Source organism: Cytobacillus oceanisediminis (genome assembly GCF_003182355.1).
Lineage (GTDB): Bacteria > Bacillota > Bacilli > Bacillales > Cytobacillaceae > Cytobacillus > Cytobacillus oceanisediminis_A.
This window is the reverse complement of sequence record NZ_QGTW01000010.1, coordinates 172,832-218,479: the sequence shown is the minus strand read 5'-3', so window position 1 is coordinate 218,479 and position 45,648 is coordinate 172,832. Positions and strand designations below refer to the sequence as shown.

The 45,648-nt window shown below is 33.6% G+C and carries 48 protein-coding genes and 2 pseudogenes (1 of these 50 running past the window's edge); 5 read left to right on the top strand and 45 right to left on the bottom strand.

Annotated elements, in window-relative coordinates; genetic code table 11:
- Positions 1-215: 215 nt before the first annotated feature.
- From DFO73_RS29425 to DFO73_RS18605, 22 genes and pseudogenes are all read right to left on the bottom strand, one after another.
- Positions 216-448: pseudogene (locus DFO73_RS29425) on the bottom strand (GNAT family N-acetyltransferase); the annotation flags it as partial.
- Between the two features lie 11 nt (positions 449-459).
- On the bottom strand, positions 460-654 hold the full coding sequence (locus DFO73_RS18705; RefSeq protein ID WP_110066226.1) for a hypothetical protein: 195 nt from the start codon (positions 652-654) through the stop codon (positions 460-462).
- Between the two features lie 344 nt (positions 655-998).
- Positions 999-1,571 carry a hypothetical protein gene (locus DFO73_RS18700; protein WP_110066225.1) on the bottom strand — a complete coding sequence of 191 codons (573 nt, stop codon included), beginning with the start codon at positions 1,569-1,571 and terminating at the stop codon, positions 999-1,001.
- Positions 1,572-1,704: 133 nt separating this feature from the next.
- Positions 1,705-1,992 carry a DUF5316 domain-containing protein gene (locus DFO73_RS18695; protein WP_110066224.1) on the bottom strand — a complete coding sequence of 96 codons (288 nt, stop codon included), beginning with the start codon at positions 1,990-1,992 and terminating at the stop codon, positions 1,705-1,707.
- Positions 1,993-2,573: 581 nt separating this feature from the next.
- Positions 2,574-3,047 (bottom strand): hypothetical protein, encoded by a 474-nt coding sequence (locus DFO73_RS18685; protein WP_110066222.1) that lies wholly within the window; start codon positions 3,045-3,047, stop codon positions 2,574-2,576.
- A 267-nt stretch (positions 3,048-3,314) separates the two neighbouring features.
- A complete protein-coding gene (locus tag DFO73_RS18680) occupies positions 3,315-4,676 on the bottom strand; it encodes an erythromycin esterase family protein (protein WP_110066221.1) in 1,362 nt (453 codons plus the stop codon).
- A gap of 93 nt (positions 4,677-4,769) precedes the next feature.
- Positions 4,770-5,225: an SRPBCC family protein gene (locus tag DFO73_RS18675; protein ID WP_110066220.1), complete on the bottom strand. Its 456-nt coding sequence runs from the start codon at positions 5,223-5,225 to the stop codon at positions 4,770-4,772.
- A 175-nt stretch (positions 5,226-5,400) separates the two neighbouring features.
- On the bottom strand, positions 5,401-5,811 hold the full coding sequence (locus DFO73_RS18670; RefSeq protein WP_110066219.1) for a hypothetical protein: 411 nt from the start codon (positions 5,809-5,811) through the stop codon (positions 5,401-5,403).
- 175 nt (positions 5,812-5,986) lie between these two features.
- Entirely contained in the window at positions 5,987-6,493 is a 507-nt protein-coding gene (locus DFO73_RS18665) for a hypothetical protein (protein ID WP_110066218.1), read from the bottom strand.
- A 134-nt stretch (positions 6,494-6,627) separates the two neighbouring features.
- A complete protein-coding gene (locus tag DFO73_RS18660; protein WP_110066217.1) occupies positions 6,628-7,245 on the bottom strand; it encodes an NUDIX hydrolase in 618 nt (205 codons plus the stop codon).
- Between the two features lie 108 nt (positions 7,246-7,353).
- Entirely contained in the window at positions 7,354-7,701 is a 348-nt protein-coding gene (locus tag DFO73_RS18655; RefSeq protein WP_110066216.1) for a hypothetical protein, read from the bottom strand.
- 151 nt (positions 7,702-7,852) lie between these two features.
- On the bottom strand, positions 7,853-8,512 hold the full coding sequence (locus DFO73_RS18650; RefSeq protein WP_110066215.1) for an HAD family hydrolase: 660 nt from the start codon (positions 8,510-8,512) through the stop codon (positions 7,853-7,855).
- A gap of 335 nt (positions 8,513-8,847) precedes the next feature.
- A complete protein-coding gene (locus DFO73_RS18645; RefSeq protein ID WP_110066214.1) occupies positions 8,848-9,408 on the bottom strand; it encodes a group-specific protein in 561 nt (186 codons plus the stop codon).
- 51 nt (positions 9,409-9,459) lie between these two features.
- Positions 9,460-10,041 carry a histidine phosphatase family protein gene (locus DFO73_RS18640; RefSeq protein WP_110066213.1) on the bottom strand — a complete coding sequence of 194 codons (582 nt, stop codon included), beginning with the start codon at positions 10,039-10,041 and terminating at the stop codon, positions 9,460-9,462.
- A 249-nt stretch (positions 10,042-10,290) separates the two neighbouring features.
- The gene (locus DFO73_RS29660) at positions 10,291-10,725 is read right to left on the bottom strand and encodes a hypothetical protein (protein WP_309043754.1); all 435 of its coding nucleotides are present in this window, start codon (positions 10,723-10,725) and stop codon (positions 10,291-10,293) included.
- A gap of 182 nt (positions 10,726-10,907) precedes the next feature.
- Positions 10,908-11,120 (bottom strand): hypothetical protein, encoded by a 213-nt coding sequence (locus DFO73_RS29655; RefSeq protein ID WP_309043753.1) that lies wholly within the window; start codon positions 11,118-11,120, stop codon positions 10,908-10,910.
- A gap of 281 nt (positions 11,121-11,401) precedes the next feature.
- A complete protein-coding gene (locus tag DFO73_RS18630) occupies positions 11,402-11,971 on the bottom strand; it encodes a nucleotidyltransferase domain-containing protein (RefSeq protein ID WP_110066212.1) in 570 nt (189 codons plus the stop codon).
- Between the two features lie 53 nt (positions 11,972-12,024).
- On the bottom strand, positions 12,025-12,492 hold the full coding sequence (locus tag DFO73_RS18625; RefSeq protein ID WP_110066211.1) for a GNAT family N-acetyltransferase: 468 nt from the start codon (positions 12,490-12,492) through the stop codon (positions 12,025-12,027).
- Between the two features lie 81 nt (positions 12,493-12,573).
- Complete coding sequence (locus tag DFO73_RS18620) at positions 12,574-13,281, bottom strand: MBL fold metallo-hydrolase (RefSeq protein WP_110066210.1); 708 nt, start codon at positions 13,279-13,281, stop codon at positions 12,574-12,576.
- Between the two features lie 147 nt (positions 13,282-13,428).
- Positions 13,429-14,442, bottom strand: coding sequence for a ParB N-terminal domain-containing protein (locus DFO73_RS18615; RefSeq protein WP_181396061.1), 1,014 nt, complete (start codon positions 14,440-14,442; stop codon positions 13,429-13,431).
- 67 nt (positions 14,443-14,509) lie between these two features.
- Positions 14,510-15,172, bottom strand: a complete 663-nt coding sequence (locus DFO73_RS18610) for a restriction endonuclease (protein WP_181396060.1) — start codon at positions 15,170-15,172, stop codon at positions 14,510-14,512.
- 356 nt (positions 15,173-15,528) lie between these two features.
- Positions 15,529-15,735: a helix-turn-helix domain-containing protein gene (locus DFO73_RS18605; RefSeq protein WP_110066207.1), complete on the bottom strand. Its 207-nt coding sequence runs from the start codon at positions 15,733-15,735 to the stop codon at positions 15,529-15,531.
- A gap of 1,004 nt (positions 15,736-16,739) precedes the next feature.
- Here DFO73_RS18605 and DFO73_RS18595 point away from each other — a divergent pair.
- Positions 16,740-17,033: a hypothetical protein gene (locus DFO73_RS18595; protein ID WP_110066206.1), complete on the top strand. Its 294-nt coding sequence runs from the start codon at positions 16,740-16,742 to the stop codon at positions 17,031-17,033.
- On the opposite strand, the gene DFO73_RS18590 is transcribed toward DFO73_RS18595, so the two are convergent.
- The 4 genes from DFO73_RS18590 to DFO73_RS18575 all read right to left on the bottom strand — a co-directional run bounded on the left by DFO73_RS18590 (position 17,010) and on the right by DFO73_RS18575 (position 21,193).
- Positions 17,010-17,348, bottom strand: coding sequence for a hypothetical protein (locus DFO73_RS18590; protein WP_110066205.1), 339 nt, complete (start codon positions 17,346-17,348; stop codon positions 17,010-17,012). The genes DFO73_RS18595 and DFO73_RS18590 overlap by 24 nt on opposite strands.
- Before the next feature lie 60 nt (positions 17,349-17,408).
- Complete coding sequence (locus DFO73_RS18585) at positions 17,409-18,182, bottom strand: hypothetical protein (protein ID WP_110066204.1); 774 nt, start codon at positions 18,180-18,182, stop codon at positions 17,409-17,411.
- 1,257 nt (positions 18,183-19,439) lie between these two features.
- Entirely contained in the window at positions 19,440-20,378 is a 939-nt protein-coding gene (locus tag DFO73_RS18580; protein ID WP_110066203.1) for an MBL fold metallo-hydrolase, read from the bottom strand.
- A 509-nt stretch (positions 20,379-20,887) separates the two neighbouring features.
- Positions 20,888-21,193, bottom strand: a complete 306-nt coding sequence (locus DFO73_RS18575; RefSeq protein ID WP_110066202.1) for a DUF5516 domain-containing protein — start codon at positions 21,191-21,193, stop codon at positions 20,888-20,890.
- Positions 21,194-21,269: 76 nt separating this feature from the next.
- On the opposite strand from DFO73_RS18575, the pseudogene DFO73_RS29935 reads away from it, so the two are divergent.
- Positions 21,270-21,386: pseudogene (locus DFO73_RS29935) on the top strand (DUF4279 domain-containing protein); the annotation flags it as partial.
- Positions 21,387-21,654: 268 nt separating this feature from the next.
- On the opposite strand, the gene DFO73_RS18570 reads toward DFO73_RS29935, so the two are convergent.
- The 9 genes from DFO73_RS18570 to DFO73_RS18530 all read right to left on the bottom strand — a co-directional run bounded on the left by DFO73_RS18570 (position 21,655) and on the right by DFO73_RS18530 (position 33,506).
- On the bottom strand, positions 21,655-22,011 hold the full coding sequence (locus tag DFO73_RS18570) for a type II toxin-antitoxin system RnlB family antitoxin (RefSeq protein WP_110066201.1): 357 nt from the start codon (positions 22,009-22,011) through the stop codon (positions 21,655-21,657).
- A 31-nt stretch (positions 22,012-22,042) separates the two neighbouring features.
- Positions 22,043-23,146, bottom strand: coding sequence for a type II toxin-antitoxin system RnlA family toxin (locus DFO73_RS18565; protein WP_110066200.1), 1,104 nt, complete (start codon positions 23,144-23,146; stop codon positions 22,043-22,045).
- Between the two features lie 46 nt (positions 23,147-23,192).
- Positions 23,193-24,476, bottom strand: a complete 1,284-nt coding sequence (locus tag DFO73_RS18560; RefSeq protein ID WP_110066199.1) for a DUF7017 domain-containing protein — start codon at positions 24,474-24,476, stop codon at positions 23,193-23,195.
- 11 nt (positions 24,477-24,487) lie between these two features.
- On the bottom strand, positions 24,488-25,417 hold the full coding sequence (gene rnhC, locus DFO73_RS18555) for a ribonuclease HIII (protein WP_219993438.1): 930 nt from the start codon (positions 25,415-25,417) through the stop codon (positions 24,488-24,490).
- Positions 25,418-25,807: 390 nt separating this feature from the next.
- The gene (locus tag DFO73_RS18550) at positions 25,808-26,332 is read right to left on the bottom strand and encodes a hypothetical protein (RefSeq protein WP_110066198.1); all 525 of its coding nucleotides are present in this window, start codon (positions 26,330-26,332) and stop codon (positions 25,808-25,810) included.
- 242 nt (positions 26,333-26,574) lie between these two features.
- A complete protein-coding gene (locus tag DFO73_RS18545; RefSeq protein ID WP_181396059.1) occupies positions 26,575-28,395 on the bottom strand; it encodes a TniQ family protein in 1,821 nt (606 codons plus the stop codon).
- 62 nt (positions 28,396-28,457) lie between these two features.
- Positions 28,458-29,384 carry a TniB family NTP-binding protein gene (locus DFO73_RS18540; protein WP_110066196.1) on the bottom strand — a complete coding sequence of 309 codons (927 nt, stop codon included), beginning with the start codon at positions 29,382-29,384 and terminating at the stop codon, positions 28,458-28,460.
- A complete protein-coding gene (locus DFO73_RS18535) occupies positions 29,374-31,350 on the bottom strand; it encodes a Mu transposase C-terminal domain-containing protein (protein WP_110066195.1) in 1,977 nt (658 codons plus the stop codon). The genes DFO73_RS18540 and DFO73_RS18535 overlap by 11 nt, the downstream gene beginning before the upstream one ends.
- A 257-nt stretch (positions 31,351-31,607) precedes the next feature.
- Positions 31,608-33,506 carry a TniQ family protein gene (locus tag DFO73_RS18530; protein WP_110066194.1) on the bottom strand — a complete coding sequence of 633 codons (1,899 nt, stop codon included), beginning with the start codon at positions 33,504-33,506 and terminating at the stop codon, positions 31,608-31,610.
- Between the two features lie 192 nt (positions 33,507-33,698).
- Between DFO73_RS18530 and DFO73_RS29420 the strand changes: the two genes are divergently transcribed.
- Both DFO73_RS29420 and recJ read left to right on the top strand, forming a co-directional pair.
- Positions 33,699-34,064, top strand: a complete 366-nt coding sequence (locus DFO73_RS29420) for a hypothetical protein (protein WP_258309588.1) — start codon at positions 33,699-33,701, stop codon at positions 34,062-34,064.
- Complete coding sequence (gene recJ / locus DFO73_RS18525; RefSeq protein ID WP_375137334.1) at positions 34,065-35,726, top strand: single-stranded-DNA-specific exonuclease RecJ; 1,662 nt, start codon at positions 34,065-34,067, stop codon at positions 35,724-35,726.
- 55 nt (positions 35,727-35,781) lie between these two features.
- Here the strand turns inward: recJ and DFO73_RS18520 are convergent, their stop codons facing one another.
- From DFO73_RS18520 to DFO73_RS28795, 7 genes are all read right to left on the bottom strand, one after another.
- On the bottom strand, positions 35,782-36,267 hold the full coding sequence (locus DFO73_RS18520) for a hypothetical protein (protein WP_181396058.1): 486 nt from the start codon (positions 36,265-36,267) through the stop codon (positions 35,782-35,784).
- A gap of 70 nt (positions 36,268-36,337) precedes the next feature.
- Complete coding sequence (locus DFO73_RS18515; RefSeq protein WP_110066193.1) at positions 36,338-37,054, bottom strand: hypothetical protein; 717 nt, start codon at positions 37,052-37,054, stop codon at positions 36,338-36,340.
- A 44-nt stretch (positions 37,055-37,098) separates the two neighbouring features.
- Complete coding sequence (locus tag DFO73_RS18510) at positions 37,099-38,058, bottom strand: Kiwa anti-phage protein KwaB-like domain-containing protein (protein WP_110066192.1); 960 nt, start codon at positions 38,056-38,058, stop codon at positions 37,099-37,101.
- A gap of 2 nt (positions 38,059-38,060) precedes the next feature.
- A complete protein-coding gene (locus DFO73_RS18505) occupies positions 38,061-38,684 on the bottom strand; it encodes a hypothetical protein (protein ID WP_110066191.1) in 624 nt (207 codons plus the stop codon).
- A 165-nt stretch (positions 38,685-38,849) separates the two neighbouring features.
- The gene (locus DFO73_RS18500) at positions 38,850-39,326 is read right to left on the bottom strand and encodes a Mov34/MPN/PAD-1 family protein (RefSeq protein WP_110066190.1); all 477 of its coding nucleotides are present in this window, start codon (positions 39,324-39,326) and stop codon (positions 38,850-38,852) included.
- Positions 39,323-41,047, bottom strand: coding sequence for a HesA/MoeB/ThiF family protein (locus DFO73_RS18495; RefSeq protein WP_110066189.1), 1,725 nt, complete (start codon positions 41,045-41,047; stop codon positions 39,323-39,325). Before DFO73_RS18495 ends, DFO73_RS18500 begins: the two co-directional genes overlap by 4 nt.
- Before the next feature lie 58 nt (positions 41,048-41,105).
- Positions 41,106-41,252 (bottom strand): hypothetical protein, encoded by a 147-nt coding sequence (locus DFO73_RS28795; RefSeq protein ID WP_181396057.1) that lies wholly within the window; start codon positions 41,250-41,252, stop codon positions 41,106-41,108.
- Positions 41,253-41,589: 337 nt separating this feature from the next.
- On the opposite strand from DFO73_RS28795, the gene DFO73_RS18490 reads away from it, so the two are divergent.
- Positions 41,590-41,847 carry a hypothetical protein gene (locus DFO73_RS18490; protein ID WP_110066188.1) on the top strand — a complete coding sequence of 86 codons (258 nt, stop codon included), beginning with the start codon at positions 41,590-41,592 and terminating at the stop codon, positions 41,845-41,847.
- Positions 41,848-41,989: 142 nt separating this feature from the next.
- Here DFO73_RS18490 and DFO73_RS18485 read toward each other — a convergent pair whose 3' ends face one another.
- The 3 genes from DFO73_RS18485 to DFO73_RS18475 form a co-directional block, all read right to left on the bottom strand.
- Positions 41,990-44,014 (bottom strand): P-loop NTPase fold protein, encoded by a 2,025-nt coding sequence (locus DFO73_RS18485; RefSeq protein ID WP_110066187.1) that lies wholly within the window; start codon positions 44,012-44,014, stop codon positions 41,990-41,992.
- A gap of 99 nt (positions 44,015-44,113) precedes the next feature.
- Complete coding sequence (locus tag DFO73_RS18480) at positions 44,114-44,929, bottom strand: Shedu anti-phage system protein SduA domain-containing protein (protein WP_110066186.1); 816 nt, start codon at positions 44,927-44,929, stop codon at positions 44,114-44,116.
- A 52-nt stretch (positions 44,930-44,981) separates the two neighbouring features.
- Positions 44,982-45,648, bottom strand: partial view of an RNA-binding domain-containing protein gene (locus DFO73_RS18475; protein WP_110066185.1) — the 3' portion only. The gene runs 278 nt beyond the window's last position; the window shows 667 of its 945 coding nt (coding positions 279-945); its start codon lies off the right edge, out of view; the stop codon is at positions 44,982-44,984.

Sequence of the window (45,648 nt, the reverse complement as noted above, 5' to 3'; positions counted from 1 at the left end):
GAAATTTAATTGTCTTTTTTAAACTACCTGCCCCTTTGTTCAAAAGAAAAAAGCCGCCTATATTGGCAGCTGGATCTTCAAGTAACGCACCCGTTTGTTTAAGTACTCTTCTTCACAAACTTAATTCTGAGATGCGGCCCATTAGTTGAACAAAAAAAGCCGCCTGGCTCGGCAACTGATCATGAACATAAGCATTCTTTAGTTTAGGAAATTTTAATATTATCTTTTCTCAATTCAGGATGAACCCCAACAAAGTGAATATACGACTTATTAGGTTGAGATTGGGATAGAAATCCAATTAGAAAGTCTCAATTTCCCTATTCTTTTCAGCAATAAAACTTGTATTTGAAAAATGTTCGAAAAATAATTTTGGTAACATATCAGACATATTCCTTACTCCCCACTATTCATTAATTAGTGGAGATAGTAGCGACGAACCTAATCCAATAGACTGTCATTTTAACTATTTGAATTAGTAGCAAAGAAAAACACAATTATTATGGTAATAATTAGAGCTTGAGCAAAACAAATAACAAAATCATTTTTCCAATTAGTTTTACTAAAGAGGCTCCCTTTACCACCAACTGTGCTTAATAATCGAGCTATTAAAAAGCTACATACCCAAATACTAAAGAAAGTTAATATAAATCCCATTGTTCTCCACCTTTTTAACTAAATAAAGAAGTAACTTAAGCCTTTAGCTCAATCAAAAAACAGCCTGTGATGTATACTGGACCTTTGTACAAGCCTTTCCCGTCAACTTAATAAGTTATTTCATTTTTCATTATCTAAAATGTTTTAAAAATTTCTTTTCCTTTTTATTCCTAAACTCATAAACAAATCACTCTACAAAATACTACCATAAAACCATCTTTTTTGTTCAACTAACCTGCCCCTTTTGTTCTACAAGAAAAAAGCCGCTTGGTTTGGCAGCTGATCTTGAACATAAGCTCCATTATGTTGAAGAAGAATGACCTTAATTTCATCCCAACTAGTGTTTACTGTTTAATTTGTCTGACTACACTTTTAACAAGTTCCAAAGGGTCATTATCGTCAGAAGGAGTTACCGTTAAGACATAAGAAACTCCCTCTAGATTAATTGCAAAGAATTCAAACCTGCCGCCATCTTCACTTTCCTTGAAAGAATAATCCACTGGGATTCCTTCAATTTTTTTGGTTTCAGAATCTGCCTGCAACACTTCGTAATTACTGACCTCTAAAGTAACGAGTCGCTCGCCTTTAAATTCTCCGAACAATATTTTTCTTTCATTAGCATTTTCAATAGCTTCTTTTTGCTTATCCGTTAATTTAACAAGTTTCCCCCTATTTTTTGTATAAGTGATTGTAGCAACTTGTCTGTCTCCAAGTGGCTTACCTTCAAAGACTGGTGGATTCTGAATTTCGGCATAATTAATTTGATAACCGTCCAAGTTTGGAATAACAATGTCCGTTCCCAGTGCTTCTTCCATTTCTTTTGTAATCGATGCCGTTGGGAATTTCTCTTGACCGTCTGCACAACCGACAAGAACTAAAAATGTTAGGACTATGAAAGCCAATATTTTCTTATACATCTTTTCACCCCTTTGCAACTGGTAGCTTAGAAAGTAAAGTATTTAAAAATTCTTTCTGTACTCTTGAACTCTCACACAACGCCGACGGGTTATAAGTTAATAGAGTCTAGAAATGCTCTGATTAACAACACTATTAAGAAATTATTGTCAATAAGATAGCAACTAAAAAATTGGGTGCTCCAACAGCAACCAGAGTAAGCATTCTATTGTACCTTTTTTGCCTTTCAGAACTTGTTTCAGTAGCAAAATTAGCTCTGATTTTATCACCACTTATAAAAACTCCCGAAAGTAATCCTGCTACTAAAAGGCAACCTAATCCAATACCGCCTGAAATCAAAATAAACACATCCAAATTTGTAAAAAAACCAAAGAGAAAAAGGAAAAAAGCTAGTAAAATGCCAATCAAAAAACTTTTTTTCACTTTTTAACATCTCCTTTTTCACTATATATACGGAACAACACCCTGAAGGTTTCGTAATATTAAAAATAATCTATACGAAATTAAATATTCCGCTTATTAAACAAACCTGCCCCGTTTGTTCAATTAAAAAAAGCCGCCTGAAAGCAGCCCAATGGTAGAACATTTATTACTACAAAATTAACTTAGCTATAATTATGAAAAGTATTGATATAGAAAAAAAGCAAATAAAGAAATATCCAAAATACCTTAACAGTTTAGGCAATTTCTTTAAATCTACATCGGTTGGATAACCCTCAATGTTACTCATATGCTCCATTGCATCATTAATAGGTTTTTTATCAGACATTTTTCATCCACTCCTGGATTCAAATTCCTTAATTTACTTATTCAACAAATATACAAGTATCCCTTCCTAAGCTAACCTGCCCCTTTAGTTTAAGTACATTTCTTCACTTTCTCACACCAATATTAACTTAAATATCCAGTTTTGTTTGTGAGTCTTATTCTATTAAATGGCCCTTTTCATGAAGAAAGACACTTTCCTTATTTCAGAAAAGCGCCCGTTTGTTGAATAACCAATTTTAGTAATTGCCAACAAAAACACTTAATCCACCAGACATTCCAAAAGGGATTTCGTTATTTCCTTCTTTAACATAACCTTTTAATTCAACACGTGGGTTCTCAAAATCAAGTAAATCTGTATCGGAAAACACCTCATTTATAGGAGCAAAAATTGAAAATTTTGTTGTCTCTCCTGATTTAAGGTTTACTGGTCTTGTTGAGTTATCTGCTTCTCCTTCAACAACAAAAGGATTACCTTTTGAGCCATTTGACGTTTTTATTGGGTAACTTAAATTAAACGTAAGATGAGTTAAATCAAAGCCAGTTTTGTTTGATATTTCTATCGTATAAGATTTAAACTCATGGGTTGATTGTGTATTAACAACATTGAAAATAATATTTTCATCATTAAACTGTTCCTTTTTTGTTGAACAACCAAATAGTACACCAAGTAACATAATTGAACTAATTAAAATCAAATACTTTTTCTTCATCTTCTCCCCCCTATTTCTACTTTCCTATTAACATATATAACCAATTTTATATTAAGTTGATATTTAATTAACCTGCACCTATACTTCAAGAAAGATAATGAAAAATGGGCTGTCGGAACAGCACATCGGTTCTTCAATTATTGCGCCCTTTAATGGAATAATTAAAATATGGTCCCAATCCTAAAATTACTTAATTCTTCTTCAACTAAAGCACCCGTTAGTTTAAGTGCATTTTTTCACAACCATCTTTCCCCAAGTTAATGTTGATTACTTTAAATACAATGGGGGATTCACCTCTTTAATATAGATTATCGCATCATAGTTTTCACGTATATTAGGTATGTATTCACGATGATAGCCCCAGGATAGAGCTTCTAACGACTGGAACATCCATTTGTTTTCTTGGTTATTTTCAGCATGAGATAATTCAGCAAAAACTGCATCGTAATTCCCTCGACTAAGTATATTTTCAAGAGTTCCATCTTTTTGTATCCCATCTTCCTCATTGACGGAATGAACAGTGCGGTCATTTCCTGCCGTTTTGCCTGATCCCATATATAATCCAATAATATAGCTATCCATTTTAATAGTCTCAGGAAGTCGTTCAGTCATAGAAATAATCGTTTTAGACCCATCAACATATGCAACATCGACTTTTGAATTTTGATCACGGATATGATCATTGTGTCCCCACACAATGATTTTCTTGTTTGGAAAAACATCTTCAAATAAGGATTTCAAAACAGTGGACATCATTTGATCTCGCATGTCAGCTTGTTGTTCAATAGGTGCATCTGAATCTGGATAATTTCTAACATAGCTAATTCTCGTATTGAGTTCTAATTCAACAAGTGACAGTAATTCAGGAAAATCTGGAAATTCTCTAGTAAACATATTCTCATTTTTTTTAACAATCGAAAGTAAATTATCATATCTGACTGCACAATCTTCTCTTTCCTTTGCTGGCTTAGCCGAGTACATCAGATTAAATGCGGTACATTGCTCAACTATTTTTCTGTATTCATTCTTGGAAGAATCCCCAATTTTACTAAGCAAGTCTTCAAACCATGTATTGAAGAAATGGGTGGGACGAACATCAACACCAGATAATATAAGGGGAGAGTCAGTTAAACTTGTCTCTTTAATATATTGAAACAGCGACAGCACTTCTTCGGTTACCCATACACCTGGCAAACTTCCTCTTAACATTTCCTTTGGAGCAAGTTTTTTAACGCTATTTTGAACAGCAATAGCATCTCCTAAGTTACTCTCAAAGGCAACTATTTCAAACCCTAATTCTTTATGCAGGTACATTATCATATCAACTTTAATTTCATTGAATTCAGCTACCCCATGGCTACTCTCTCCCAAGAAAACTATGCGTTTGTCTTCCAATAGTGTTTTCAAGAATGAAAAATCTATTTCTTCGGAGGAACCCAGAGGAAGTTCTATGATTGAGTTATTATCTAATGGATTTTCTTTATTTACTGGAGATAAAGTAAATATCAAGGTTAATATCACAAATACAATAAAGACTAAAGAAACAAATTTTTTAATAAAACTTCCCCCTTTGGAACCTCCAAGGTAGCTGCTTAAATTTTCTACGATTAGGAATGAGAAATGTTTCACAGTTCTTTCACTAATCTGCCCTTTTGTAGAAGAAGAAAAAGCTACCGCAATGGCAGTTTTGATCTCTACTCAAGCCCCGTTTGTTTATGAAGGTTAATCCATATTTTCAGCAAGCTTTTTCAGTGCCTTTGCACGAGAAACAATAAATGCTCTCATATACTTCTCCAAAAACAACTTATCGGCTACAACACTAATTAGACCGAATGGTGATTTATACTGAAATTTATCGATCATTGTGGTTCCGCCTGCTTCTTCGATAAATTGATGGGTATGAATAAATGACTGGAAAGCTCCCTTCACCATAATATCTACAAACTTATGAGGTTTTTCCATTAATGTTACTTTGGCCGTCAACCTTTGTTTAATACCGAAGTGAATGGCTTCCCAGGTAACAGTATCACCCAGTTCTAATAATCCTTCTCTCACCCCACCAACAGCTCTTTCTTTTGTTTTAGAGGTCGTTTGAGTATGAATTTCCACGTTTCTTGCAAGGTCAAAACATATTTTAACAGGTGCTTTAATAAATTGTTGATGCTCAATAACAGGCATTTTATATTCTCCTTTTACAAGCCTTACTAACACTATAATTATAATTAGTCGAAGTCGATATTAACTATTTTATTGAACTAACCTGCCCCGTTAGCTAAATAAGGATTTCAACAAAAATAGGCGTTAATCCTTCTTGGATCAACGCACCCATTAGTAAGCAAAAGAAATATTCTTCTTATTGAGACAAATGTTTGTAATCTAATATTTCTATCTTAAAACCATGATTACATTTCAGCTTATTAAGCTTTTCACTGTTACAGGATGGGGATATTCTTACCTTAACTAAATCTTCCTTATCATTATCAAGATTTTTGGAAGGGATTAGAATTCTTACGGCTACATCATAAGAATGATTGTCATTGTAATTTATACCGACGATTCTTTGCCAATTCCAGCCAAAAAGGGTATCGCCCCCATACTCTTTTATCACTCTTTTATCAATAGTTGGAAATACAAGGTCTGAAATAATATCCTCTGTTGTGACATAAGAATCCACTTCCTTTAGAACCGTTTCTGCTTTAGCAGTTTGGATAGGAGTAAAAGCAAATACTAAAAACCCTAATATGAATAAGTATTGTTTAACCATCAAGCTTCACCCCCATATTTATATTTTCTCCATATTCTTCACTAAAACTCCATTAGTATTCTTTATTGATTTATCGCCCCGTAAGCACAATAATAAAAGCTGCATCAATAGCAGCTGGAACTACAATATAAGCACCCTTTAGTTGAATAACAGAATTTTTTTATATCGGTATTTGTCAATTTTCAGTACATTTATTCCAATTAAAAGGTTTTAAATAAAACCTAACCGCTTTCTTTTCATATACTGACATAACAACCCAAACTTCTCCCTTTTTATGTAATTCCTTTAGTATATTGTTTCCATCGTTTCTTTTATAAAGAAAATATCCCTTTGTACCTTCTAAACCATTTTCTAAGAACAATCTCATTGAACCAATACTATAACCTACAAATAAATGCTGTAAGGAAATTTTGTCAGAATGGTCATTAAGGTTATCCCCTACTTTTAAATTTAAATCACTGTGCTTAAATTCTTGATATCCTGATAAATCTAATTTATAGCTCTTAACAATATCTTTTAGCACTACATTATCAAATTTTTTCCATTCTTTTTCAAATTCTTCTACACAAACGCTTTTAGGTGGTTTTCCTTCTCCTTTTGATTTGGCAAATACGTTTACGTTATTTATTCCACAAAATATGATAATGAACATAAGCAATAAAAGAGAAGACCTTTTGTACATTTTTCATCACCCTAAATTATATTTAGGTATATTTTGTCCAAGTCAATTACAACTATCCTTAAACTGCCCCGATAGCACAAGAAGCGACTGTCCATATAGAACAATCGCCACGTTAGTTAAAAACAGTATAAAAATCAATCCAAATAGACAGGTTCTTGTGGATTATGTAAATGTTTAAAGACCAATTGAATTTGTGATTCCGTATTTCTAGCTATCGATAATGGTGGTAGTTGATTTTCAGCAAAAAACTCAACTGCACTTGTTTCAATTCCTTCTTTTGGTTCCCCACCAATGATTTCACATTGGATAAACATTTTATAAACGTGATATGGAGAAGGAGGATGGGGATGGCACTTCTTATCAAGTACACCTATCAATTTTATTACTTTGACATCAAACCCTGATTCTTCTTTTACTTCTTTGACCGCAACTTCACTTGGAGTTAATCCTATATCGCCCCAACCGCCTGGTAAAGACCAATCTCCGTCAGTATTTTCTCTAACCATTAAAATTTTATTGTCCATAAATACAACAGACCTGATATCTACCTTCGGAGTGGCATAACCAGTTTCATTAGCAAACAAATCTTTTATTACTGTCTTGTCTATATCTGCTTGTTGTGACAATATTTCAACGCTTATATTTCTTATCAATTCAAACCTTTCCAAGTCATATACATCTTTCGAATAAGTTAATCCTGCCTGTGCAATAGATTGCAGTTGTTTCCCCCATTCAAGCCATTTAGGTTCCATATATCCTCACCACCAATTTCATTATACCTAATATTACCATATCATTTTCGAATACTTAAACAGTACCTTATTCAACTTAACTGACCCGTTAGTTTAATAAGTCCTCGTTTAATCTTCATAACAGCTTATCAAAAAGGGAACATTCAGTTCCGAAATTCTCCTTAACAAATCGGGTTCGAATGCCATATTGCACTGTCCTTTATAGTACACTGCTATGTCTAAATAACTTTCTTCAGCACCACATTCTTTAACAGTATTAATATAGTTATGAACTGCTTCTACAATCCACTTCAAACATTCTTCTCCATCATTACTGTTAGATAGACTTATTGGTGGACATAAATCTGCACTACCAAAATCTTTTCTAGATAGTGTCCATCCTGTTTTCTTTTCTAATAATTCAGGTGAGAATGAATCCCCACGCATTGTGAAAGATATATCCATTCGGATTGTCATTTATTCCCCTCCAAAAATACACACTCAAGGTTAAAATTCTATTTAGGTTGAAGCAATCCTACTTCAGGTTTTGGACTAGATTCGATTCCAACTTCTATATCGATACGCAAAAAGGGGTGGCAACCCTCCTATTGTAAGATTCTAACTGTTTTCACATTCTTCGGATAACTAATGGGATTTCTTCCAGACCATCAATAATGATATCTGCTTCGACATTGCCCCATTGAAAATCCCTTTTCCAGATTCCTTTCATTCCTACTTTGCGGGCAGCTTTTACATCATTTTCTGGATGATCGCCAATAAATATTGATTCACTAGGAGATACTTTAAGTTGTTCTATGGATCTCTTAAATATTTCAGGGTCAGGCTTTTTTAATCCCTCCCATTCAGATATTAGAATCGATTCAAAATACTCCTCTATACCCAATGCCGTTATATTATCCATTTGAAACTGACCTTTACCATTTGTAACTATCCCCAAAATAAGATTGTTGCTTTTTAATTCATCTAACATACTTATTAAGTTTGGAAAAGGGACACAATGATTTCTAAATTGGTTTTTGTAATCTTCAAGTAATCCTTCCCAGGTTAATTCAGTAATACCAAATTCATTGATTAATTGTTGGTATACTTTGTCTTTCCAAACATATCCCCGATTATCTAGTTCTATGAATCGTGAAATAAATAATTCTTTTGGTATGTGACCTACCCATTTGCTAAATCGCTCATATTGATTGTCAATAAACTTTTTTACAGATTTATCTCGATCTAATAAAGTCCCGTCTAAATCAAATAAAATTGCCCTAATTATCTCTTGTCAACTCCATTCATAAAAATTATTTTGTGAAATAATACTAGATATCATATTATCCAACCCATTATTTTTAGTTAATAAAGAAGCCACTGAAAAGATAGCTAATCTTAAATAGTAAAAGTTAGTATGTTGTAATAGACGTAAAATCCTTTCGGATAACTACTAAACTTCATAATTTTTTGGAGAACGGTGAATGATCATCCAACTATATAGTGAGACGGTATTATAGCCTTTATTGGTGTATCTCAGCCTAGTGCTGAAAAAGTACTTCCTCAACAGTTGACGCCGCTATTAATATGGCTGTATTACATATTCCTTTTTAGTAACATAGTTTATTCCTTTTTGTTCCAAGTGATTATTTCTGTTTCCTTAATCTCAACATCCCCAAGACTTAAAACATGTGGGATAAAGGGAAATAACCCAAATTTGTTACCCTTTTGATGCTCTTGTTTATAATATTCAATTGTATGTATAGGTAGTTTTTTTATTTCTTCATACGCCGTGATATTCAATAGTTCTATTTCATCTGGCTCTATGGCACCTGCTGGTCCCTTGTATTTATTTTTGGAGTACAGATAAAAGGCATTTTTATTATTTGCAAGCCTTTCAATTGGAATTTTAAAAAACTCTAAGTTATCATTTGTCCTTATTCCTAAGTCTTGGATCGCTTTATAAACATGGTTAGGGTGCAAAGGTAGGAAGTGAAGAACATCATTCCATAAACAGTTAAGTTTAGGGATTTGTTTTTTTAGCAATTGGGGTCTGTCGGGGTGATCATAATATTTTTTAATATACTTTCCATATAATTTAGGATGAGTATTCTTTAGTCCATTTAATGGAATTAGTTTTGTTCCAACAAGCTCGGTTGGAACCATATGATACACATACTTGATAAAATCTCCTCCCTTAATATGAAAGGTTATTAAAGCAAAAATAATATTCCTCTAATTGTTATAACAAGAAAGGTGTGATATTTGATTGTAGTTATCTATCTTCCATTCTTCTTGATGAAAATTTATGCTGCTAATGCAAGCATTCATCAATTTGGTTTTTCCAGATCCAATTTCACCATTTGACAAATTAGCTAATATAACGTTAATGACAGCTCCATGAGCAACTAATAGTATTTTGCTTTCACCGAAGTCCTCAACTATCCTTTGTAAACCGCTCATTACTCGTTTACTTAACGAAGATCTATCTTCTTGGTTAGGATAAATTTTATCTGGGTAGATTTTTATGCGCACTTCATTGGTCAATCCCTCCGCATCCCCGTAATCTCTTTCTAAAAGTTCCATCATTTCAATCAATGGCACCCCTATATTTTTATTTATTATTTCAGCTGTATGCTTTGCCCGCACCAAAGGGCTTGTTATGATTACATCCCACTCAGAACTTTTAAGAAACTCGCTGCACTCCTCTGCTTGCAAGATCCCTGACTTATTTAATGGAATATCAGTTCTCCCCTGAAGCTTTCCTTCAACATTCCAATCCGTTTCCCCATGTCTTATTAAACATACCCTTGAAATAGCTATCCACCCCCTATGTTCTTATTATTCTAAGTTGAATTTTCCTGAAATCAATTAAAAAGATAAACAAATTAACTAATTATTTTTCAACTAACCTGCCCGTAATTGAACAAGGAATTAATACTTTCCTTTAGTTAAAGGCTTCAACATAAAAGTACCATAATCCTTCCTTGATTAAAGGACCCTTTAGTTTAGAAGGACTTCCTAAAATAAAAAAAGCAGCAACTTGCTGCCTTTAAAATATAAACATTACACCATATTAAGTATTTCATTAACCCATTCAGGATCTTCTTCTAATCCAAGTTTATCACATAAGCTCTTGTGGACTCTTTTAAATTCTGGAACCATTTTTTCTATCACTTTCATTATTTCTTTAGGTTCCCTGCTACTATGCCATTGTTCTAAAAGTGATAACTGCCAATCGGAAAGTTTGCTTCTTATACCTTCTAGTTTAGCCCAATCTCCAAATGCATTGGGCTGTATCTCTGCCTCCATATACCAAGCTGTTGTCATTGATAATCTTAAATTATCTAAACAATGCAGGGCATAATATATTTCTTTTCTCATTACTCTTCGATAGGCTTCGTGAACATATGCAAAAAATTTTGTTCTCCAAATCTCAACCTCTTGAATAGTTGTTTCATATGTTAAAACCATTGATTTTTCTAATGCATCTTGTATCAATCCAGTAGTATCGTGAACAACTTTTATATTTTGAAGCCAAACTGATGGCTGAATATCCTTTAATTTATAATAAAATGTATCTACTTTAACAAAAGTATTATAATGTGCAATACTATGAGCTGCCCAAGGAAAGTCTTCGTAAAATAGAACTTTGCCCCAATTTTTAGCCCTATGTTTTTTATTTAACTATATTCTTCAAACACTTCATCTTTGACAACTATACGGAGGTCAATATCAGAGTATACGTCTGTATTCTGATTGCCAAGTGAGCCTCCATAAAAAACAGCTAAAACATTTTCATCATTTAGTAAATCTTGTTCAATTGAATTTAATAATACTTGGCGATGTTTTGGAACTTCTAAATCCCTGCTTTTATGTTTCGTTTCTAATCCCACACACGTAAACCAACTCCTTATATTTATAGTGCTTTCAATAGTTAAAATTCTCCAAGTAAGGAATAAAACCTTCTTCAACTACTGCCCGTTAATATAATCAACAGCTAAAGAGATCCATTATTTATATACTTTTTTATCATACGTCACATATTTAACAGCATTCGTAAATTGTTCTTGAAAAAAAACTTTTTATCTCTTTCGCTCAAAATTAGTTGAGATCAATGCCTTATTCATTTAAGGGAAAATCTTAATATTGTAGCCCTGGCCGTACCTCTGAGCTTTTAAATTAATAATTTCAGCCATTCATGTTCAGGATATTGCGAGCAAATTGCTTTTTGCAGCCATTTCTTCTTATTTTTATCTAGATTATCTTTTACAGCTAAGAAGTCCTGGTTATCTTTTTCTCTTGTATTTTTAGCCTTATATAGAAGTACAATTTCTGGATTTAAATAGCGATAACCCATTTGTGACACACTGTAAACTGAATATAGTGGATAAGTTGTGGTCAAATCTCTACGGAACAACCAATAATCACCCTTTGTTTCGTTAAGAAGTATTTCTAATTTCTGTCCCATGCTATTATTCAAAGCATGAATTTCATGAATAGGAAGCTCTAAAAATTCATCTTGCCAAGGAAGGAATTCTCCGCTACTAACTTTTTTAAGTTCCCAATCCTTAAGAAAAGACTTCAATTCTAATTGATCTTTTCTAAAAATGGAAATTTCTATATCTTGATGGTGTCTTGTTTCTTTACCCAGATATAGATCAATTGCCCAGCCGCCTGCAAAGAACCAAGGTTTATTAAATCCTGACATCAAAGAATTAATACTTTTACACTGTTCAAATGGCACATACTCCCCTCCCGATTACAATTGAATAAGAAAACATACTTTATTCATAATCCCTAACCTATCAACTTTTTAAAATCAACTCTTGTGTAGGTCTTATCGTAGGATTTGCCTTCTTCGTTATAAAAAGTTGCTCTTTTTTTATATGGCTCAGAAATCGCTTTGTAACCATGTTTTATTACGAGATTTATCATTTTTGGATTTTCTATTGGATCTATACTTACATATATCTCTGGATAACCAAGTTTTCGAGCCATATTTTCACGGTACCTAATTATCTCTGAACCGATACCATATCCCCTAAGATTTTCGACTACATAGAGGTCACTTAATTTAGGGAATAAAAAACCAGTTAATTTTAGGACTCCAAATCCTAAAATAAGTTTTTTCTGTTCAGCAATTATCAAATATAATTTTTTTCTTGAAGATTGAAGTAAATATTTTCGAAATAATTCTTTATTATCTCTAACTGCACATATCCCATCTAGATCTTTTTTGTTCGCCACTCGAATTCTGTAATCCATTATTAACTTCCTTCCATTAGTCTTGCAATTAACAAAGATTTTCACGACAGCCTAATTTTATTCGTTATATTGAAGAAAAAATCAATTGTTCTCAACCTGCCTAATAAAAGCTTCTAATTGTGTAATATCTGCTGGGTTACCGTGTCCATGAATATATATTTTTGCAGACTGGCGGTGCAATGATTTAAGTATATCTAAAGACACCTTATTATCAGAAGGTTTTGGATAAAAGCAATCACCTACAAAAAACACATTGGAATTTAACTCTTTAATCAATATCGAATCTTTTGCATGCACTCCTCCAATGTGACTTAATTCCAAAGAAACACTTTTTAGCTCTAAAGTCATAGAATTAGTAAAAGTCATTGTCGGTAATGATATGTCAAATGAATCCCAATCTTTTATTGCCGCTAATTTTGCTTCATGGCTAAGCTTCATTGAAGGATCATTTTTTATTTCATTTAATATGTACTCTTTGTTCCAATTAATTTTCTTCATTTGTTTTAAATAATCGTAAGTAAGTTCATGGGCTACAATTTCACAGTCATTAAATACAGAAGCCCCAAAGGTGTGATCCCAGTGATGATGTGTTAAGAGGATGTATTTAACAGGCGGAGCCTGTATTTTTTCTAATTCAGATTTTATTAGTCTTGCTTGCTGAGGACTATTTCCACTATCAATTAAACCAGTTTGGTCATCATCTATAATAACTCCTACATTAGCCTGTACCCCTTCTGGATTAAAAGGAAAAAGCCATATATTATCACTTATCTTCAATAAACTACTCATTTCATCCCCACCCAAATTGCTAATTTCTATATATATTCGATATGTGGCTCATCTACCCTTCTCAAATTAATAAAATTGAAAAAGCCACCATATTGTGGCGGCCTCATTGGTATTATAATAACTTAGCTTAAGTAGTAAATAATCATTCTAATTGAAATAAAAAGTTAACTTGTTTCCGTTCCTTTTTTCCATAATGATCGTCTGTTTCTTGATTTTGTTCTCATCTTTATGTTTTGATCTTTCTCTTTTTAAATCGTCAGTATTCTCCGTTTTCTCCTCCTTTCTATTGTATTGTTCTTTTATGAATACCCAATCCAAACGATTAGTTAAATGCTGCAATGATTTCCTTAGCTTTCTTTTTTGAATTTCTGTCGTCAGTAGTTGAAGATCTTCATGTATGAGCTCGGAAATCCGCTCCATTTCATCACAAATATATTCAATCCAGTTACCCACGTTTTCCTTTTGCGGATTTTGTTTCATCATTTCTTCAAATATTAAGAAGCCTGCCTCATTGTTAGTAAACTTTGCTGTTTTTCTAGCTTTTTCTATGACAGTAATTTTTTGATTCAGGTTCAGATTATCATACCTAGAATGGCTTACTACTCTTTTGATTGCATCTGCATGGATGGTAGTGATTTTACCCTGATAAAGCATTTCTAATAATTGACTTCTGTAATGGCCTAATTCCTTTAATTCATAAATTAAAGCAAGAGCATCTTGACTACGCCGTTTTATCTCATATTTAATTCTATCTTCCTGAGGAACTTGGTTTCCTTTTTCCATTCTTCTTTTCTTACTTTTGGGAATCAAGGCGGTGCAGTTCTCATTGTTTTTGATTTCTTCATAAACAAGCTGCTGATCTAATCCTGTGGTTTTCTTCCCATTGGAGATTAAGATTAGCCTTAATGCATTTCTGTTCTCTTGAGAGGTTATTCCACTATTAACCGTACACTTTATTTTATTAAACTTACTTTTATTCTCTAACATCGCCAGGTATCTTCGGTACCCGTGAATAAGGAAGAAGTCGCCATTTTCGTCTGGTCCTTCGACCAATACTGGCTCCAGTTGTCCAAAAGCTGTTAAATTTCTAGACAATTCGGTTACATCTTTATTTGTCCTACCTATTATGTCACATTGAATTTTACTTATTGGAATTTCCAAATCATACACCTCTGTATCACATAAATTTTACAAAAGTATATGAATCAGGAAATTTGTCCTATGACAACTATATCCCTTTCGCTTCTTCAATCAGTTCAATTAATCGAGGTAAATCAACTAATTTTATCGGCTTATTTATGGAGTATGTACTTGCTGGCTGGGTAAAATAACTTGTTGTTATAAAAAAGCCTTCTTTAGCATCCATATCCATTAAAGCACTATGGAACTTTTGGATTTCAGGGCGGGAGACTTTATTCTTTTCATTATATCTCTTGCACTCCACTAAATAGATCTCATTATTTTTTCTTAAGATGATATCTTTACCGCCATCTCCTGTGCGAGGAGTTAATTCTACGTCAAACCCTTTAGCTAGATATAGATTTGCAACAAATTTTTCAAAGTCGTATGAAGTCATCTCCATGAGCTTAAAATATTCTGAGTCTCTTAGTACCCTAAGTTTTGCCTGTTCCTGCTTGATTTTCGTTCGGTTATTACTCTGATTATTTAAAAAGATATAAATTAAACATATGAGTGATGTAATGATAATGGTAATATACAACCAATCTAAGGCTGAAAACGTTTGTATATAATACCTTACATTTATAATGAAATTTTGTATTGATTCGAGAACCGTTTTGTAAATAGCATATAAAGCGATAGCTCCTAATATTAGCCATTCAATATTACTTTGTACTTTAGAACTTCTCCTTCTATATCTTCTTTTCCCCATCAAACCGCCCCTCCCTTGTCCATTCATATTCTGATGAGTAAGAGGTTATTCGTATGGAGAAATGAAATATAGCCATTTAGAAGGAATTAATATAAAAGAGCCATATGACCTTAGTAATTATTTTCAAGTTATAAGTCTCTTTTATTTTACTTGCCTTGGTTCTGTTTCATCATCTTTATTTTTAATGCAGAATCAGTGACGGCACTTGTGGAGTTCAATCTAGGTTCTGTAAGAAGGTTCTAGATAGTTCACCTTCCTTGATGGGGGGATGGCTTAAATACTCGAATGATGGTGCAGGCTGTACTTAAATCAAAAGGTTACTAAGCAAAGTAAAAAGCCCTCCTCAATCGAGAGCTTTATCTATTATCTTCTGTAAGTTCTTCAACCGTAATTCCATAGAATTCAGCGAGCATCTTCAAATTATCCTCTTTTGGCTTAGCTACATTTCTTTCATACTTACTTAGCATACTATAAGAAATTCCAGTAGCTTTAGATACTTCCTGTTGAGTCATATTTTTTTTAAATCTTTCCATTTTCAAGTTTATTCCTATACTGCCGTACATATTATCACCCAAGATTTTTGTCGGAAAAATCCACAAAAGTTTTAGTCAAGAATAAAAAAGCCCTTCTTTCGAAAGGCTCATGTTCCATGTTCATCTCCAATTGTTCACATGGGAAGATAAAAACCAACCACTTCACCAAATGGTTGGTCAAATAAGGAGCAAGTAAATGACAGGCATCCAACCTTCATTCACTTATGTGTAAGCCCAGCGACGGTATCACACAACTTGAATATTACATGTTCACCATTTATTTGTCTGTATCTAATTTGTGAAAAATAAAAAATTCTTTGTCTTACTAGGATTTTTCTTATTTGCTTTTACTTCTTTTAACGTTGTTAATGCAGAAACTGTTCCAAAGGCAGAAAGTTTGTATGTCAAAACAGTAGACATTGTTTCAGACCTTGTTTTTCCCACTATTGATAAAAGGGTGATAAAAGAGTACGGGGCGACCCCCTTTTTGACTGCCAATGGCAAAGGATCGTTGGTATACATTATAATAACAACCATTCTTATGACGTTTCCGTAAGAATTCAAATCCCTTCCAAAAATCTTGTTCATGATAAAGAAGATTTAGTTAAAGGAAGAGTATCCCCATCCTGTGACAGCGGAAAGATTAACAAACTTAAAAGTAATCACGATTTCAAAATAGAAATTATAGAATACAAACACTTGTCCAAATAAGAGATAAAAAACTATCCCCATATTATTAAAAGGATAGCTAATAAGCTTTCCTTTTTGCTTACTATTTGTTTTCCTTTTTCGCTTTTTTCTCCCCTTCAACCGACTCAATTATTTACATTTCGAACAATCACGAATGAAAGATATTCCAAGTCTCATGAAAGAATATGCCTGATACAGAGGCTGACATTTTGTATTTTAACGATTAAAATGTCTATCAAATGATGGACATTTCAACCTCTATCTCTTAAAGTTTTATTCATTTTATGAAAGGAAAAAGACCTTTCTGCATAAATAATTGTATGAACAAAAAGGAGGGAACAGCTTTGGGGTATTTGAAATATATGAACGATGATGGAGGCATAGAGATTTATCCTTTCTTAATGGATGAAGGGTTTGTCTCTACCTCCTCAAAAGAATACTATTTAGTAAGAAAGTTAGACTCTGGATATCTGATTTTTATAATCGAGCAGAATGTTTTAAATGGTTATTTATATGACTCTGGCGGCAAACAAATTTATGCCGCGAATATAAGCTATAAGCAGGGAAATTTTATTGAAAGATATTCGTTTTTAGCTATCTATGCCAGTCGATTTCTATCTGGCACCAAGGAAGTCTAAAAATTCTAAATGAAAACCTTTGGCTTGTATGATTTCATCAAGTATGAATGATTGTATTTGAGATGTATTGAACTTTGGCAGAGAGGGGGTATCTTCTCTGCTGTACTTTCTAAAGCTTTCTAAATCAATATCGTATTCGGTATGAATGTCCCTATAATAAAAATCAATGAAACGATTTGCTTCATCAATAACCTTAGTCAGTTTATTTTTTGATAGGTCGACTAGTTTTTCAGTGTCTAGTGGTACATAGATTGTAAAAAAATAACTTTCATCCCCACATGATATTTTAAATTTTGCCCGTTTCTGATTCAACATTATTACTCACCTTTTCTAAATGTTTGTTATGGCTCATACTTTAAACCAACTTTTCACGAATTACCTGTCATAAGAAAGATCTCTTTCTCCCGAAAAATAATCAATAAAACCCCTTCCCAGTTTACTTATGGAAATAGTTTCACGCTCCTTAGGTTTAAAGCTGGCGAAATTACTATTTAATTTTTGGGGTTTGCCTTTTTGAAGTGATAGAGCATAATCGGTTAAATCATTTACTTTTTTAACAATTTTCTGATATTCATCATCAAAAGAACTTTTCAGCAAGCCTACTCGAAACAACTTTTCCTTTATCATTCTGTATTGATGAGAATCTATTCCCAAGTTTTCCAGATACTCATGAAAATTCTGATCATAAATAAGGTACCCCGTATTTAAATCAAACAATATTCGTAAGTCTATAACTCTTACACTTTTTAATATATCAAGATAAATGATCGTCTGGTCAACTTCCAGTTGATCGTTGCCTGTAAGTGATATGAATCCATTTGCTATATACTTTATTTTCTCTTTTTCCTGCTCATCTATAACATAATCGCATATTAATCCAGCAAAAAATTCTTTTAACATTACTTTATTATCTTCGCTCATTTTTTTGTATTGGTGTTCAAGGATGTCCACTTTCCCTTGCAATTCCCCAATGAATAATAGCAAATTCTCTTCCATTCTTTTTTGTTTGTAACTAAAAATAATACTTGAAGCTCCAGGTATCACCGCGCCTAAAGCTCCCTCTAGAAAAACTTCGGAAATTGTGGATATGCCGCCCTCTCCACTAACACCAATAATCTCTTTAGCTTTATCTTTAAAAGACTTCCGCATGTTAAACACACCTTTAGCAACGATTCTATTACCTATTATTTTACACAAAATAACAATAAAACAATAATAAAAATAAAAAATTCAATTAAAACGAAACACGCGAGTTAAAAGAACTTGAATCTTATACATGCTAATTAGCCACCGTGTAAATGATATCGATTAGGAAAAACCCTCTGCCTTCCTATTTATTGGAGCAAATCATATCTCATGCTGACATTTTTACTGGGTATATCACTTTTTGACAAGTCCGTTCCCTTCATAAAATTACGGGCATCGATATTGAATTCTATAACTGTATTTACTGAAAAAGGAATGACATATCCAACCGATACCGCGGTATCCCTTCTTACTCTTACCAACTTTTTGTGCTACAAAAATAGATATTCTAATTTATGCACTGTATACTATTTAGGAGAGCTGTTTAATCGATATTATACTTTGAAAAGTGTATTATTCACATGAACCATCTCTCAAATTCATGAACACTGATATAAAGAATTTTGCTCCCTATCTCAATTTCCTTGGATGTAGAATTATCATGATCACGTTGGTTTTTCTTATTAACCTTACTCCAAAACATTATCTCAAGCTGAATGAATCTTAAGCTTATAATATTGGGGGATTGGGGAGACACTTATCTCAAAGGCAAAGAATGCATCTCAGGAGTGCTGAACGTTTCTCAGGCTTCTTGAACGATTACACTCGGCTAAACGATTGTAACCCTCCACAAAGGTTGAGACACAAACCAAGGCAAACCCTTGATACATCAACCCCTAAATTCATAAAGTTTGAGATACTCAATCACTATATTTGAGATAGGATGATTTTCTATCCTAAAGAGTGAGATAGGAAGAAAACCTCCAATCTTATGTTTCATGAAGTTTGAGATAAGGACTATTTTTATTGCTAATGAACTTTTTCATTGATAAAATAGTTTCCTTCTAAAATCAAACAAAAAAAGAAACCAACCGTGGATTAAAGGGTTTGCTTGTGAGGTGCAAACAACCAAATCACAGGGCAATTCGCAACGGAAATCACAACATTTTTCACATCAAAAAGGCTTAGAGGTTTTTTTCTAAGTAGTTCAGATAATGTGGAGAAAACACAAATTAACAATATATTTATCACTTTAAAAGACAATATAAAACGCATTTGAATTAGCATAAATGTTAGCACATAAAAACGCTTGGAGATTTCCAAGCGTTTTTCAACTATTTTTTGTTCTAGACCAATAATTTGTATAACCAACTCTAATGTTCATCTTGCATAAAATGTATAAATTTTAGAAATGTTATCGTTGATGCCATTCACACCTTTCCATTCCTTATATTCGTTAGGTGTATCAAACTTCGAAACAAAAGATTCTAATGTTTGCATATTTTCCAGTGCTTCCTTTGACTTTTCAATTAAGAATGATAAATATCCAGCTAATGTATTTAACAACTCGTTACCACCAACATTTCCGTGACCTGGCACAAATGTTTCTATATCCATTTCCTTTACTTTCTGTAAAATAGAACTAAATTCATCAGGATTATAAATGGGTAAATGTAATCGCTCCGTAATTAAATCACCCATAAAGGCAATTTTCTCTTCAGGTAAATACATGAAAGTATCGCTCGGAGTATGTCCTCCGCCTAAACAATATAATTCAACTTTCCTCTTAGTTCCTTCTATAACCAATTTCTCTTCGAAAATTACGGATGGCAAGATAAGTTTCAAACGAGGTAAATCATCAAGAACTTTTGACATTTCGTTAAGCTGATTTGTTAAGCTATCTATCCGTATCCTATCCTGAGTTACTTCAATTTGATTTCTTAAGTTATTTAGATATTTTTCCATTTCGTTTTTTTCTTTTTCTAAATCACCAATTTCATTTTTTTCTTTACACCATTTCTTTGTCCTAGCTGTAGATATAATAGTGGAATCCATAAATGCTTGGTTTCCAAATACGTGGTCTCCGTGATAATGACTATTAATTAGATATTTTACTTTTTTCCCCGTAATATCTTCAGCTTGTCTTCTTAACTCATAACCAGCAGAAGGGGTAGTAAATGAATCAAATACAAGTATGCTGTCACCCAAGTCAACAATACCCGCATTACTCCAAGCACCCTGACCAGGTTTTGAAATAGCAGTATATACCCCATTACATAAAGAATCTAAAATAAAGAAATCAGTTTCTACTATTTTCAACCTCGCTCCCCCTCAATACCTATTTAATTGTTCGAAACAAATATATTCTATTTCTTCAATAAACTTAAATTTATTTTAACATAAATTTTCCATTTTCCTTTTAAAATAAAGTTCGCTTATATCTTTAAAATCAAGGTTACTATCGGATGATTTTTACAAAAGTTGTAGAATGTTCTTAGAATGGTTTAGGTATATTGAGCATACTTCGGATTAAAATTAGCAAAGTAATTAACACCCTTTTTACATCCTAATTTTCACATTGACAATAGTTATTGTCACTCTGTTATTTTATAACTTCATCGAGTAAAAACATTGATATATCAACATAAATAAAAGACCAAATCAGTATGCGATTTGGTCTTAAAATTTAATATGCTATTACCATTGTTTCTCCACAAAAACTGAACTACTTAGTTTTTTTCCTCTAAGCCTTTTTCTATATTTCAATGGTCCATTAAAGCTCCCAACTAGTTGAACAAGTGAAAGAAAAATCTCTAGTCTGAAATAGGCTAGAGATTTTCTTTTTTTCTAATATCAAATTTACTTTTTGCAAACTTTCCAACATTCCATGCTCCCCAAGAAACTAAGCCAACACCTAAAACTCCACCCCCTAAAATTCCAAGACTTTTCGCTTCTTTAGAAGTTAAGGTATATCGTAAGCCCTCTGCTAAATGTGGTCTAGTGTACCCAGACTTTATTAAGTCATTTACTTCGTCGGGTGACTTCAAAACACCTTCGACAAATTGAAAACCTTTAGAAATAAGTTCTCGACTTTCTGCATCTGATATTAGTTTGCCGTTTTCTAACCAAGCCATATTTTCACCTCTTTTCGAGCAGATATTTATTAAAATCTGTAAACTTTGTCTATACTTGAAATTTTAACAAAAGGACGTATTGATTCAAATTGAGAATAACGACTCACCAGCAATGTATTTACGGAATGACATTATTGAATTCGCTAGTTCAATTCAAGCTGAATTCCATTTTGATTTATATATATTTAGTTAAAATAAAAACGCTGTTGTTGAAATCAATAGCGTTTTCTAATGAGATTATATGTGTGAATTACTCTGAGATGTTCTGCGAATAACAAGATGCGTTTTAACTTGTGTGAACCTCAAAATGGAACCAGTTATTAAATTAGGGCTCCTTTTTAAGTATGGTTTTTTAGTTGTAACTTTTATCATGGATGCACTTAGACACAATTGGGTAACGAAACAATTAATAAAATTTTCATATATATATATTCAACAGCTACGTTACCTAATATATAGTATTACATTTTACCCTTTTTTATGAGAAACTGATGGGCATTGGACAAAATACCGTTTTTCAGTAAACCAGAGTGACTACTGTAAAAGTGACTTGCTTCTTTTATGATACAATCATTTACATCTTTCAGAGCTTTGAAGGATGAGTGATTGAATCTCGTACCATCAAACTCAGCCTCCACAAAACGATTTGAAGTGAAACCGTTGGACAAAAGCAAATCGAACACCACTTTTCCTTTGAAAAGCGGCTTCAGTTCTTCTTCAATGTCATCTATGTCCTCTATGGGATTCACATATGACGTTGAAAAAATGACATATGGATATTCATGATAATCCACTTTTTGTATTTCATAATTTTTCATAATATATCACCTTTTCTTTAAAAAAGGACCTCTAACTAGGGAGCGATACTTTAGAAAGTTCTTCGTGAGCTTTCTCCATCATATCGATAATCTTTGAGATGATTCGGTCAGCCTCCTGTTTGGACTCAATGATTCGTGTAAAGACATCCATATCCTCCACATGGAAAAGGCTGTGCCTTTCTTTTACATAATAATTATATAATGTTTCCATCCAGGTCTTGGTGACCCCATCCTTCAGTTCTTTCCCTTCCTTGGATAAATATACATGGCGGGCTGTTATTCCGTTATACCCAAATAAATCTCCGATAGTCTCCTTCTTGGATAGTCTGATACCGTTGGATGTGAGAATTTGCTTCATAAACCCTTCAAGAGTTTTTAAAGCGGGAAAGACAAAGGAAGAATAATCCTCAAGAGGAATATCAATTTTTTGCAGTGCTAATGAGACAGAAAGGATTTTCCTTTGGTTCTCTCCAAGATAATTATACGCGGAAGGCAATAATTCCTGCATTTCTTCCCTAATTTCTTCCGGTTTAATCTCTATGCTGAAGAACTCCGATTGATTCTTGATAACCTCATCAAATTTTTGAAAGTCTTTGGCGAGCAAGCAGGTTACCTCTTGATATAGATACATGGGTTTACCCTGAATCTGAAGCCTGCTAGTTGTTTTATAATACTTTAATGTAATCTTATCAGCAATGCTGCTTTGAAATTGATACAGAACATATTTCTGCTCCTCATGATGGGATTCAGTAATCTTTTTTACTCCCTCAAGTCCCTCTTCAAGAAATGCAATGATGAAATCAAATTCTTCCTCTTCCAATGGACATACTGAATAATCACCTGTCCTATCCGTTGCTGCGAACTGAATATTCCCTTTAATATGTGCCGCCAACTCCGTGCTGATATCCATATGTTGTCCAGATGGACGGAGGGTTGTTTTGCCATTCTCTAAATAATACAAGTCCAGCAAGATGGTTTTATAATCTGCCTGAATGGTGCATCTGTGGAGTGTTCCATTAATATGCTCAATATCAGATACCTCACAAGATGAAAAGCGTTTTTGAGCAAATTCGTTTATGATTACAGGAAGTTTTTCTCTATCCAGGTTCAGCGCCTTGAAGATATTCTTTGACATGCCAATTCACCTCATGTTTTGCATTTACGTTGTAGCCGTACAAGTATTAATTAGAAATAATGTTAACAGCTTTCCATGATTCCTTTTGTTTCTTTTTGTCGTACGATTGGATGGCATCAAATTTTACGGACATACCATCAACAGGAGAAGCAGGAAAGTCTGAGATTAGACAATAGAACGATTCTTTATTGCAATGAATAAAACAATAAGGAGCTCCCTCTTTAGCCAGTTTAACCACCCCAGATAAACTGGTTCTCTTATTCTTTTTTTCCATGCTTCTACTTGGCTCCGTTAAATTAGCGCCCCAGTAAGAACGGCATTTTTTTAACGCTTCAGGGAAGGTTACTGAAGAATTGAAATCATGCTGAGTGGATAATTCCTGGAGTTCTTTTAAGATTTCCTCTTGAATGCTCCAACCGTTTTTTTCACGAATCAGCTTGACCAACTGGAAATGGAAAAAGGACTCCTCCATCCTCTTCAATTCCTTTGACAGTTTGGCAGCATCCAAAATAAGACCTAAGATGCCTTCTAGCCTTTTCTCCGAACTAGCGGCTTTATACATATAGTCAAGAGCTACAGTTTTTTCCCCTTTTTCACTTATCAGCATCGCATAGTCATACAAAAGCCACCATTCCACTCTTCTTGCCTTGCATAAAAATTGAAGGATAGCTTCTGCTTCGTCGATATCACCTTGCTTCAATAGAGCAGTAGCTTTTAATCTCTTAAAATACTTTTCTTTTTCATTTGGATTCTGAAGGACGAAATCAACCATATCAATCGCATCTTTAAATAAATTTTGATGAATGAGGCAACGGATTTTATGCAAATACCAAATAGTTTGATAGCTCCAACCTGTGTCGCCACGTTCCGTCTTTATGGGTGTACTGTCAATGTTTTCAGGAGTTATCTTATCAACCCACTCACACGCAATGTCCATTTTTTTTAACTGCTTTGCCTTTTTCAAAACAGCAAAAACCACCTTCTGCATGGCTAGGTCATCAGGTTGCAAGGTAAGGATATGATTCGCAATATTAAGCGTTTTACCCATGGTATCCTTTTCGGTCAATCGGTTCAGATACCCGCCAATGTAGGTCCAAATGATTTCCCTGCGGCACCAGTCAAACCCAATATGTATCTTTTCAAGTTCTTTAGCTAAAGGAAGGGCTTCCTCAAATCTTCTAAGCTTTCGTAAACAATGTAAAAGCCCGGCACCATTGAACTTGTCCTGAGCACTTTCCCACAAGGTTTGATACAAAGGAAGGGCTTCTTCTAGAAGACCGTTTTTTCTCAGCTCATTAGCCTGTTCCTTCTGTTGGTATAATGTATTCATTGCATCACCATTTATCCAAGGATTTGTTGAGTTGTCTTAAAGTGGAGCTTTGCTACATTTAATAGTTCATCCTTGCCATATTGCTTTAGAAACGCTTTGGCGCTATTCTGTGTGGCTGTGGATGCCCCTTTTGGCAGTTTCAGCTTATACTGCCTCTCTATTTGGCTTAATCGCATCACGTACTCATTCCTGGCTAATACACTTGCAGCGGCAACTGCAATATTTTGCTCGGCTCTTGGCATTTGATACAGTTTAATGTTTTTCCCTTTTTCTAAAAGCGCCTTCTGAATCAATGTTTCATCCCCAAACTGGTCAGATAATACTGTTTCGCAATTATGAGTCGTAAGGATGTTTTCGATTACCCTGGCATGTCCCCATGCTAATAATCGATTGAGATTTTGGATTTTATTATAAAGTTCGTTGTATTTCTGATTACCGATAGGTACAATTGCATATGTGCATAGTTCTTTAATTTTGGGAGCGAGTTCAAAAATTGTCTTATCACTCATTTTCTTGCTGTCTGTTATCCCTAACTCTTTTAGTATGTCAGCGGAAGACTTTGACACCAAAACACCAGCTATTACAAGAGGTCCAAAGTAATCGCCCTTACCTGATTCATCTGTACCGATGAGTTCATCAGGCAACCTACTCATACCAGTGTTCTCCTTTTTGGGTATTTCTTTGTCCTTCCCACTTACCTGGGTTGAGATATGTAAATGATTTTCGAGCATATTCAGCAATTCAGAACTTTTTACTTGCGAGAAATCATGCCTAACCCCTTTTTTGCTTTCATAGATTCTAACCAGCCCACTTAGCTGGTTCATTTTAATAGTAAATTGTAAGCCGTAATTTATTTCCTTTATATCAGTAATAGTAAATCCTTTGGGTAAAAGTAACCCCTTAAAGTTCTCCAGATACTCATACTTCGTTTTGGCATTCATACTGTATCTCCTCAATTAACGAAGAATTTAACTATCCTAATTCTAACACATATTTCTATTACCTGACATATTTATACATTCTATTTACCGGGAAATTCATATTGAAGGTCTATGTATTGGTTAATGCAATCAGACCTAGCTAAGTTTCTTGCTAAGTTTAATGCGAAAATTGACAGATTTTTTACCCAATCAAGCATAACCAATATAAATGCAATGATTATTACAAATATCAAAAAGTTCACTTTTGGGGTCCAAAATTAAGAATCACACGCTAAATCTCAGATTAAATAGAAAAAAATATACAAATGAATTCGCAGTATAAATCATATCAAAAAAGGCTTAGAGAAATCTCTCTAAGCCTAATTTTTTCTGTACATTATTTAAAGTCGTTTATTCGTCTTTAACATCAATCACTAATGTATCAAATAACTTACCATCAATATAAACCAAGAGTGCCCATTTACCTGCTTCTGGTAAAACGACATTTGAAGGCATACTCGCATCTGCTCCGTTAACTTTACCGCCACCGATACCATTTCTTGACCAAGCTCCGTCACTTAAAAAAGGACTTATCTTTGAAGTATCTTTGTTATAACCCACGACTGTAAATTCCCCTTTATCAGCTCCCCAAAAATGCCACAACCACTTTTGGACTTCATTAGGTTTTAATTCTGGTCCTATTATTCCAAGTTTATTTTTGTTACCGACCATATCACTTCCTTCACCTGTGTTAAATTTGGTAGATGTCCTACTCCAATCTATCTTTTCAAAATCCTTTTCATTTACAAAGTTAGAAATATCATTAGGCAAACTTACATCAATTGGTTTTTGAACTTCTTGAACCTTTGATGATTGGCAACCACTTAAAACAAATAAACACAATAAAAATGCTGTAAAAAACATTTTCAATTTCACAATCTTTCCCCCTTTTTAAAATAATTATTGTTGTATTTTATTTCTAATATTAACATAAAAATCCAATAAATCTTATTAAAAAATCACTCTATTTTGAGTGATTTCATTTATAATATATTATATCGTTAATTGAAAATTGCTTTTTCGTAATTAAAGATGTCAATACGGCAAAAATATTTCACAAGAAGGTTTAAAGCAACTAGTTGCGGTAGAATACTAGTCTTGAGGTAGTTTAAAACACATCAGAGAAATTTATCACTCTCTAACATTGAATTTAAATACTCATCTGCTACTGAGAGCTCCCACCCCTTTATCACCATTAGAGCTTTTCTTGTTTCGTCGATTGAGAAAACTTTACTTTTTGTTCCGCACCAATTTGTCTTTTCACAGGGCATACTTATTTTGCCCTCTTCAATCCATTTCCTTATTCTTGGTTCCCCTACCCTGAAAACTTTTTGCAATTGTTTCATTCGAAAACCAAACTGTTTAATCAATTCCTTTTGTTTCAAATTGATGAATTTATCCAGTTCAAAGGCATTTATACATATCCCTTTTATATTTTGCTGGTCTTTTAAAATCGAGTATGAAAGCATTCCCTTTTGCAGCAATTCAATAAGGTCAATAGTATCTAGACCCACTGAGCGTAAAGAACAATTAGCAGTCTCAAATGGAGTCCACTTACTATTGGGTTTAGTTATTTTCTTTTTTGCTCTTGCAGTGAAACTAATCAAAAATGATTCAACTTCATTACGATTAAAGTACCAAATTTGATACCCATCTTTCTTAGGTCCGTGCAGAGCATTGATAAACCCTCTTTCAGCCAATTTGGTAGCAATACGGAAGTTCACTCCTAAATAGGTTGTGAGTTGATTCAATGTCATGCTTTCTTTCTTCATTTTTAAATAATTTTGCACACTTTCTTTTTCAATCAAATAAATATCCCTATCGCCATTCGTTGTTTTATGCAACTTTAATAATCCATAGTCGCAGAGGTTCTGTAAGGTGGTCCATTCACTCTTTATCATCTTAAAAGCTTCTATACGAGTAATAAATTTTTTATCTTCAAGTTTCCCTTTGAACAACTCCTGTTCATTGGCATAAATATCTTTACGCTCAAGGATATACTTATCATACACTTTCTGGTATAGAGTGCTATCTTCATATTTTAATATTTTCCTTAAATAACCAAACATATTTTTATACGAATCTATTGAACTAATTTTGACGTTATCGATAGCCATTAAAAGTTCTTTTAAATATATATCAGGCTGAGATGTAAATGCATTTGCAGCGGCAGTTATATATCTCATCATCATTACGTCTCTTGTGTCTGTGTTTAGACGTAAAAAGTTTGTTTTACTTACAGAATCAATATTTTTAAACGATGATAGTTCCTCTACATTTACTTTATCTAATAGAAAACACATATGAAAAAAAATATAAAAATAATCCTTAATGGATTCCTTTACACCTTCTTCTTTATTAAAAAGAATTTTATATATCGCTTTCTGTGCAGCGGTCACTAATTTGTCACTTTCAACAACAGAGTGGGCTTGATTAAACTGAAATCCACACCTACAGCGGTTTGCCATAAAGCGACCAAGCAAAATATTTCCTTTACACTTTGGACAGGCATCAATAAGAACTGTATTATGTTTTTGGCAGGTTGTTAGAAGAGATATATCCCACTCTAATTTATGATAGAAGTCCTCTTGAACACAAGCAGAGCAATATTTAGTCCCATATTTTTCATAAACTCGATGCGATTGAAATTCTTTTGCTTTTTTCGAAGAGTAATCCATACAGTCAACCAGGGCGTAATCGAATTGATTTAATGTATGCTCATATATATCTAATCCCAGCACCTCTGCTAATTCTTCTAGAACAGGTGTAGCAGCTTGTCCCTTTTTGATGTAGTTGCAATTGTTCGAATAGATGAAGTGTCCAATTTCTTTTAGCATAGAACCTAAATGTTCAAAATAGTTGGCTTTGGCTGACCTATATAAAATGGAATATAAACTTTCTCCTTTTTTTGGTTTTACGTTGTTCAACAATCGCTTCAATGTCTTCACCCCTCCCCTAATTTTGTGCAATAAGAAAAGCATGGTTCTGTTCCATGCTTTTCTTATGATGTTAGTTTGAAATCTTTCTTAACAAAAGGATTGTTCTCTTCGCCTTGAAGGATATAGGAATGTAATTGATATGCTTTTGCCATATCAATCATTTCTATTTGTTCTTTTTCTTGTTCAAGAGAAATAAGAGCAGCTTCTTTAATTAATTTCATAATTGAGTTCATAACCCCTCCCGTTGCAGTCATAATCCTATCCGCAAATTCTGGATTTTCTAATCCTGCCAATTGTTCAAAGGGGAGCAAAATATCCAACTGTTTCATCAACATCCGGAATTCTTTTTTTCGATTTTCTTCCTCATATCCGAAAGGAGGAATAGAATACCGCATTGAAAATCTCCTTTTTAATTGAGGATTACACTCAAGGACTGTTTTAGCATCATCTAGTCCAAATAGGACTACCGGTACCTTTGTCCGATTAATAAGCGACTTAAAACAATCTGCAACATCATAGTTAACTTTTTGATTTTCCGTATTAACAAAGTGCTGAAATTCATCTAACATAATAAGTTCCACACGGCAATCCTTAATGAGATTTACCAGACGATGATTTTTGTTGCCAATCGTACCTCTAGTTGGAGCAGGGTCTCCTAACTGCTCCAACATGGTTTCTAGGAAGGTGCTAATTCGAGTTGGGCTTGGAATTTCTGCCCACAGAACGACTCTTTTTGTTCTTGTTGATTCATAGATGATTTTGTCATTAAACTGCCGATAGGTTTCAAAAATAGTTGACTTCCCAGAACCAGAGGGACCTGTGATTAACATACATTGTGGGTCATCTGAAATCGAGGAGGAGTCATGGCAGCGTTTAATTAAGTCTAGCGCTTTTTTAAAACGCGGATGCGCTATTCTTAGGTTTCTTATCTGTTCTTTTTTCTGAACTAAGTCCATAGATGAATATTTTTCCCTAGTATCAGTTTGCATCAAAGTGCCCCCAATCATTATCGATATCGATTCCTAAAAGGTCTAAGTTTTCCTTCTTAGATTCGTTTTTCTTCTGATTAACTACAACTTTAAGATTTGGTTTTGCAGGTTCATCAGTCAACTCTTTGTCAGACCCTTTACCTTCAATACGTGCATTCTTTTTTCTTTCTTTTAAAGAAAAGTTCTTTTCTTCTTGCATCATCTCTACTAACTCTGCTCTTGCAGCAGCTAAAGCGCTTTTATCAACCTTTTTCGAATCTTCATTGGCTTTTTCCAATATAACTCTATGAGCGTATTCATTAAGCCCTCTAGAATACTCTTCATCTGTACATGGGACCTCAATATATTTATTGTCTATTTCATCATAGACATAAATCATAGATAAATCAGTCGGGTCCAATTTAAATTTTACTCGATTTTCCTTGCCTTTAGCTCTAAGTTTTCCTTTCAATAAACTTAACTCAGGCGATTGGTAAAATAGATGCAATCGTCTTACTCCGGTTCTTTGTATGCTGCCGAAACCCAATTTCATCAAAGCAACCTTCCAATCCAGCTTTGTAGAAGGAACTGCAGGTTTTGGGCTATGCTCAAATGCTTTCTCCCAAAGAACAGCAGGAACACCTCTGACTCCACTGTTGTATTCCTGTGCATACTCATCAATTAACCATTTGTGGAAAATCTCCAATAGTTTATTAAAACGGATAGAAGCTTTCTTGGTGGAATCATAATCTCCTTTTTTTACGGTGTTTGAAAAAGTCGTTCCTGGGGATTGATGAATTAGTTGCTGGTTAATGGTCCTAAAGTGCCTTTCAACCGCTCCTTTATACCACGGCATTTTAACTGGACAATAGTAACGCTCAATACCAAGTTGCAAACATGCCTCTTCTAGATGCTTGCTCCTGAACTCTTTTCCATTGTCCATTACTAATAATTCAGGTAGCCCATATGCACTCCATTCATTTTTTACCCTTGGATATTTACTTTTCAAATAGGTTTTTGGTGAAATTGCATGTAAGAGTGCATACATGACTGAAGTATAGGATGGAGGTTCAAATCCGATATAAACACCTAATGGATATCCTGTATAGACATCCAATAAGCTTGTGATTGTCGGTCTACCAATAGGCAGCAATGTTGTGTCATCCAATACCTCTAAATCCAGTGTTGTATGGTCGCATTCCACTCTTTGTAGCGGATATGTTGGTTTATTTTGTCGTGTAACCTCCATATATTTATTTCTTATTGCATTCATACCCTTTCTTGCCTTATCCACTTCAAAACTGTCACGAGAACCAATCCTTCGTCTAATGGTGGATATCGAAGGATGACTTAACTTTTCTTGATTATCGCGCTGTTCGTTCTCTTTATCTATTTGATGGTAGACGAGCCTGTAGATGGTTTTAACTGAAATTTCCTCACGAACAAGATAATGCTTGTCAATTACTTGATTTATAATTAAATCCACTTCTTTTTGCAGTTTATTATCTTGTGGTCCACACTTAGTGATATTGGAAACTAAAGAACGGATATCTTCTTCACTCTCCTGATATGCTTTTAACCAACGAAAAATGGAAGCTCTTGAAACTTCATATCCACTAGCTTTTAACTCATTAACACGAGAGAGAACATATGGATTCAAAGATTTTACCTGAATTCCCAATAAAGGTTTGATTGCATGCAATCGGAATTTCGCCCTTTCTTGAAGTTTTTCTGGATATAAACTAAAATCCGAATAATCAGGAGAAGCAGCTTTCCCATTTTTGTTAATGCTTCCTCTAGTGAGGAATTCTAAATTTCCTTGTTCAAGTTGGTAAAGCAAATCATTTAGCGAAAACTTTTCTTCGACGTCTTTAAAGTCTAAATCTTTCGCTAGATAATTTTCTCCCCCAATCTCTTGGCTGATTTCAAACTTCCTGCCATTTAATATGAATTTTGTGCCTCTTGCTATATGAACACGGCTGCTCATAATATCCTCTCCTTTTGCCAGATTGAAAGATTACCAGTATTATCATTATGGTTAGATTTAGATTTTTTAAACCTGGTTTTTATATGGCTCTGAAAACGAGAATACAGGAGCGCATGTTCCTATTTCAAATGTAAATTCTGGAAGTATCTTGAAATATGTTTTTTTATATCTTATAATTGAAGATTTGTATAAAAAGATATATTTTTTCATATTTCTACATTGGTTCGTTATTAATTCCAAAAATAACAAATATATTTCTAAGTTAAACTTTTCGATATTACCCCTTTCCTTAACAAAACCTCTTCAAGTTCTTCTCTCTTAAAAAGAGTTTTCCGACATACTCCGTCCAAATAATTTTTCAACGCCTTTTTATGCCATAACTTATTTAAGAAAGAGTAATTTACTTCATATCTTCTTACTGCTTCCCCTGGTGAAATATACACTTCTTTAAATTCATCGACCTGATGTTTTTTAAAGTAATATATCTTTCTCCCCTGTTTATTTACTATCACTTTTGGAGTAATTAGATTTGCTCCAATCACTTTATGGAGTGTTCGTTCTGTATACCCTAGTATTTTTGAAACGTCTTTCTGTGTATAGCCTTTCTCTTCGACAGCTCGTTTTTTCAATTGGTTCCGTAATTCTTCTTCTTCAATAAGTAACTGATTTATTGCTAAATCCTCCGTAAAGGAATAACAATTAATTTGTTTTGAGATTATCCAATCGAGTAGTTTGCCAATTTGCAAACCGCTGGTGACATATTTATCAAAACAGGCTTGAAAACTTATCAAACCACTGTGTTGATTCTCTTTAGACGAAAAAACTGTTTGGTTCATTCTACTAATAAAAGACTCAACCGACTTTTTACTTATATAAACAAACTGTTTCTCAACAGGTCCTGCTTTTTGCTTTAGATGACCACTCTTTATTAAAAATGTAAGACCCTTCCAACTGACATCGAGAATTTCCCCAGTCTCTTTTTTTGTCATTAAATCACTTTTTTCCTCTAAAAATCTTCTTATGACTATTTCGGTCTCCTTTTTTTCGAAAAAGTAATTAGTATGTGTTTTTGCAAATATCTTTTTCGGTTTTAAAATGTCACTTTCACACAGTTTGTCGATTTCTCCTTTTGAAATATCATATAACTTCAAAATGTCTCGCTTTGTAAAATAATGCTTTTTTCTCTTTAAAGCAGAATCCAAATCAAATGTTTCTAAGTTCCTTGGAACCTGTCCCTCTATAACTTTCATCTCTTTAAAGTCCTCATAAGCCTTTTTGACATTGGCAAACTCACAATGCGTGGATAAAAAGTTTATGAATTGTTTTTTTCTGTATTTTTTTCTGGGTGAATCACTTTGCTCAAATGTCTCAAGTGCATAATGAAAATTCTTAGGAAAGTTCTTAAAGAGTATCCAATACGCATTTGCAAATGCAACAGTATATAGAAATTCATCAGGCGGATATGTGAAAATTTTTTGTTCTTTATTGTATCCTTCATCCTTTATTAAGCTTTCTAATCCATCAAATAAGCGACAAGTTGCATCCATAATTGATATAACCTGAAATTTGGATAACTTCCCAAATACATTGTTATTTGCTCCTAACAGAAAGTCTTGAAAATCACGTTGAGCAGTTAAAAGAAAGCTACTTTGATTTACGAACTCAGTTTGTGATTGGTCTAACTTATATGAGCAATGCCTACAAACACTTTTAATTAAAGAGCCAAATTGCACATTTCGATTACATTTTGGACAGATATGCCTTAAAATGTTTCGGTGTTTGATACAAACGCTTACTGGTCTAAGACCCCACAAAGATTTATGCATTTTCTTTTCTGCAATACATTTCGGACAATATTTTATTCTGCTTCCATTGGTCCATATTTTTCTTTCCATTTCATTAAGTTTCTTAAAAATGGAATGATAAGATTTTGTATATATATCCTGATAATCAGCTCTGCTAAGGACCGCCAATGTCTTACATACACGCTCATCAAAATTATTAGACTCTAACTCCCACCATCTGACTCCTATGATATCTCCAATAACAGAAGGGAATTCGAAATGATTAGCAATGGACAACCTATAAATATAGCTGACAAGACTTTCCTCAACATCTAATTCGATTCGATTATTTAATGGATTTATAGCTTTCACCCTCTTTTTTTATCCAAAAGACTAGCCGGTAATTAAAGTGTTTATACGCCGAGTTTAAAATTTCTTTCTCATAATACGGCTAGCAAGCTAGCAAAAAAGAAAATTTCTAAAATATTTTACTACCAGCGTTTAAAAAGAAATATACCTGGAAACAATTGGGGTGAAATTGAGAATAGTTGAGGAAGTGATTTGATGAAGTTAAGTACAATGTTAGCAACGGGAGAGTTTAAAAACATCTTAGAGCTGAAGGTCTTCCTTATTAAACACAAAAAAAGTGGACATTTATTCTTCATACCAGAAATGTCAATTGTCGAAGAAGAAGAAGAGTTTGATTTATTTTTTTATCTATCAAAACCTGCTGAATTAAAAAGAGAAGCTTTTCCTATACCAAAAGAAACATTTAAATATAATATTAGCGAAGAACGCTTAAAGGGATTATATGCATCCTATTATTGTACCGATTGTCTTCCTGATTCAGGGTATTTTAAGAATCTCAAAGCTTACGAAGGAACTGATTGGGTTTGGCTATATGAAAGTTCTGCAATGGAGGGGGTTTAAATACATTGGATTAATAATGATGTTCCGTTTCAGGAACATCCAAAGAAAGATAAAATTATTTACTATTCAAGGTATTTCAATTGTCATCCTCTTCTAATGCAATATCTGTTTCTGCATGGTATGGAAAATACAGAGGAGCTATATAATATTTTCAGCCCATCGTTTGATAATCTTCATGACCCTTTCCTATTAAACGATATGAAGAAAGCAGGGAATAGAATTTTAAAGGGAATTCACCAACAGGAAAAGATTCTGGTATTCGGGGATTATGATTGTGACGGGATAACCTCCACTTCTATTCTTTATAAATATTTAAAAAAGAATGGTGTTGATGTTTCTTACAGACTGCCATTACGTGAGGAAGGGTATGGAATCTCACCTTATGCAATTACAGAAGCTGCAAGCATAGGTGTTTCACTTATTATTACTGTGGATAACGGTTCTTCCGCTCATGAGGCTATGGGAGAGGCAGCAAAAAGAGGCATTGATGTCATCGTTACAGACCATCATGAAATATTAGGGGAAAATCCAAATTGTTACGCTTTTATAAATCCCAAAAGGCACGATAATCTATATCCATTTCCTGAACTATGCGGTGCTGGTGTCGCTTTCAAGCTGGTTCACGCTCTTTGCCTCTTAAAAAAACAGAACTGGGATACCGAAGTAAAAGAGTATATTGAATTAGCTACCCTTGGTACTATCGCTGATTTAATGCCTCTAAAAGGTGAAAATAGAATAATCTGTAAGTTAGGATTAAGACGAATGAATGTTGCCCCTTCAATAGTTTTCAGAGAGATAATCAGAAGGTTAAAAGTAAACCAGATTAATAGCGGCACAATCGGTTTTCAGATTGCTCCTATATTTAATGCACTAGGTCGAATTGATGACCCAAATTATGCGGTTGCAATACTAACCAACAATACGGTAAATCCAAAAGATATTACCAACCTTTTCGAATTCAATCAAAAAAGAAAGCAACTGACCGCCGAGCAGTTTGCATCATGCGAAAAAGTGATTTCTGTAAATAACCTTGCAAATAATAATATCATTATCATTTATGGAAATTACCATCATGGTTTAATTGGAATCCTGGCATCAAAGATTGCAGAAAAATACCATAAGCCCGCCATTGTCATTTCTGAAAATGGTACAGGCTCATGCCGCAGTGTAAATGGAACGCCTTTTTCAATTATCAACACATTAAATCGATGTAAAAATCATCTAACTAGATTTGGAGGACATCAAGCTGCCGCAGGTTTTTCTATTAAACCCCATGCAGAACTGCTAAATAACTTTATACAGAATATGCAAATATCTGCCCAGCATGAAGGACCCCTTAAACCTGTAAAGCACTTCTTTGCTGAGTGTTCTCCACAATATTTTGCAACCAGCATATATAATGATATTCATTTGCTAGAACCTTTCGGTCAGGGGTTTAGTCAGCCAATATTTCTATCTAATTCTTTGATGTTTACTGAAACTCAAACATTTGGCAAAGAGAATAGTCACGGAAAATTAACATTACCTTCAAATGAATGTTTTTATCTCTTCAACAGGGGAGGCATTGTAAATAAATTAAGAAACCAAGAAATAAAACTTTTCTATTCTTCAACAACGAATGATTCTGATGAATTTATTGTGCATGGTATAAAGAAAGCCTAAATATATTCTGGTTAATAACTTATGGCTAAATAAAAAAGAGGTCTTGAGAATAGAATCAAGACCTTTCCTTTTTTTGTGATTTACTGCTAACATAAAATTTTGTATAGTTATTATATTTTCGCCATGGTTGACGGTGCAGCAACCTTGTGCCATCTAAAGCGCCTCTGTGCAGATAAACAACTTCGGGATATAGATTAAAGATTGCTCCTAACCTAAGTGACGTGTCATACACACACAAGGAACTAAAATTTGGAACTTTAAATTCGTAAACGATAGTGAAGATGTCATCAAATCTTTTGCACTTTTTTAGTTCCTCTATAATTTTTGGTTCAAGTAATCTTTTCACCATCTTTTCTAATATGGTTTTAGGAATCAGATTTTGATGCGAATCTCTTTTTAAATCAGGTAAATAACCCCATACAGCATTTCTTATTAATTCTTCTAAAGGTTTTGTCTTTTTTCTAAAATCACTTAACTTCCATTCCTCATATCCTGCATAATTCTTATTATAAAGAGTAACTAATTCCGAAAGAGTTTTCATTTCCTACCTCCACCAAGTTAGGGTATTAGTAAATATATTTTCTGTGGTTATTTTTATTACTTCAACACTATTATTTATGTTTATCTTTTCGTGAAGGTAAAACTAGGTGGTAATTGTCTTCTTCTAACTCTTGTTTAGGATTTGTTTGTATCGAAACCTCTAATAATGAGAGATGTATAAGGAAGGAGATATCATTTAAGTAGGAACTTGAGCCGAATTCTCTTATTTGTTTCAAGAAACCACTAAGTGTAATCGTAAAACCAATTACTAAAATATATGCTGCTAACAAAGGGGTTGCTTTTTCTGTATTCCCATCTCTGATTTCAAAAAATGCATAAGATAATAAACCCGTAATCAGAAGTGCCACAAATAACTGTCTAATGATATCCGAAAGTGGATATTTTCGATTATACTCTACTGCTGATATCTCTCTTTTAATAATTTCATCCAACCTTAATAACTGTTCGTCTGATGTTATTGAAAAAATTTCACTAAGCATTTTTCTAAAAGGTTGAACATCGTAACCAAGAGTATTAGTTGGTTTTAATTTAATCATTTTCTTTTTGTGTTGTTCCCCGCCAAAGTATAGGATTATGAAATAAACTACTATACTCAAAACCATCCATATTATCAAATCAAAATAAAAAAGAATACTTATGATAATAGGGAAACAAACACTCGTTAATAAATAGAATAGAATCCACTTGTTCATCTTTACATTTCTTAATAAGATATTTTTAAATCCAAAACGCTTCTTATATTCCTTTACAAGCTGATAGATAAACATAATGACATCCTTATTTATATATGGACGGACACTTGTCCATCCCTTTATAGTCTTGATTTGTTCAAAGCTCTATATCGTTCATCGGTAATCATCGATGTTACAAAATTATCTAAAATAACATCCACAACAACTTTCGCTTCCTCTTTTGTCGTACATACAATTTTGCCTTCTTCATCCAAGTTCAAACTTATGGTTCCTTGGTTGATAAGATTAACTACTCTATCCCTCTGGATACCTTCAAACGAATAATTAGCAGCACGAGCCAATTTTTTTTGCAAGCTCACTTGAGAACCAATAAAGCGTAATAAATCTGCCTCTTCAGACAACCAACCGAGTTCCTTTATGTTTTCCACAACTTGTTCTGCAGCTTCCCTGAATTTCTCATAATATTTAAATAACGATAAGATTTTACTCTCATTGTATAGAACCACATTATTTTCAAAGATTATACCATCCCATTGTTCATCCAAAAAAAGTCTTTTATTTGTGTTTTCATCCAATTCATACTGCCCTCTAGCCACATTCCAATTCCAAATTGTTCTCGTTTTCATTAGAACACTTTCAGAAATCACTTTTAAAAAATAAATGGTCTGGTCATTAATCCGAAAAGAAGCGATAATTGTCTTTGGTTTAAAATCGCTATCATTAATCAATTGATGTGCATTTCCTTCTATTTGGTCCTGCACTATGATTTCCTGCCACCTGGCTAGCTGATTAAGTTCTGTCATTTGAATATATCTTCGTATAGATTCTCCGCCTTCATCAACATCCTGGATATTGACTATTTCATATTCCAAAAGGCTTGATAACATGGATTTAGTTGTCCTTAATAGCCATTCTTGAATGGAATCATCGATGATAACTTCCTTCGGGTCTACATCATCATATGAGGACGTTGTTCCCTCTTTAAGTTTCTTTCCTACGATGTATAATCGGAAAGCATCCTGTTCTGTGTTCATGATTGGCTGAAATTGCTGGTTAAAAACTTCAATTTGCTCCTGCATAACTAACTTCCCTCCCTTGACGGGCTATCAATCAGTATCTGTTTTCCTTCCAATCGATAGCACATCAGTTCTTTTCCTTTGTAATAATCAAGGTTTTTCTTTCTAGAAATAACAATTACCTTTCCATTTGTAGTTTCAACTGCATACAATCTCCTTTTAAAGGCGGTTAGCAAAGGGTTGATGTACAATAAGTCGGAATATAAAGAAAGCCACATGATTAAGACTATTAGTAGGATGAATATTATTACCTCTTTAATATTTTGGGTGTTCAAACTTACTAGCGGCAAAACATATGTCATTAAATATACTAAAACGTCCTTATCTCTCGATTCTACATTATTAATGTTAATCGAAAATTGTCCAATTCTTTTTCGTTCAGTTTTTACAATCTCTCGTATAATGTAAAAACAACAAAATAAAGAGTAGAGAAATAGCACAATGGACATGACACTTAAAAAGCCTTTAATTGTGTCTAAATCATAAAAGAAAAATTCTTTAAAGAACCGCCAATACTTTAATGAATAATAGATTGCTTCAAAATCAGCAAATTTAATAAATAATATTAAATATAAAGGAAAATAAGCTGAAAAAAGCAACTGTATCCGAAACCAAAGCGGACTGCTCATTTCACCGCCTCCATCTAAGCTTCATACGCGAGTTTATACAGTAGAATTTATTTTGTTAATAGTTTTTGAAAGTTGCAGAACACTAGGTAACCAAAAATCATATATTTTCATTATTGCATATTTTAGACATATATTTACAAAAAAAAATGAACCCACCGATAAGGCTCATTCACAATCCAATGTATATAAATTCTTAAATTCGCACACTTTTTTCTCCTTATAATAAAAACTTTTCTTAAAAAGCTGTTGGTCATCATAGCACACGATGAGCATAATTGGCGTTTCAAGCCTAGATAATCTATTTTTTGCGATTTTATTCAGCTCTTTTTTATCGGTTCTGCTCGGTGTCAGGTCATTAAATGTGTGACTATGCCAATCGCCTATATAGGTTATGTTCCTGTTCGTTTGTAAGTATATTTCATCAACGAATTTTTGTGCATATGCGCTATCAAGTGTAACAGAATATTTTCTGTGTTTTGCTTTTGGTCCTGGACCAGAACAATGAGTTATCACAACCTCATCCTTTACTGTGTAATAACCCATCAATATCCCACCTGTTTCTACCTCATTGTCCGTCTTCTTCACTTCGTTTTCAATGAAAGACAATGCATCTCTTTTTATAAAAATGTCTTCTAAATTCATTCTGCTTTAACCCCGCAAAGCGGACAATCTTTATCTCTTTTATGAGGAAACACTTCAACTTTTGGATAAGGGTAATTTTGTACAATGATATGGTCATAATCCAACTTTCGTTCAAGAAGTGTATCCACTGCCATTCGAACAGTTTGTGTGGCTATTCCATAGATATCAAATGATGCACCAGCAAAAGTCGGAAAACCACACCCCCTTGGATATATTTCCTCTATAGGCGAACTTGCTACCGTAATATCGTCCTGTTCACTTTCACAAAGATAACAGCCAGTCTGCATAGGTATTGTTCTAAGAACCCTTCCTCCCCATGCACCATTACTAATCCAGCCATGAATGACAGGCTTGTCCAACTCCAAGCTTAGACGATTGAAGATTCTTATGACACTTTCTTCAGCCGTTAGATTTATGACTAAATCCACTTCGCTTACTTTTTGATAAATTCTCTCCATCACTTCTACATCATGACCGATAAAGTAGTCTAACTTTTCGACATGTGCAAACGGATAGTGAGACAGTATTTGTTCCTCAAGGAGTTTCGTTTTTCGCATTCCAACATAATCAATCGTTCCAGTATGGCGAACTAAATTTCCAACGTCCAACATATCCTTATCCATTAACATCAAGGAGCCAACCCCACTTTTCCCTAATTCCAATGCAACAGCCGAGCCTAAGCTACCTAAACCAGCTATAAGAACCCTTTTGCTATCTAATGAAGTTAATTCTGGAATCCGTTTGAAATGCTCATCTTTTGTAAGGTAATGTGGTTTTGAATACTTTATGCTTTTTGTATTAAAATCATAAACACCCCAAATAAATGCTTTCCTGTATTGATTTCTCTCGTAGTTTTCCTCATCAAAAATAAACGCGAAATGTGGAGGGAGCTGGTCTCTTCCCTTTTTATTTTTAGGCAGTTGTGCAAACTTATATTTGTTAATTTGACTTTTTAATTGTGCAACGTCTTTATTGCTTTCACCATACATATGTCCCAATTCTTCTACTACTGCTTTTGGTTCATAAATGTTGAAGTTTGGAGGTTCTTTCAAATGAAACCATAATCCATTTTCCAACGGGAATGGCTTATTCCATCTTTGAAAAGGCAACGTCTTGGGCAGTTCAAACTGTTCGCCTAGCTGCTTTATTCCTTCTAAAACGTAATGATAATCTTGGAAGGTAACTTGTTCTTTGTTTTCATAGTAATGACCAAAATACCTAGCTATAGTAAATGTTCCTGTTTCTCCTAGAGAGTCCGGAAGATGCTCAGTTATAAATAATGGCACGTTTTCAAATCGAAGATAGTTTGACCAAGGTTCAGGGGATTCAACTTCATTTTTTTCTACAGCTTCCACACCTGTTTCAATATCTTCGAGCAATCGAATCGCTTGTTTTACCATAAAGGCTCCTGTCATGGAGCTATCCCAGCCATATTGGTCGTGTGGAATGACACATAAGTTTTTTTCAAAAGGATTCTGATGGCGGAATAGATTTCTCTCACTTGCTTTAATTACAATGCGCTGTGAAGGAAATTCAGAAGGATATATTAATTCCAACTCGACTTCTTCACCATTAACATCAACCGTTCCTTTAAAAACAATACCCCGCATATCCTTTTTTACCTGCTCATCTAATAGGAAATTCAAATCTTGTTCTATAAATGAATGAATTTCTTCTTCTAATAATTCAGGTCTTCTCTCAAACCAAGTCTGATAGTTCATATCAAATCCCCCTCTCTAACAAAATTCCCCCTTGAGAATACTCAAGAGGGAATGCGTTTCACCCGTACTTCTTTTCTTTCCCTACACCAGGAGGATTTCTGTCTGGGTCTCTATCCTTTGGCTTATCCGGTTTAGGATTTTCAGGATGATGAGGGTTTCTTGGATTATCATGTCCTTTATGATTTCCATTATCTTTATTGCTCATTGGAATACCTCCTCGTAATTTATAGTAATATTTTAACATTAAACCTCAAATAGTCCAAACATTTGTACTATTTTTACTCTTTGATTTTTTTTCTTTTCAAAGCTTCTGCTTAAGTTCGGTGATAAAAAACCTTAGAACAATATAAAACTAATGTACTTGTATTCATTTTTTTGTTAAATCAATTTTCTTGCCATATAATAGTTGCATCGTAGATAATTCTTCATTCATTGATTACTTCATCCCTTTTGCAATTGTGAAAGAAATATGTATTTATTTGATTTTTTAAGATAAACCCTCCCGTGTATAGTATGTTGTAAATATGGGAGGAGGGAAAGTAATGAAAAAGGAAAAGATTCAACCACATTGTGTGGTATGCCTTATACCATTTAAAAGAACAGACCAGGTACATACTGATACTTTTGGAACACAAATTCAACATGCAAAATGTTTCATGTTCAAACCAGAGTTTATAAAAGATACCGGCACATACGAAGAAGTTGTGAATAAATATCCTAACTATAAAAAATCATTTATTGTTTCTGATAACCCTGTTACAGACTTATCACTAGTAGCTGCGCATAAACTTCGAAAATAAAAAAGCAAAAAATGACAGTAAAGCGTTTAGCTTCCTGTCATTTTTTACGTTATGTCTTTTTCTTGATATTGACTTTTTTTTCAATATTTATATTAATTTTCCTTACACAGTTCCTTTATTTTAGTTTTTTCTGTGAATCACTTCATGTATTGCTTGTATCCTCTTTGGGTTTCGATTCCTCTAAGATATCAAGCATCTTATCAATGGTTTGAATTAATTCCTTTAACAGTGAAACTTTCAATGTCACTTCTTTTTCATGGATAAACGATTCGATTTTTGTCTTTAAATCTTTCAAAGGCTCTTTTTCTAAATATAATTTGAATTGTAAATTCTCTCCAATATTCTCATACCTTTTCTCTAATAGAATTAAGAATGTATTAGTGTCTGGGTTGGAAAGGGTAATAATTTTATTAAATAAATCATCTACACTGTACTTATTAAAAACAGGAACATAATAGTACCTCTCTCTCATTTCTCTTAAAAACTTTGTAAAATCAGTTTCGAGATATGTCATTAGTTCCTGTATTTGCCGTTCTTCTGATTTCGTCTGAAGCACCTTATTTATGGAAATAATTTTTTCTTTAAATTCCAATAAATCTTCATCTTTTGGTTCAATTTTTGTGCCAATGAAGAAAGTGTCCATATTAGGGTAGTATTCCGACCGCTCTGCAGCAATGTTTAAACCGTCTAATAATACTTTTTTTACTTCCACTAAATCTTCTTGAATCAATCCCTTTTCAATAAAATAACGAAAAAGATTAAATGCGTTAAAATACAAAACAAAAGGTACTTCGCCTTTGGATAATTTCTCGTAAGCTTGTGGAACAGCTTGGGCAAATTCTTCATTCGTCAAGTAATAAAAACCATCTTTAAGTAATCGAATATATAATGGCGTATCCTGACCCATTTTTGCACGTATAACCTGCATTTCACCCTCAAACTGTTCTAAATCCAAAATACCTCTTCGCACTAGTCGCTCTACAAAGGGGAAGAACACAATCTGTTGAGGATTCGTTGTTCCTAAAGAATATTTCTTGATAAAACTCTCAATATATGATTCCTTGTGGTCCTTGTTCATTTTGCTAAAACTAATCAGGAACAGGGTATCGGAAGTTGCCAGTTCCAGGTCTTTATTTCCTTCCTGCTCTGATTTAATTTCAAAAGACACAGCTAAAGTATAGACCAAAATGGATAAAAGAACTTCTACTCCCAACTCATTATATTCTTCTTTATATCTCAGATATATCAATTCAAAATCATCCAGCGCCTGCTTTAGAATTCGAATATTTTCAGTACCACTATCCTTGAAAACACGAACAATACTTTCCTGGTTTTTTGTTAGAAATTCTTTTAAATCTTCATCTACTACCCGGTTAACAATACTATCAATGAGCTCATTAGTATTTGGTTCCAATGTTAATGTTTTCCCAATTAGTTTTTCTTTAATTCGCTTATATTCATTGCTTCTATGGAATAAAGAATTCATTTTATCATTAATTAATTCACTTGATGAAACTTGCTGAACGGAGGAGCTTCCCCTTTGCTGGATTTGATTCTGGGAAAATCCCCCTTCTTTATCCAGTACAACTGAAGAAACGAGCATTTTCATCTCTAAATTTCGATGAATCAGTTTTTCTGCTATTTCATCTTCATAGCCAATAATAATCACTTTTGCTCCGTCATGTTCTACAAAATTATTAATATAGCCAAGGATATCTGTGATATCTATGTTCGCTCTTTCCAAATCATCAAAACATAATACAGTATCTGTGAAATCTAAAAGATTCTCATAATTCACACTGGTCTCTAGCACTTCCTTAAGAACAGGTATATCGAGGTTCTTGACTAATCCGAGCCCCATTTTTGCTAACTCAGTAACTCTCCCACCCCATTTACTGTCCGCCAATTCCTGAACCTTTTGGTTTTTTGTTATAAGTTCATTCAATACAATTCTTTTATTAATTTCCTCAAGGCTTGATATGCCATAAAGAGAAATATAATTAGTTTTTTGTTGTCTGTCATTTATTAAAGTGCTCTCAATTGCGGGTTTTATATCATTTTCCCAAAAGAAGGTCTTGCCGCTTCCCCATTTTCCGTTTAAAAGGATGGCATAGTTCGTGTTTTCTTTTTTAACATAATTTATAATACTATCGACTATATATTTCATTCGAATTCTCCTCAACCTTTTATTCGAGTTATAACATAGACATGCTATGGTTCTATCTGTATCCTTCGTGCCTTCATCCTTTTTGCATATCAATCCATTTTAAAAATTCCCACTTTGAATCACTTTTTTTGTCATTTCGAATAATTTGTCATAATGCAATAAATGTATCTTCCGTTCAAGATACTCTCTTTTAATCCTATACGTTTTTTCGCTGTTCAGTTGAAAATCACTCCTACGACCTGCAACAACTACATAATGATACCTACTGCTATCCATCTTAAAGAATTCACGGGGAAGAGTGTTCTTTTTAGATTTTGCTTTCTCAAAGGTTTCACTAAAGGAAGGGAAGTATTCTTCAAGCCATATTTTCCAGTCCTGTAACTGGTTTAATCCTTTTCTGAATGCCTCTCCCAATTGTCCATCTTTCATGAAAATATTATTATGTGGATGTTCGAACTCAACAAATATAAACTCATATCCTCCAGAAGATTCCCCAACTAATAAATAATCTACCTTGTATGAATTCCCAATCTGAAATTCAGGGAAAATATATGCTCCATGATGCCCAAAAGAAAATTCTGTGAATATTGACCCAACAATATAATAGGCTTTTTGCTCCTTGATATACCTCAAAAGAGCTTGTTCATTTGTTGAGCTTTCATCTAAAAGAGAAGTAAATTGATAAAGCATGTTGTTGATTTGCTTTTCGTTTTTTCTCAAATCAATTGGGTCTAAAAAATGATTTGGAAAAAGACTGAGCCAATGTCTGACTGCCTTAGGATATTCGCTCCATTTATTGACTGTAATCTGAAAATTCCCACCATCACTTGCCCATATTTCATCCCTTTTTACTCTTTCCCATAATTCTCGTTCTTCTTCTGTTATCTGGTGATAGTCTCTATTATATATTTTCATACCTTACCTGCCTGTGTGTATTTCTATTCCTTCTTATTTACTTAACAGTAATTTAAAAATTACTCCTTGTCTTCTCTGTGACTACTTCCATAAAGATTTTCTTAATTTCATCTCTATGAAAACTAGGAAAAATATCTTTAAGTAAGTCAACTTGTTTTTTCGCATAACGCGCATCAGAATATCTTTTTGCGTTTGATGGGGTTATAAAGTTGTTTATAACTTCTCTTATTAAAACGTACTGTTGAACTTCAAAGGTATCAGATACTTCAAATTTATCCATCAAATCATTTATTTTTGAATCAAGTTTTGGGATTTGAAATAATGACCTTTTAAGGTAGTGCCAGATATCAGTGGTTGTTGAGTCAATCTCTTCGACAGTGCTCTCAATTGAACTAGCATTCATTTCAACATTGTCAGCAGTGTCTCCAACTAACTCCATTTGATGTTTGAGTTCCACTCCCATTTCTTTAATATCTTCAACGATTATTGAGGTCTGCTTTGTAACCTCAACTTTTAAATGTGACATTACATCTTCCAATTCAGTTGTAGCTTCTTTAAAACGTTCTATGAATTTTTCTCGTTCGTTCTCCATAAACATACTTAGTAATTGATTCGGAGTTAAGGCATGGTTCTGCCCATCCCCTCTTACTTTGTAGGTACCGCTTTTTGTACAATAAGGTTTATAAATTCCAGAGGGGATATTAATTTTATATATGTCT

Bases quoted from the DNA above. Each gene is read 5' to 3' on its own strand.
- DFO73_RS18480 (WP_110066186.1), bottom strand. From the start codon at position 44,929: ATGAAAATATATAATAGAGACTATCACCAGATAACAGAAGAAGAACGA.
- rnhC (WP_219993438.1), bottom strand. From the start codon at position 25,417: ATGAATGCCAAAACGAAGTATGAGTATCTGGAGAACTTTAAGGGGTTA.
- DFO73_RS18565 (WP_110066200.1), bottom strand. From the start codon at position 23,146: ATGTCAAAGAATATCTTCAAGGCGCTGAACCTGGATAGAGAAAAACTT.
- DFO73_RS18605 (WP_110066207.1), bottom strand. From the start codon at position 15,735: ATGTACGGCAGTATAGGAATAAACTTGAAAATGGAAAGATTTAAAAAA.
- DFO73_RS18620 (WP_110066210.1), bottom strand. From the start codon at position 13,281: ATGAGTAGTTTATTGAAGATAAGTGATAATATATGGCTTTTTCCTTTT.
- DFO73_RS18535 (WP_110066195.1), bottom strand. From the start codon at position 31,350: ATGAGCAGCCGTGTTCATATAGCAAGAGGCACAAAATTCATATTAAAT.
- DFO73_RS18515 (WP_110066193.1), bottom strand. From the start codon at position 37,054: ATGTTTATCTATCAGCTTGTAAAGGAATATAAGAAGCGTTTTGGATTT.
- DFO73_RS18560 (WP_110066199.1), bottom strand. From the start codon at position 24,476: ATGAATACATTATACCAACAGAAGGAACAGGCTAATGAGCTGAGAAAA.
- DFO73_RS18505 (WP_110066191.1), bottom strand. From the start codon at position 38,684: ATGAGCAGTCCGCTTTGGTTTCGGATACAGTTGCTTTTTTCAGCTTAT.
- DFO73_RS18575 (WP_110066202.1), bottom strand. From the start codon at position 21,193: ATGGCTTGGTTAGAAAACGGCAAACTAATATCAGATGCAGAAAGTCGA.
- DFO73_RS29420 (WP_258309588.1), top strand. From the start codon at position 33,699: ATGAAGTTAAGTACAATGTTAGCAACGGGAGAGTTTAAAAACATCTTA.
- DFO73_RS18490 (WP_110066188.1), top strand. From the start codon at position 41,590: ATGAAAAAGGAAAAGATTCAACCACATTGTGTGGTATGCCTTATACCA.
- DFO73_RS18590 (WP_110066205.1), bottom strand. From the start codon at position 17,348: ATGTTGAATCAGAAACGGGCAAAATTTAAAATATCATGTGGGGATGAA.
- DFO73_RS18685 (WP_110066222.1), bottom strand. From the start codon at position 3,047: ATGAAGAAAAAGTATTTGATTTTAATTAGTTCAATTATGTTACTTGGT.
- DFO73_RS18495 (WP_110066189.1), bottom strand. From the start codon at position 41,047: ATGAACTATCAGACTTGGTTTGAGAGAAGACCTGAATTATTAGAAGAA.
- DFO73_RS18520 (WP_181396058.1), bottom strand. From the start codon at position 36,267: ATGAAAACTCTTTCGGAATTAGTTACTCTTTATAATAAGAATTATGCA.
- DFO73_RS18510 (WP_110066192.1), bottom strand. From the start codon at position 38,058: ATGCAGGAGCAAATTGAAGTTTTTAACCAGCAATTTCAGCCAATCATG.
- DFO73_RS18655 (WP_110066216.1), bottom strand. From the start codon at position 7,701: ATGACAATCCGAATGGATATATCTTTCACAATGCGTGGGGATTCATTC.
- DFO73_RS18500 (WP_110066190.1), bottom strand. From the start codon at position 39,326: ATGAATTTAGAAGACATTTTTATAAAAAGAGATGCATTGTCTTTCATT.
- DFO73_RS18540 (WP_110066196.1), bottom strand. From the start codon at position 29,384: ATGCAAACTGATACTAGGGAAAAATATTCATCTATGGACTTAGTTCAG.
- DFO73_RS18625 (WP_110066211.1), bottom strand. From the start codon at position 12,492: ATGGATTACAGAATTCGAGTGGCGAACAAAAAAGATCTAGATGGGATA.
- DFO73_RS18660 (WP_110066217.1), bottom strand. From the start codon at position 7,245: ATGGAACCTAAATGGCTTGAATGGGGGAAACAACTGCAATCTATTGCA.
- DFO73_RS18570 (WP_110066201.1), bottom strand. From the start codon at position 22,011: ATGAAAAATTATGAAATACAAAAAGTGGATTATCATGAATATCCATAT.
- DFO73_RS28795 (WP_181396057.1), bottom strand. From the start codon at position 41,252: ATGAGCAATAAAGATAATGGAAATCATAAAGGACATGATAATCCAAGA.
- DFO73_RS18485 (WP_110066187.1), bottom strand. From the start codon at position 44,014: ATGAAATATATAGTCGATAGTATTATAAATTATGTTAAAAAAGAAAAC.
- DFO73_RS18705 (WP_110066226.1), bottom strand. From the start codon at position 654: ATGGGATTTATATTAACTTTCTTTAGTATTTGGGTATGTAGCTTTTTA.
- DFO73_RS18670 (WP_110066219.1), bottom strand. From the start codon at position 5,811: ATGGTTAAACAATACTTATTCATATTAGGGTTTTTAGTATTTGCTTTT.
- DFO73_RS18700 (WP_110066225.1), bottom strand. From the start codon at position 1,571: ATGTATAAGAAAATATTGGCTTTCATAGTCCTAACATTTTTAGTTCTT.
- DFO73_RS18585 (WP_110066204.1), bottom strand. From the start codon at position 18,182: ATGCGGAAGTCTTTTAAAGATAAAGCTAAAGAGATTATTGGTGTTAGT.
- DFO73_RS18610 (WP_181396060.1), bottom strand. From the start codon at position 15,172: ATGGGGAAAAGAAGATATAGAAGGAGAAGTTCTAAAGTACAAAGTAAT.
- DFO73_RS18665 (WP_110066218.1), bottom strand. From the start codon at position 6,493: ATGTACAAAAGGTCTTCTCTTTTATTGCTTATGTTCATTATCATATTT.
- DFO73_RS18675 (WP_110066220.1), bottom strand. From the start codon at position 5,225: ATGCCTGTTATTGAGCATCAACAATTTATTAAAGCACCTGTTAAAATA.